Raw genomic sequence first — 57,671 nt, 5'->3', positions numbered from 1 at the left:
TAAGTACAAACTTCGGACCTAATTCTAATATTTTTTGACCTGCTAATTTCATATCCTCAACATTGTCTATTTTAATACCTGTTATTTCTTCTGCTTCTGGTGTATTTGGTGTTATTATGTAGGCCATTGGTATAAGATACTCTATCATACTTTGCTTAGCTTCTGGCTTAAGTAGTGAATATCCACTCTTTGATATCATTACCGGATCAATAACTAGATTTTCTGGTTTGTATTTATCTAGAGTTTTTGCTATTTCTTTTATTATTTCTTCACTAGATACCATACCTATTTTTAAAGATTTTGGACGTATATCATCAAATACAACTTCTATTTGTTTTTTAATTATCTCTTTGCTTAAATCTTCTACCATGAATACACCTTTAGTATTTTGGGCTGTTATAGCTGTTATAACACTCATCCCATAAGTTCCTATTGCACTAAATGTTTTTAAATCAGCTTGTACACCTGCTCCACCAGACGAGTCTGAACCTGCTATTGTCAGTGTAGGTATTTTGTAGTTTTTCATATGATCTTCTCCCTTTTATTTATTAAATATTTAATTTGCTAAAGCTTGTTATCTCCTCAATTAACTTCAATATCATATATTTTTGCAATTAAAAAGCTATACCCCAACATTGGAATATAGCCTTAATTTCTAATTTAATATATAATATAATAATATATTATCAAGCTTTCCTACGCTGGTATTATCCAGATCAGGTACAAGGGTTAACGTTTCGTCTCTCAGCCTTTCGGCACCCCTAGCAAATATTTTATTTTATACTTATAGTATATTTCTATAATCTAAATAAATCAACTTTAATTATAATTTATAAAATCTTCTGTATATTTATAAATACTAACATTTATTTAATACCCATTAATATATAAAACTAACATTAATATTTTATATTAATAAATAATATTATTAGTATTAATTATAACTATATGATATTATTTATTAATACGGAAAATATAAATAAAAAGTTTACTTCGTTTAAGCGATATTCAGGATAACTATTTCTATGTCGCAACGATATAACGTTCACTAATGCTTTAAGCAACGTGTTGGCAAACTATTTCGGTCAAATCCGTTGCTCAAATTATAAAGATATTAAGAGGTAATATATAATGAATTTTGAAGAACTTGGAATTAGTAAAGATTTAGTAAATGTACTAAAAAATAGGGGAATTAACTCTCCTACACCTATACAAAAAGAAAGTATTGGATTTATAAAGTCTGGAAAAGATGTTATAGCAGAAGCTCAAACTGGTACGGGAAAAACTCTAGCATTTTTACTTCCTATATTTGAAAATATTAATCCAAACGCTAATTATGTTCAAGCACTTATATTGTCACCAACAAGAGAGCTAGCTATTCAAATAACTGAACAAGCCATTGAACTTTCAAAAGGTAAGAATATAAATGTATTATCAGCTTATGGTGGAAAAGATATAGCAGGTCAATTAAAAAAGTTAAAGGGAAATATACACCTTATAGTAGCTACACCAGGAAGACTTTTAGATCACTTAGATAGAAAAACTGTAAATCTTAGTAAGTTAAAAACTTTTGTACTAGATGAAGCTGACCAAATGTTATTTATGGGATTTAAAAATGAAGTTGAAGCTATATTAAAGGAAGTTCCTAAAAAGCGTCAAACATTGTGTTTCTCCGCTACTATGAACTCACAAGTTAAAAAATTAGCTTATAGATATATGACTGATCCTGTTGTTGTATCTATAGAAAAAGAAGAAATAACACTTGAAAATATAAATCAAGAAGTTGTAGAAACTACAGATAGAAGAAAACAAGATGCACTATGTTCTGTACTTGATAAAGATAATCCTTTTTTAGCTATAATCTTCTGTAGAACCAAAAGAAGAGCAGATGCTTTAGATGAAGCACTTTGTCAAAGAGGGTATAATTGTGCTAAACTTCACAGCGACATCCCTCAATCAAAACGTGAAAGAATTATGAAATCTTTTAGAAATGCAGATATACAATATCTTATAGCTACTGATGTTGCATCTAGAGGTATTGATGTTACTGGTGTTACTCATGTATATAACTATGATATACCAGAAACTTCAGAAGACTACATACATCGTATTGGTAGAACTGGTAGAGCTGGTGAAAAAGGTTATACTTGTCTATTTGTTGCCCCAAAAGATGAAAGATATTTAGAGCAAATTGAAAATGCTATTCAATATACTATCCCAAGAAGAGAAATAGATAATAACTAATAGTAATGTTAATAAAAATACCTAAAGGAATTATTCCTTTAGGTATTTTTATTTTCTATATCAATATTCTCTAATTCTTCTTTAGTCAATATCTTCTTTCTAGATATAAGCATATTGCACTCCATGCAATAATAATTAATAGTACCTCATCCATCTAGTACATCTAATTTAGATTTACAGTATGGGCAATAATAATCCTTGTTCATATTGTCACTTCCTTAATGTTTATTATGATTATTATTTTACTAGTCATGGAAATGCTATTCAATATTTATTTGTTAAATAATTACCATTATTTATAACTATAAACCAGACTCCTTAAACTTATCATTCATAAATTCAGTTATATTATGGAAAGTTTTCTTAAATATGACTAATGATATAAATATTACAAAGAATATTGCTAACATAGATAAATCATAATATACAGCACTCATGCTAGGTCCTGCTATAGCTTCTCTAAATCCATCTATAGCATAAGTAAATGGCCAATATGGTTGTAATATTTCAAATATCTTAGGGTTAGTTTGTATAGGATATATCCCTCCAGAACCTGCTATTTGGAAGACCATAATAACTATAGCTATAGCTTTACCTAAGTTCCCAAATAAAGAAACTAATGTAAATATAATTGTAGTAAATAGTATAGAAGATACTATAGTAAATAAATACATTAAAGGTATACTAACAGGCTTATCAAATATAAATATATTACCTGTTGCAATTATTAAAGACTGTATTAATGATACTGTCATAAATGTAAGCATTTTACCAAAATGTTTTTGAACTAAATTAGTTTTTTCTCCCGCTAATTCTTCACACTCTGTTGTAAGTAGTGATGTAGATAAAAGTGCTCCTACCCATATTGCAAGTACTGAGTAAAATGGCATTAAAGCGACTCCAAATATACCTGCCTTATATAACTCTTCTGTCTTAACATTAACAGGTGATGATATAAAAGATGCTATCTCTTTTGAATTTTTATCTAATATTGAAATTAACTTGTCTAAATTTTTATCTGTTAATATCTTAGTTTTTTCTACTAACTTATCTAAATCATCTTCAAACTTATTAAGTTCTTTTGATATATTACCTGCTTGTTTTACAAAAACATCACTACTTGATATTCCATAAGTAGAAAGTGCATCTATTTGAGGTATTATAACATTTATACTTTCTAATATGTTGTTTATATCAGAAGAGCTAGAAATCATAGCATCTCCTACACTATCTAAAACATTAGATACATCAGAAGTAAATATAGTATTTGTTAAATTTAACTTATTGTTAAATGAATTTTCTAATCCTGATAAAGAATTAAGTTGTTCATCTATTTGTTCTTTAGTTCCACCACTTTCAATTACTGATTTTAACTCACTTAATTTATCTTTTTCTGAAGAAAGTATAGTTTTTAAAGTATTAAGTGAATCTATTATATTTTGTGTCTTAGAACTTTCATGTTTGCTATTTATATTTTCAAGATCACTTATAACTTTATCTATCGTATTTTCCATAGTTGATATCAATTTTAATACCGACTCTATCGTATTTTCTACATTTTCAATTGAAGAACCATCATTTATATTTTTTAAATTATCAATTTCATTTTGTAATTTAGTATTTATATTATTTATAGTATTCATATTATTATTCATATTTTCTGATGCATTATTCACACTATCCTTTGTAGCTAATACTAAATTTTTGCTATTTTTTACTACATCTTGAAGACTATTTATTTCTTTTTTTATCTGAGGAAGATTTCCCTTTGTATTATTTAAATACTTTTTAAGTGTATTTGCATGAGAATTTGCTTCTTTTACATAATTATTTATTTTCTCTAAATTATTATATGTACTATCTAAAGCATTTTTTAATTCTATTATCTGCGGTTTATTGTCTTCTAACTTAACTCCTAATGTTGATAAAAATGAAAAAGCTTCTTTATTTAAAGTATCAACAAAATTAGCTTTTATTTCTTCTACTAACTTATTTTTAGCAACATCTGTTATTTTAGTAGCTATTGCATTAACTTTTTCATTAGCCTTATATATAATATTTGGCTTTTGAGGGTCTTTCGTTGTAAGTGTTGACAAATCTTTAGAAAAATCAGGTGGTATTTCAATTAATGCATAAAATTTTCCTTCATTTAACTGATAATTTCCTTGCCACTCATCTACAAACTGCCACCCTATGTCTTTATTCTTTTTAAGCTCTTTAACTATTTCATCACCTACATTTATAAACTTTCCATCAACGGAAGTTCCCTCATCTTGATTTACTATAGCTACTGGAATATTTCCCGTGTTTGAATAAGGATTCCAGCAAGCCTCTATATTAACCCACGCATATAACGATGGTATCAAACAAAGCCCTCCGATTATTATAAAGGCTGACTTAATAGTTAATATATTTTTTAAATCTCTTAAATAAATTTCAAAAATCTTTTTCATATGTTCACCTCTATAATTATTCTGATAAACCAGATTCTTTAAATTCTTTTTCAAATTTTCTAACTGATTTATTAAGCTTTTCTTTAAGTAAATATCCTATAAGTATAGTTACTACTCCAAACACTATAAGTATAGACACATTAAACATAACTGTACTTAAAAGTGGACCTGCTATAGCTTCTCTTAAGTTGCTTAGTGTATATGTAAATGGGAAAAATGGTTGCATTATTCTAAATATTAAAGGGTCTACTTGTATAGGATAAGTTCCTCCAGATCCAGCAATTTGTATAACCATAAGCACTATACCTATTGCTTTTCCTATATTCCCAAATAGAGAAACCAATGTATATAAAATAATTGCAAATGCTGCTGATGAAAGTACTGTAGTAAATATAAATAGTCCTAGATTTTCAGTTTGAACGCCAAGTACAAATTTATCTCCAAGACCTACTATAAAACCTTGTATCATTGCTAAAAATACAAATGTAATCATTTTTCCAATGTATTTTTCTTTTATACTTAATTCTTTAAATTTATCCACTTCAGTTGTAAGAAGTGATGTAAGTACTAATCCTCCAACCCATAGTGAAAGTGTTGTATATATAGGTGCCATACCAGATCCATAATTTTCAATAGGATATATTGGTTCTGATTTTAAATTAAATGGATTAGATATATAATTTCCCATAAGTTGTGGCTTACTTTGAAGTATTGATATTATAGAATTTAAATCATTATCACTAACTTTTTTTAATTCTGTACTTAATATATGTATAGTATCTTTAAATTGATTTAATTTAGAGTCTAAATCCTTAGACATTTCTGCAGTTAAACTACTCCCTTTAGATACATACCCTAGCATATCATTTAAAGCTTGAACTAATCCCTTTGAGCTATCTACTAATGTAGCTGCATTTTTAGCTGCATTTACTAAACTATCCGCAGTATTGTTTAGTGCTGGTCTAACCTTAGAATCATAGGAATTTATTGCATTATTTACATTACTTGATAAATTACTTGCAGTTGAATTTATAGAGTTTAATGTATCTTTCATAGATTCTATTGATCCATTTAGTTGATTTTTAAGATTCCCTATGTTTTCTTGCTGTTTACTTAATTCATCTTTTATTATATTTAATTCATTAATTAATTTATTTATATTTTTATTAGATTTAACTTCATTAAATTCTTCTAAATATTTAATAATTGAATCTATTTGGTTTTTAGTACTATTAATTTGATTATTTATCTGCGATATCGCTGATGCAACATCTGCTTTTGAAATATTACCAGAATTATGACTAATACTATTTACTATATCCTTTGTCTGATTATTTTCATTATTAATCTGGTTTAAAGTTGATTTAATACCATTAAATGAGCTATTTAAATTATCTTTTATGTTTTCTATATTTTTACTTGTATTCATATTATTATTAGATACTGCATCTAGCCCACCTGTAACTTGTGGTAGTGTACTTTGTATACTTTTTAAATATGTAGCTAAGTTCTCAGAATTATTATTGACACTATCAAGTATAAAATTAATAATATCCATGTGTTCATCTAAACCTATCACAGCTTTTTTTAATTCTAATATTTTATCTTTACTATCTTCAATATCTTTTCCATATGTATTTAATGAAGAGAATAAAGTTTTATTTACAGTGGCTATAAAATTTGAATTAATCTCATTTACAAGTGTTTCCTCAGCAACCTCTGTTATTTTACCTGCTACTGGATTTGATTTAGTGTTTACTTTATAAATAATGGTTGGCTTTATAGGTTTTCCACTTGTAACACTAGTTAAGTCCTTTGAAAAATCGCTAGGTATTTCTATCATTGCATAATAGCTTCCATCTAATACACCCATATTACCCTTTTTAGAGTCAACGAATTTCCATCCAATGTCCTTATTTTTCTTAAGTTCACTTATGACATCGTCTCCAACATTTAATTTTTTGCCATCTAGAGTCGTTCCCTTATCATTATTTACTATAGCAATTGGAACTGTACTAGTATTTTCATAAGGGTTCCAACAAGCTTTTATATTTACCCATGCATATAACGATGGTATGAAGCATAATCCTATCACTATTATTAGAGCTATAGGATTTTTAATTAGATTCTTCATATCTGTTTTAAAAATTTTAATGGAATTTTTCATATTTACCTCCATTTTAGTTTGATTCCTAAACATACTTCATGTAGTATTATATCACTTTTCACGTTATAATTAAATTTTTTTAAAATCATAAATATACTTATTCTATAAACTTAAAAGCCATTTTTATATAAAATATTATAAAAAAAGCTATCTTTAAAGATAGCTTTTTACCTATACAAGTTGTATTTGAGTACTTAAGTTATATACTACTTTTTTTTCTACATAATTACTTGTGCAAGCTGTTAATATTCCACCATAGCTAGTAACTACAAACCCTAGTATATCTCCTATATTATATATACTTTCACTATTTGTTATATCTAGTATCATATGGTCAGAACTTGCACCTATTATCTGTATATTTTCATCAGTTGGAAATATTGATTCAATATCTATATCTTGCTTTCCTATGCCAACTATTGCTCTTTTCATTATACCCTTATCCTCATAATGAGGCACTTTTCCAAAGGCATCTTTACCTATTTCTCCTATTGGCATTGACGGTTTATCTTTTATTTCTATAATTTCACAATATAATTTAAAACTATCATGATATGTTTCTTCTATGAAGTTTCCATATGCAGTTTCTTTTCCAAGAAGTATGGCTTCTCCTAGTCTTAGATTTGTTATACCTTTTGGCAGTTTTCCTTCTTGAAGTAAATATATAGAACTTGAATTTCCACCAGATATAAATTCTAATTTTATATTATGTTTATCTTCTATATTTTTAGCTATTTTTACTAACCCTCCTAAATTTTCCTGTGATGGAAGTATAGCTCCATAGCAAGTTAAATTAGTGCCTATCCCTATAAGTTTTATATTTTTTAGGTTTAATACGTTATCTACTACATTACATAGCTCTTCTTCATTAAAATATCCTTCTCTTAAATCCCCTAAATCGACCATTAAAACTATATTATGAACTTTATTAATGTTTTTAGCTTCTTCATTTAATCTATATATAGTTTCTATTTCAGAATTAAAACTTATATCTGAGTATTTAACAACTTCTTTTGATTCACTTATCATTGGTATTCTAAGTAATATTTTAGGAAGTTTTAGACTTTGAAGTTTCTTTAAATTTTTAATTCTTGAGTCAGCTATATAATCTACATATTCGTTACTTATTTCTTCTACGACTTCAGGAATTGCACAATATGCTTTTGTTACTATAGCCATTTTTAAGTTCTCTTCATTTAATATACTTTTAAGCCTACATACATTGTGTTTAAGTTTAGTTATATTTATTTCTAATCTTGGATACACAAAGTTTCCTCCTTAAAATTTAAACTCTTTAACATAAGCTTAAGAGCTGCATCTTCGTATTTTTTAGATAATACTCCAAGAGATGCCATTATATAGTCATTATCTACTAATACCTTTACAGTTTCTTTTGGAAACAATAAGTCCTTATTTTTGTTGTTTTTAGGTATTTCTTTCATTATTTTAACTCTGTTAGGAAGCCTAGTTAAAGCACCACCAGTTCCTACAATATATCTAACTTCTGTTAAGTCCTTACCTTCAGCTATCCTACTTTTACCACTAGTAGAATATATACTCCTTATAATTCCTGAATGTCTTTTAGTGGCACGAAGAGCTGCTTCTTTAGTAAGTCTTTCTACTAAAATTATTTGTTCTTTAGTTTTCGGTATTGGTAAATAATTTTCTATAACTTCATCTAAGTTTATATCACTTAATTCTTCCTGTAGATTTTCTTTTCCTATGGTATTTACTATATTTCTCATATTAACGTAAACTCCTAAGTCACCTTCAACACTTCTTTTAGCTATTGGTTCTGGATTTACAAGTATTCTACTTATTCCATCATTTCCTTCTGTTACAGAATGTATATCAGTAGTTGCACCTCCTACATCTATAACCATCAAATCTCCTATATTTTTTCTAAGTAGCTTTGATGCCTCCATAACAGCCCCTGGTGTTGGCGTTATATGAGAATTGACTAATTCTTTTATATGTTCCATACCCGGCGCATTAGTTATATGTTCTTCAAATACATTTTGTATAACGCATCTAGTTGGTTCTATATTTAGATAATCAATTTTAGGATATACGTTGTCAACTATATATAGCTTATAGTTTGTATCTTCAAATATTAATTTTATTTCTTCTATATTTTCAATATTTCCAGCATATATAACAGGTATTCCTAGATTAAGTCCTGCTATTAATTCTGCATTATAAATTGCAGTATCTCGCTCTCCATAGTCTACCCCACCAGCTATAAGTATTATATTAGGGCTTATCTCTTTTATTTCTTTTAAATCCGTTCTTCTTAGTTTTCCCGCTGTTACCTTATGTATAACAGCTCCCGCTCCAAGTGCTGCTTCTTTGGCAGCTTTAGCCGTCATATCATATACAAGTCCATGAACAGTCATTTTAAGACCACCTGCTGCACTAGATGTAGCAAAAAAGTCATTATATTCTATACTGTCTACTCCTAACTTCTTAGCTAAATCATCTATTGCTCCATTTAGTCCATTTCTTACATCTCCACCTTCAAATACAGTTGTTGGTGCTTGACCTTGACCAATAAATTTTGGACTGTCTGTATGTATGCCGAAAAAGGCATTTACAACAGTTGTTGTAGAGCCTATTTCAGCAACTAATACATCTACTTTCATGTTTAATTATTTCCTTCTAGTGCTAATTTTTCTCTTCTTTTTTCAACTAAGAACGTAGCTACGTTAACCCCTCTATCACTTCTTCCAAATCCAGCATCCATTCCATTTTCAACTGCTATATCAGGCGTTACTTGAGTTCCTCCTGCTGCTACCATTACCTTATCTCTTATTCCCTTTTCTACACAATATTCATGTAATTTTTTCATATTTTTGTAGTGTATATCATCATGACTTATTATAGTTGATGCAAGTATAGCATCTGCATTTAACTCTATTGCTGCATTTACTAATTTTTCAACTGGTACTGATGTTCCTAAGTAGTGGCATTCTATACCATATTTTTCTATACCACCATGTTTTATGTCTATAACTTCTCTAAGTCCAACAGAGTGTTCATCTTCTCCTATTGTTGCACAAACTATCTTCATAGGCATTTTTTCTATATCTTCTCTTATTTCATCATCTGTCATTACCTTTTGCTCTTCTGGTATATCAAGTTTAGCTATATCTATGCTAAATGGAACTTTACCTTTTAACTCTATTCTAGTTCCTTCTGCACTATGCATAACTTCTCTGTGGATAACTTCTACTTCTTCTAGATTCATTTTCTTAGCAAATTCTATAGCTGCAAATTCAGCAGTTCTCTTATCTGTTGGTAGCATCATAGTAAGCATTACTGTACCATCTGCACACCATTCCATTTCTGGCTTTATCTTAGTAGAATTTCTAAATTCTTCTACCTCTTTAAGTCTTACGTTTACATTATCCATATCATCTAGTTCATCTATATATATTATTTTATCAGGTTCTTCAAAAGTACATCCATCTATCAACTTAGAAGGATTATCTACTAAAGTTTCATCATATTGAGCTACATTATTGTATCCAAAGTGAGCTGTAACTGGAGCTAGATAATCTTCATCTCTTTCATATACACTTCCTGCTCCTACTCCTTCTCTTATCTTTCTACTTATTCCGTCTCCATTTCTTTCTGGGTAGTTACCAGAATCAACAAAGAATCCTTTTTCAACAGCTTCGAAATATCCACCTTCTTCTAATATTTCTTCCATATATAATACTGCTCTTTCTTTTAACTCTCTTGCTTTATCTCTAAGTGGACCTGTTTTTTTAAGTTCTATCATATCCATAAGTCCATCCATACCAACAAGTGCTTGTTTTGCAGTATCACAAGCTTCTATGTTGTACATATGCCAAGGAACGTTTCTTCCTTCGTCTGGAGTTATAGTAGATTGTATATCCGCTCTTGTTAAAACTGAAGTCAATAAGTTAAGTACATGAGTTACTGTTGCTTCTCTAGTTGATGAATCCATATATTTAGTATTCATTTGTGCTCTCATTTTATAGTCACTAAATAACTCTCTTAAAGCTACTGCATAAGGTAGGTCTAGTGTTAAACATGGTGCTGGAGGTGCTGTTGGTGGTACTGTTGATAGGCATATATTGTCTTTATTAATTCCTACTTTTTCTGAGAATACTGAGTTTAGTGCATGTTGAACCATAAGTTCAGGCATAACCTTCCAAGCTTCTCTAGCTGTTGCATTTGCATTGTGTGCTCCATCTATTTGAGCCATATTAGCAAAAGCCATTATATTTTTTGCTTCACAAGCATCAACAAATGATCTTATCATATTTATATTTCTATATAATACGTTGTATTGTGGGTCTTGATGAGCTCCGTTTATTCCTTCTTCTGCAAACATTACAGCAACCTCAGGTCCTGCAACTCCACTTACATAAGAATGATAGTTTATTGGTCTTCCAACTTCTTCTTCTATAAAATCAAGAGCTTTTCTTTGTGCTCTAACTTGCTTTCTTGTTATAGGAACTCCTCCTATTCCCTGTGGTGTTCCTTCTATTAATCCATCAAAGTGAGATTGACCAGCCGTTCTTATAACCATTAAATGGTCTGCTCCATGATGTGCTGCCATTCTCATTCTTCTTATATCATCTTCAAATCTTCCTGATGCTATTTCTGTTGTTATAACTGCATTAGGTTGAGGGTCTATATTATTAAAGTATTTAGCTGAAGGAAGTGCTACACTTTCTTTTAAAGGTGCTGAACAATCCTTATATTTAAAAGGTCCCATTTCTAAATCTTTTTCATTTTCTCTCCATGTCCAGCCTCTTCTTTTTGGTCTATAATTTTCTAGATCTTTTAATATATATTCTATATCTAATTTTTTATTTTCTTTTAACATTGTGCTCCCTCCTTCGCAAATAAACTAACTGCTTCATCCCAATACTTATTTTCTATAAGCATAAGACCAGCTTCGCGAACACTTATATTTTTTTCTTTGGAAAATTTATAAACAACATGCCCCGCACCTTTTCCTATAAGTCCATTTTCAAGTACACCATTTACTATTTCTTTAGCTTCTAAAGAAGAAAATCCCATTCTTAGTAGTACTGATCTTTCTATTGATGGTGTGGTATTTTTTCTTCCTAGTTCTATCATCGGTTCAACTATTTCACTTGCTAAGCTCCAAAATCTATTCTTTAATTCTTCATCACTTAAATTTGCTAGATGAACTCTTCTTTCATTAAAATCATCATTTCTCTTTTTCATACGTCTCCCCCTATTCTCTATTACTTTCTATTTATGAATCTCTATATTATAATTTTAAACCCTAATTTTTAGTTTTTTACACTCTATACCAACTAATCATGATAAGTGAAATAATTAGTATGTAAGGCTATTTCCCTTTAACTAGTACTTCATTAGCAACCTTTTTTACAAACTCTATATCACACTTACAATCTTTAGCTAAAAATTCTATATCTTCATTATTTAACTTACTTACATTATTATTTTTTATTGCATTTTTTATATAAGATTTTTTTATCTTATTCATATCCAAATCAACTGCTTTTATCATACTTGGATGTGATGGTAATATTAAATTTTCTCCACAAACTTCATCTTGTGGATTTCCGAACTTAATTTCTATCCCATTTTCACGCGCAAATGTAAGTTGTGGATTTATATGTTTTCCAGCTCCTGTATACTCTGTTTCTTGAACTACTATTATTTGGTCTTCATCTAGTTCTCTAGCTAAACTAAATGCTACTGCCAAAGATGTATTTCCAGCTGGACCTCTCTCTATACCTTCAAGTTGTGCTAGTAGTTCTGTCATATAAAATACTTCCCCCTGACTTACTGTTAAGTATCTATCCATATATCTTAGTGGTCTTGCAGCTGACCTTGGTACATCTGAACGGTCTGGCCAAGTACAAAATGGTATACCAAACCCAGTGTGCCCTGTAGTAAATGATTTTTTATTAAATTGAGTATCACTAGCCATATGAAGTCCTTTTAGGTTGACGCTTGCACCTACTACTTTAACATCTGTAGCCCCAGCTTTTTTTAGTCCTCTAGCTGTTCCCGTTAAATTTCCTCCCCCTGCATTAGTGCATACTACTACATCTGGATCTTTTCCTAATTTTTCTCTACACTGCATAGCTATTTCATATCCTAATGTCTCAACACCAGCTATCCCAAATGGAGAATAAAGTGATGCATTAAAATATCCTGTTTCTTCTAATAATGTTAAAAATGTATAAAATAACTCAGGTCCTACAGTTAATTGAACAACTTCTGCACCATAGGCTTCACATTTTCTTGCTTTTTCTATTATTTCAGGCTGACCTATTCCATTACTGTCATAACACTCCTGAACTATTATACATTTAAGGCCTTGCATAGCTGCTTGAGATGCAACTGCTGCTCCATAATTTCCACTAGTTGCTGCAATTACTCCCTTATATCCCATCTTTTTAGCATGATATACTGCTGTTGCTGCACGTCTTGCTTTAAAACTTCCAGATGCATTACATGCTTCATCTTTTACAAATATCTTTGCACCTTTTCCCTTTGGCGATACTTTTCTAGCAAGTTTAGTTATATTTTTAAGCTCTATTAATGGAGTATTTCCTACTGCGAAATTTCCTTGGATTTTTTCTATTTCGCTTAAAGAATATCCTGTTTCTTTCATCATTTTTTCATAATCAAAGGATATTCCTTCGTTTTCAAACTTTGTATAGTCTATCCCTATTGCATTTTTCATTATTTCATTTTTTCTACTCATTACAGCACTATAACTATTATCTTTCATTTTCTTCACCTCCAAATAGTATATTTCTTGCCTGTAAACCTATTTGAAGTAATTCTGGTATACACTTTCCATAATCATGTTCATAATATGGTTCTACTTTTAGTAATTTTCCACTTACATTTCTTCCTGTTATAGTTTTTATATTGACTAGTTCCCCAATATTAGCATCTTCTTCTATAAATCCTTTAACCCACATTTCAAGAGGATGTAATTTTGTATCATCTGGAACTTGTGGCGCCCTTTGGCTAGATTCTAATACTATGTTGTGAATTATTACCCAATTTCCACGCTTAGCATCCATAAATCTACTCTCCTTTTTTTCCAATACTAGTAAAATTAATTTACTAGTATTGGTTTGTTATATTCTTTATTTATAAATTTATATTTAAGCCTTAACAGTTTCTTTTAAATTAACTAATTCTCTCATATCGCCCATTATTGCTCTTGGAACAGGTATATCAAGCATTGTTCTAAGTCCTGGTATTGCATTTATAACATGTGGTATAGAATTTACACACATTGCTATAGTACCTATCCCTCCTGGTATCTCTGGAGTTATTTGTAAATTTATATTTGGAGTACCTTTTATAGTTACATAATCTCCTGTTGATTGCCCTTCTAAGTGAGGTAATATTTGTTGTGGATGTTCCATTTCTATTTTAACTTTTCCATCAACATATCCATATCCACATTGTCTACAACCTGCAACATTTCCTGCTTCTACCTCAGCGTACTCGCTCTTTCTATATACACTACTCATTATTGGTTCTCTAGTTTCCTCTACTTTTTCTAAATTCCATCCTATACCATGTGTTATCATGTTTATAGATTCAGGAAAACCTACATGACCTGCTATTGATCCATCTTTAACGCCATTTTCAAATTCATCTTTTGTAACTCCAACCCCCTGTTCTATCATAACTGCTTTACCAAATGGAGATAAGTCATTTACTCTAGCAGCCTTTATATACTCTACTTCTTCGCAAGTTCCAGTTAAAGCAAGTATTAGTAAATCAAGTACAAATCCTGGGTTTATTCCTGTACCAAGTACACTTACTCCATGTTCTTTAGCTATCCTATTTAATTCTTTAGCTAATTCTGGTTCTTGTGCTTTTGGATAAGACATTTCTTCTGCTGTTGATATAACGTTTATTTTTCTTTCTAATATGTATTTTATCTTATCAAATGCTCCTTTAGTGAATGAGTCAGTTGCAAGTAACACAACATCTGCACATTCATCAGTGAAAGCTTCTTTATAATCAGGCTTTATTATAACTTCTGGCCTTTCTCCTCTTTCACACCCTAGTACATCATATACACTTTTATTTACTCTTTCTGGATGCATATCACAAACTGTAACTATATCTACTCCATTTTTTTTAAGTAACATTTTTGCCATTCCACTTCCCATTGCTCCAAATCCCCATATTCCAACTTTTATATTTCTCATATATACTTCCCCCTTATATTTATTTTTTTATGTTTTATATACAAAGCAAGGATAATGCCAATTTTTTAATTTTTCCTATTTTTTAAAAATTTATCTATTTTTATCCCCGTCGTTTTTTATACATAAGGTATCTTTCCTTTTTTACATGCAAGAATTTTATATTAATCATAAAACTTTTGATACCTCATACAGATTATATATATCAATAGGTTTGAAAATGAAAAAAGAGCATTAAATTTTGCATGTACTGCAAAATTTTTTGCTCTTATACTATCTATTAATTCTTATATTATATTTTTTCATTTTATACTGAAGGTTTTGCCTTGTTATTCCAAGTATAGCAGCTGCTTTTGTTACATTTTCTCCTGATTTTTCTAAAGCTTCATGTATATATCGTTCTTCTATATCTCCTATTATCCAATCTAAAGGCTTTGAGCCTATATCTATTATATATGTATTTTCTGATAAATTGGTTTTATATTCATTTATATTTATCATATCTTCATCTAAAACATCTTCATTTTCCATAAGACTCATACTAGAATATATAGTGTTTTCTAATTCTCTTACATTTCCTTGCCAAAAGTGATTTTTAAGTACCTTAGCTCCCTTTTCAGATATACCAATTAAGTTTTTATTTAATTTATAATTATATTTTTTTATAAATTTATTTGCAAGCAATATAATGTCTTCACCTCTTTCTCTAAGTGGTGGGATTTCTATATAAATTACATTTAATCTGTAATATAAATCTTTCCTAAGTTTTCCTTCATTTAATATATCTACAGGATTTTCATTAGTTGTAGCTATTACCCTTACGTCAACTGGTATATCCTTTGTTCCTCCAACTCTTCTTACATATCCTTCTTGAAGTACCCTAAGTAGCTTTGCTTGAAGTTGAAGTGGCATAGAATTTATTTCATCTAAAAGTATTGTACCCTTATTAGCTTGTTCAAATAAACCTGGCCTATCTATTGCACCTGTGAATCCTCCTTTTACAGTTCCAAATAGTATTCCTTCTAATAAGCTTTCGGGAAGTGCCGCACAATTTTGTGCTATAAATGGTTTGTCTCTTCTTTTACTTTCATAGTGTATAGATTGACTTATAAGTTCTTTTCCTGTTCCTGTTTCCCCATATATAAATACTGTTGCATCACTTTTAGTTGCTTTTTTTGATATGTTAATTGCTTTTTTTATACATTCACTTTCACCTATTATATCGCTAAAATTATATCCTTCTTTTGTCTTATTTTTTCTATTATTTTCCTTAATATCATTTAATTTTATAATCTGTTCTGATAATGTTTGAATTTGAGTCATATCTTTTGAAACTTCTAATGCGCCAATTAGCTCCCCATTAATTTCAACTGGTATTGTCGTATTTATAGTAGTTATTTCTTTTCCATCTTTGTTTAAGTATTTTTGTACATTATCTTTTATCTCTTTTTTATTTCTAATAACCTTAAGTAGCGTACTATTTTTTATTTCCATATTTTTTAATACATCTTTGAAAGATTTATTTAATACATCTTCTTTATTCATATGTTCTAATTTTGCCATAGCATTATTATATATTAATGTTTTTCCATTTTTATCTATAAAATGTATACCTTCATCTATGCTTTCTATTATTTTTTCTATAACTTCTTTATATATATTATTTTGCATAGCCCCTCCACCTAAATATCTATTTTATAATATAAAAATTTTTTGTATCAAACTTTTTCTTAAAATTACAACATACTTTTAAGAATTTAACTTTTGCACCCTATTTTCCTTTTTTATCAAATATATTTATTAGATATATAATTTTATATTATTTCAATTATTTATATATGTGTTATAAAATATCTTTCTATTTTTGATGTAGGTATTTATACTTTTTTCTGCTATAATTTCTATATAATTACAATTTTTTTCAAAAGGGTGTATAAAAATGTTGAATAAAGTTAAAAATAATTTTAGGTATTTAATATTACCTACATTAATAGTTTTATTTTGTCTAAATACTACAAATACAAATGCAATTTCAACAAAAAATGTATTATTCATCAGTTCATACTCTCCAAGTTTTATAACATTTGATGACCAATTAAATGGTATCTGTGATTCTATCGATAGTAACTACGAAGTTCAAATAGAATATATGGATATAAAAAAATTTAATGATGAAGAATTCAGAAAAAATTTCTATAATTTAATAAAATTTAAAACTAAAAATTATAGAAAATATGATGGCATTATTCTCGGGGACGATGCTGCTTTAGATTTTGCACTAAATAATTTAGAGTTATTTAAAAATACTGCTGTGGTATTTCTTGGTATTTCAGATGAAGATAATATAAAAAGGGCAATGGAGAGTAATATAAATGGGGGTGTTATTGAAAAGCCATCTATATCAGAAAATTTAAATCTAATACATAATTTATTTAATGAAAATAAAAACTTAATCTTAATAAGTGGTGATGAAAGTAAGTATAAAAAAGAGATTGATGAATTTTATAGCTTTAAATCTAAATACAAAAATTTTAATTATAAAAATATTGTAATACCCGATAAAATTGATGAATCCTTTTTATCTAAGCTATCTAATATAGATAAAAATAAAGATGTTGTTTTGTATCTACATCCATATATAATCAACTCACCTAAAGACTTATATATATATGAATCAGTTGAAACAATCTCTAAGTATATAGATGCACCTATGTTTACAACCTTAAACTATAATCTTTATGATAATATGGTTGGTGGGAAAGTAGTAAGTCATTATGAACAATCTACTCTTGCAAGTAAATTACTTAAATCGATATTAGATGATAAAGTAAATACAAAACAACTTATAACCAGTGATGAGGCTAATGTATGGTGTTTTAATTATGATAATTTAGTTAAATATAATATACCAAAAAATAAGCTTCCAAAAAACTCAATAATAATAAATAAACCCATTCCATTTTTTGAAAAACATAAGGAACTTATTTTTCCTGTTACTTTGACTTTAATTGGACTAGTATGTATAATAATTGCTTTACTTATACATGCCCATAAAACTTCAAAACATAAAGAGGAATTAAATAAATCTAAAAAGATTGCTGAGGATGCTAATATTGCAAAAAGTAATTTTATAGCTAATATAAGTCATGAACTTAGGACACCAGTTACTGTTATTTCATCAGCTAATCAACTTTTAAGTATATTATTATCTAAAGAAACTTTACATAATGATGATAAAATACTTAGCAACTTAAATATTATTTCTCAAAATTCAAATAGACTCATTAGACTTATAAATAATGTTATCGACGTAGCTAAGTTTGACTGTGGGTTTTATAACTTAAAACTTAAAAATATCGATATAATATCATTTATAGAAAATACTGTTTTATCTGTAATTCCTTATGCTAAATCTAAGAAACTAAATATAATATTTGACACTAATATAGAAGAACTTAATATGTGTGTTGATCCTGAAAAAATTGAAAGGATAGTACTAAACCTTCTTTCAAATGCTATCAAATTTTCAAGTGAAGGAGAAGATATATTTGCAACAATAATTTCAGATGAAAATAATTTTAATTTTATAGTTCAAGATAATGGTGTTGGTATAGATGAGGCTAACTTAAATAAAATATTTGAAAAGTTTACTCAAATAGATAGTGTATTTACCCGACAAAATGAAGGAAGTGGAATAGGACTTTCTATTGTTAAATCATTTGTAAAACTTCACCAAGGTACTATAAGTGTTAACTCAAAATTAGGTGAAGGATCCTCTTTTATAGTATCATTACCTATAAATTCTACATTAACTACTGGTGATGATTTAGAAATACCTTCTAACTTAGATGGTGCTAGCATTGAACTATCTGATATATTTAAATAAAAAGATACAAGTTAAAACTTGTATCTTTTATTATATTAAAATTTCATCTATATCTCTTATAAGCTCTAATTTCTTAGTGTCACTTATTTCTTTATTAACTTCTATTTTCTTTTTTAGTGCTAACAATTTCTCTTTTTTTATATCTAGTCTAGATTTTCTTATGTCCATTTCATCAAAACTTTTACTTAACATATTTATAAGAGACGCCATTTCATCAGAACTTCCTGCTATTCTATTTAATAACATTAAATTTTGTTCTAATAACTCTGGTATTTCGCTTAATGAATATCTAAGTTGATGATCTATTTCTCCATATCCTTCTTCAAATATAGTTCTAACTTGTATCTCAGATATAACTTTTTGCGTCGTAGGGTAAGATTCTATAAGATAATGTACTGACCTATACCCTGATATTCTTGAACACACTTCTATACCCAATTCTTCAAATTGCTTAGTATTATCCCCTTCTCTAACATTTGCTACTATTTCATTAACACGCCACATAAGGCTTATAAAATCATGTATTTCTTTCCAATCTTCCTTAAATATATGTATAACTCTTATTCCTAATAAATCTGTTATTTCTTGTTTATAGTTTGATACAGTAAAATTAAAATCTTCTCCATACTTTTTTCTTCTGTCTGGTGTTTTTCTTATTACTTTTTCTAATAAGTGTTCTTCATCTTTAACCCTAGTTTTAACTGAGTGTACTTTTTTATGTGCCCTTAATATATTTGCTATTAATTCAGCTTGCGTTTCATAACTTTTTCTATAATTTTTAAAGTCCTCATATATATCTACTAGATCATTCCAATTTATATTATTTTCAATTAAAAAATCTTCACTTATATTGTAACTATTTAAAAAGTCTGTTTTATTAATCATTTCAGCCTCCACTTAAGTTCGTATAAATAATATTATAACCTATAAAAAACTTTATTTGTAAGCAATCTTTCTATAGGCTAATAGATATATTATTTTGATTGTCTATAATAAATCCATATTTTTTATATAAATTTCTTAAATCCTTTTCACTTATAATATTCTCATCTGCTACTAATAGACCTTCTATAATTTTTATTTCCTTTAGATTATTCTCTTTAAGTACCTTATTAATATCTCTAATTATATCTTTTAAATTAATAAGTATCTTTCTACCATATCCTTTTTTTGATTTAATAGCTCTAAAATTATTTATGTATAAACTAGATCTTTCTTTGTATTGATAGTATACACATTCCATATATGCCTTATTTTTACTGCCACTTAATGTTTGTATATTCACAGGTATACCTACAGATATAGTATTTATATCTATACTAATGATAATATACATTAGTCTATCTAAATTATCTTTATATTCTTTAATTATTATATTTTTTTTATCATTTGATTTTATATACCTTTTTAAATTTCTTAAAAATTTAACATAGTAATTATACTCATCAATATATTTAAAATCATCTTCATTTAAATTGTATTTATTATTATCTTTAATCACACTAAGTTTTAGTTTGTTTATAGCACTTATGTCTTTAGTATTTATATATTGTTTCATTTTATTTATCTTAATATCTAAAGTTTCCATATGCTCCCCCCTAAAAATAGTATTTTTACAATTTTATAGGAGTATAAAACAAAAAAGAACTTACTCATATGAGTAAGTCCTTTAATTTATTTAATACTATTTATATTTTGAGCTACTATAATATGCTTATAAGTATTGCACCTTTTGAAGTATATGTTCCCATAACTGATCCAACTTCACTTATAGTTATATTTTTAAAATCATATTTATCTTTCATTATCTCTTTTATTTTTTCTGCTTTTTCTATACAATTCGAATGTGCTATTGCTAATGATTTTTTATCATCATTTATATATTTACTTACACTATCTATTACTTTTTTTATACAATTATTATCTCCTCTTGCTTTATCTACTGGTTTAACTACACCATCTATTACCTGTATTATAATCTTAAAATTAAGCACATTTATTATTTTCCCAGCTAAAGGATTTACTCTTCCTCCCTTTATAGCATTTTCTAGAGTATCTAGTGCTCCAAAAAATATAACTTCATTTTTTAATTTTTCAATTTCACTAACTATTTCCTCAAGAGATTTCCCTTCCTCTGCTAATTCACATGCTTTAACAACTAATAATCCTTGACCAATTGAGCCATTTAATGTATCTATTATTTCAATCTTTTTGTTGTTTTCTTCTAAAAACATATTTTTAGCAAGCAATGCTGTTGAGTATGTAGCTGATAATTTAGATGTTAATGTAAGTACTAAAATTTCCTCTTCCTTGCAGTCATAATGCTTTACAAACTTTTCAGGAGATGGACAAGAAGTTTTTGGAAGTTCATTAGAATTGTCCATCCTTTTATAAAATTCACTTTTTTCTATGTCTCCATCTTCATAAACATCTTCTCCAAAAGAAACATTAAGTTTTACTATGCCTATATCATATTTTTCTATTGTATCTTTATTTAAATCACATGAGCTATCTGTTATTATTTTTACCCTTTTCATAGATCTTTCCTCACTTTATTATTTTTAAATTCACCATAATATTAAAAATATAAATCAGTCGGTCGGTTGACTGATTTATATTTTCATTGTATATTTACTATATATAAAAGTCAATAGTTAAAATATATTATTGAGATCTTCTCAATTATATGATTTATTGACAATAAAATTTTATGATATTATAATTTACTTGTTATAATAGTAGTATTTGAAAGGGATATCACATGAAACCAAATAATATGAAAGAAAATATTTTGCTTACTGCAACAGATTTGATGATTAAAAATGGTATTAAAAATACAAGTCTAGCAGATATAGCAAAATCTGTTGATATAAGTAAAGGAACTTTGTATTATCATTATTCTTCTAAAGATGATTTAATATCAGATATAGCCAACATGCATTTAATGGCTATTACAAATGCTGCTCTTGATTGCGTATGTAATATAGATTCTGATGCTTCTAACGAGCAAATGATAAATCTTATAATGGATAAAATATCAACTATTGAAGGAAGAGGCAGAATTCACATGTATATACTTTGTGAGGCTATAACTAGTAATGATAATTTAAGAGAAGAAATAAAACTTAAATATATTGAATGGAGAAATACTATTAAATCAGAGCTTATAAAAACTAATAAAAAAGATGCAGAAGCCCTTTCTTTTTTACTAGTATCTATAATAGATGGTTTAGTTGTACAAGGTTTATTAAAAACTGAAAAGATACCATATGAATCTATAGCTAACTTTTTAGTTAGTCGTTTTATATAAAAGACATCTTAAATTTAAGATGTCTTTTTTATATAATAGTGATTTTCCTATATTTAAAATACTGTTTTTATATTAAGAAAATAATCTTACATTATAGTATAATAGTACTCTCGTCTTCAAATACTATAAGCTTGTCTAGATTTTTTATATCACTCACTAATCTTTGTAGTGCTAAATCTTTTTTCTTAGCCTCTATCATTACATCTACATCCTTATTTACATTATCTTTTATTAAATATATAAACTTTAAGAATTCTTTAGCATCTATATAATCAGAATGTCTTCTATCATTTTCAAATTCTCTAGGCGTAGAAAAATGTATCTTAGGTTGCAATTTTTCATTTTTCCACGTATTAAATATATCATTTAACAATCTATCTATATTTTCACCATTATTGTTACAATTATGGTGATGTATGTCTAAAACCATAGGTAAATTCAGTATTTTACATATATACAAAACATCTTTTACAGTAAATATTTTATCGTCATTTTCTAAGATTAACTTATTTTTAACTATAACTGGAAGTTTATTAAAATTTTCTATAAATCTTTCTATAGCTTTTTCTTTTTCTCCCTTTGCTCCACCAATATGAATAACCATCTTAGCATCCTTACAATTTATATCTTCTAAAAAATTAGCTTGCATAGTTAAATTCTTAGATGTATTTAAAAATACACTTTCTCTATCAGTATTTATTACATTAAATTGGTCTGGATGAATATCAATTCTTAAGTTATTATCATTTATGATCTTACCTATATATTCAAAATCTTTTTTAAAATACTTTCTATAGTCCCACATAACTTCTGGATGAGTTGCTAATGGTATAAGATTTGAAGTTATTCTATAAAAGTGTATATTATTTTTTATATTATATTTTAATATTTTCTCTAAATCAATTATATTTGAATATGTTACTTTTTTTAATTTGTTCAATCTTTCTTCATCACTATTCATACTAGAATATCTTTTAAATGTAAGAGTACTTGATGAAGTTACTTTTGGTAAATTAAGTGCTATAGCAACATATCCTAGCCTTATTCTCATATCTATTCTCCTTATCATCTTTTATATTTACTATTAATTTTTGCTTTTTTTTTAATTTTATTAATAGATAATATTTACTATTAATTTTTCATATATATATACATGTCTATATTAATATAATTATTTTTATAGACTATATATTAACTTAATGAGGAGATAAATTTTATGAACATAGTTAAAAGAAGAAAACTTTTAATAAATGCGTTTATTTTAACGTTTACCACCGTTACACTGGGATTTATAAATACTGGATTTCGAGTGTATATTTCTAATGAAATTGGTGCTGAAGGTATGGGGTTATATCAGCTTATAATGAGTATTCATATAATGACTTCTACTTTTGCCATATCTGGTATTAGAGTAACTACCACTAGGCTTATAGCTGAAGAACTTGGAAAAAATAACAGAGCTAATATAAAAAAAATTATGAATAGAGCCTTTGTATATAGTCTTTTCTTTAGTTCTTTAACTACATTTATAATTTACAATAGTTCAGAGTTTATAGCTATAAAATTTATCGGAGATGAAAGAACTATATTCCCTCTAAAAATATTAGCTTTAAGTTTACCTTTTATCGGTATTTGCTCTTGTCTTCATGGATATTTCTATGGAATGAGAAAAATTGTAAAAAGTATAACTTCAGATATTCTTGAAGTATCTTCATCAATGATAATAATAATAACTTTTTTAGGTTTATATTTGCCTAAAGGTCTTGATTATACTTGTATTTTAGTAGCTATAGCTATGACTGTGGCTAATATACTAGCAGCTGTTTATTCTTACATTCTATATTTATTTGAAAAAAAATCCGGATTTAGGCGCATTGATAGTACTAGTTCTAATTGTAGTTTATTGACTATCTCCAAAATAGCTTTTCCTATTGCTTGTAGCGCTTATATACAAACAGGCCTTAGGACTTTAGAAGATATTTTAATACCAAATGCTCTTAGACAATTTGGTTCTACTACTTCTGCTTCTTTATCTATATTTGGTATGATTAAGGGTATGGTACTTCCTATTCTCTGCTTTCCATCTATATTTTTAGCTTCGTTTTCTACGCTAATAATACCTGAAATAGCCGAAGCTAAAGCACTTAATCAAACTAATCGAGTAAATAGTATAATATCTAGAGTTTTTAAATTTACACTTATGATAGCAGTGTTTGCATCAGGACTTTTTATTATATACTCTAAAGAAATGGGCATTACTATATATAATAGCGCTAAAGTTGGAGATATGATGAGAATTCTTGCTCCTTTGATACCTTTTATGTATCTAGATAGAGTTGTTGATGGTAGTTTAAATGCTCTTGACCAACAAGTTAGTACATTAAAATATAACCTTATAGATATGAGTGTTAGAATTGCATTAATATTTTTTGTAATCCCTAAAAAGGGTATTGAAGGTTTTATATTAGTATTATTTGTTGGTACTTTACTAAATGCAACTTTAAGTATAAATAAACTATTAAAAGTTACAAAACTTGAGTTTCTTATAGGTGATTGGATTTTTAAACCAGCCATATCTGTTACTTTGTCTGCTACTATAGTAAAATATATTTTTGATGTCACAAATATAAAGACTCTAATTATACCACAAGTATTACTAGTTATTTTGTTTTATTTTATATTTTTAATATTATTTAAATCTATAAGAAAAAATGATGTTATGTGGTTTATAAATGCTTTTAGAAAGGATATAAATCCTACTAAAATTAGTGACGTAGGTTTTTATAAATTTTACAATAATATGTAAAAATAAAAATACTATAGGAATCCTATAGTATTTTTATTTTAATTTATCTCTTTTAAGAATTTAATTATACTCTTAGCAGTTTTGTTAATTTGCTCTTTTTCACTTATTAATGCTTCATTATCTCCATTTTGAAGTCCATAATCTCCAAAATAGGAATGATTAGCACCTTCTATTTCTACATAAGTAGTATTGTTGGGTAAATCTTTTTTAGAATCTATTAGTGATTCAAAGTTTACTACACCATCCTTACTTCCCCATATAGACAATACGTCTTTTGTCATATTTCTTAACTTATCAGTCATAGGATATGATGAAAGTAATACAACTCCATCTACTAAGTTGTTTTCAGCTGCAAAGCTTGAAGCAACTACTCCCCCTAAAGAATGTCCTCCTACTACCCAATGTGTTATATTTTTATATTCCTTCATTACTTTACTAGCTTCATTTTCTCCAAGAAAAGCTATATTAAGTGGCATTTTTAATATAACTACTTCATACCCAGCCTCTGATATCTCTTTGCATATTGGTGCATAAGCTTCTGGATTTATTTTAGCCCCTGGATAAAATATAAACCCTTTAGTTACATCCTTATTTTTTGGAGTAAACACTATATTTTTATCTATTTTAACTTCTACCTTCTTATCACTTATTAACGCTTCTTTTGCCAATGTTCCTGGTTCATATGTATTTCCTATCCATATAAAAAATCCTAAAAGTGATATTCCTAACATTATAGAAATTGTTATAAGTATTTTTCTTTTGATATTTTTTCTTCTTAATTCTTTTTCCTTTTGTTCAGTATGCTTATTTATCTGATCTATTATTAGTGGTCTTTCTAATTCCATAGTTATGCTAAAAGTATCGTCTGATATTCTTTCTTTTCTGTCTTTTCCCATATGCTCCCTCCATAACTCAAAATACTATTATAGTTTATCATATATAAAGTATATTTTCATTAAATTAAGTAACTATTTTTTATTAAACTATCCAGTAAAATCTTTTATCCACTCTTTTATAGACCTATCCATTTCTATTGAAAATTCTGAACTAATTTTATTTTTGTATATTAATTCACCAAAGTTTTTAGCATTTTTTTGGTTATTTTTTATCATTTTTTCTTCTTTATATTTATACATTTTATTTAAATCATCTTCATTTAATCTTTGGTATTTTTCTTCAAAAACAACATATTCTTTTTCAAATCTATCTCTATAAATCTTTTTAAAATTATCAGGATAATAGCCTAGTGTTATCATACAAGCTGGGAATGTATAGCTTGGTAAATCTAATATTTCTTTATGCTTTTCATAATTTTCCATAATATCTCCTATATAGCAACTTCCTATACCTAGGCTTTCAGCAGTTAAAACTGCATTTTGACATGCTATTATAGCATCATTTACTCCTAACATAAAATCATTTATTCCTGGTGTTTTTATACCTTTAATATCACATATCTTAAAATAGTCAAACCATTTTCTCATATCTGCTAAAAATAATAATATTACTTGTGCATTTTTTATAAATGGTTGATTATCACAAGTTTTACTTAATAATTCTTTAGTATTTTTATTTGTTATCTTTATAATAGAATACATCATCATATTTCCTGCTGTTGGCGCTTTTATTGCACTATTTATTATTAAATCTAAATGTTCTTTCTCTATCATTTTATCCTTGTATCTTCTTAATGACACTCTTTTATTTATAGTATTTATTACTTCATTCATAATATCCCCTCCCTATATAATTATATATCTATATGCAATTTATATTAATAAAAAATAAGCACCACGTAAAATTTACGTGATGCTTATTTTTTAATTTATTTTATTTCCACAACATGTGCAATATATGGAATCTATATCTATATTCATATTACATATTTCACAAGTTATATATTCTTTTTCTTCTAGCTCAAGTTCTACCTTTTTGCCACATTCTGCACAGAACTTAGCACCTTTACTTATTGTGTTCCCACACTCGCATATACTCTCTTTCATAGATTTATTCAGTTCTTCTATTATTTTCATATTTTCATATATTATTTTATCTATTTTTACTATATCATTACTTATTTCATCAAAGTCAGTATCTACGATTTCATTTTTTCTTATCTTATCATAAAGTAATATTCCCATATCTAAAAATAACCTTGCTTTTAATTCTTGATTTTCATTTATAATCTTATTTATACTATTTTTTTCTTTTATTAAATCTACTTTATCTTTAATCTTTGATACTTCACCTTCTATTTTCTCTTGTAAATTTTCCATATTTATCCTCCAATTATACTTATTCAAAATTATAAAGTTTATATCCTATAAAGGCTAATATATAGCTGTATATAAATGAACTTATAATTGTAATTATAATAGGTAATCCAAATGTAATAACATTATGATTATTTGCATTTGTAGTTAACATTCCCACACCAACATCAATTTTACTTAACATAGATATTAATACCATAATAAAAGAATACATTGTACTAAATATAAGCAATACATTTTTATCATTATTTTTAAAATTTTTCTTTAAATTACATCCAGCTATTAATATTATAAGACTTACTAATATAAATACTATTATAAATATAATCTTAGTATCAAAAAATAAATCAGAATTAAATATATTAAATATAGATATTGTATAATCACCTATAACCATAGGAATTAAATTTGCAAATCCCCACATATAAACAGATAATTGACTTACAATTATTCCTGTGTTTATATATTTCATATATTCAGATATACCAAACTCGTATAAATATGTACTATCGGATATAGTAAGTATACCAACAATTATAAATACTAATATGTAACCTATTATAAATATATTTATAACTTTTTTAAATATATTTATATATATGTTTTCTTTGCCTATTCTTTTTTTATATCCTATAGTAAATGTAGATAAAAATCCTATTAAAAAGCTATTTATAAATATACTTGTTGTAGTAAACTTTACTTTAAATAAAGTAGCTATGTTCATCATATCATATGAGTTTAATTCAATTTTTGATATCATACTTATAACTGCCATAAATAAAGCGTAAACTATTCCAACCCCTATAGAATTTATAATAAGTTCATTAGGTGTGTTACTTTTATTTTTCATAAATAATATATTACTTATAACTAAGGATATTATAGGTGCTATTAATAAAGATATTACTCCTAAATGTACGCTTACTTCACCTACACCTATTAAAGATGATGATGTTATATTAATACTACCTAAATTCATACCTAGCATTGTATGAAGTGGACTTATACTAATCCCTAATTTTCCTAAACTTATATCCATCATACCATTAAAAATTACAGATAAAATAAATAAAATCAATATAGATGATACAGAGGTTATAAATATATTAGTGCTACTAGCATAGCTTTTTATATTATTGATATTAAATTTACTTTTTTCTCCTATATTAAATAAGTTTTTATCTACTACTTTAAAAAGCTCATTGCCGCATTGTTTACAATAATTACTTCCATATTTACTTTCAGTATGGCACTTAGAACAATTCATTTCATTATTTATTTCTAGTCTATAATAATTTGAAATTTTATTTAAGATTTTCCCATCCTCTTTTGAATAATTACTATATTTTTCTTCTGTATTCATTCTTACCTCCAATACAAGCATTTAACTTATTTATTGCTATACTCATATTATCAAGTATACTATAAAACTCTAGCTAAAAGCTAGAGTTTACAATCCAATTATTCCCTTTTCTAAATTATATAATTTGTTGAATCCTTCCATATGAAGTAGATTACATGCTGTTATACTTCTATGTCCACTTCTACAGTAAACAATAACATTTTTTTCTTTGTACTCTTCTAATTCATCTATCTCAAATAATAAATTATTTAATGGTATATTTATAGAGTTTTCTATATTATTCTCTTCATATTCTTCCCTTGTCCTTATATCAATTAATATAGTATCCTCTTTTTTCATTAATTCTTTTAATTTTTTATTATCTATATTTATATAAGCCATATTATCCTCCTTAAATCTTTAATCTATCTATTTAATACCCTGAATATTTTGTTAAAAACATTGTATTAATTAACTTTTCTAGATTTCATAAGCTTAATATGTCTTATTATAAATGATATTTCCATAGTTATAGCTGCACAACTTATAAGCCTTTGAACTATATCTGTTGTATCAACTGCATAGTTATAAAAATATATAATTAATAAAATATCTATTATCAACATTATATTGTCAAGTATCTTTATCATTTTGCCTCCAATTTTTATTATGATTAATAATTATAACATAAAATATAATCTATTTTTCTATATTTTATTAAATTAGGACTTATACTACTCATATATTATTTAGATAATTTGTTAAATTTTTCTGTATATAAAGTTCGCTTATATTTAGTAACGTGTAGATAATTCGATTTAAAGCCGAATAATAAAATTAAAAGCTTAGGATATTCCCTAAGCTTTTAATTTTACTATTCAATTGTTATTGCACTTACTGGACATCCTTCACATGCTTCTTGTGCACTTTCTTGTAAATCCTCACTTATTTCTCCTTCTATAGCTACTGCTAATCCATCATTATCCATATCAAATACTTCTGGGCATATTCCTACACATGCTCCACATCCTATACATACGTCTTTATCTACAAATGCTTTCATTTTAAAGCCTCCTATTTAATTTGTTTACATTATGTATATATCCATATTGTGATGGTCTAAACAGATTTTTTTATATAACTAATTTTTTATTTATTTTTTAAGTATTATTATAATATAAAAAGCACTAAACATAAGTCTAGTGCTTTAATATATAAATATTAGAATTCAGCATTTTTAGGAGTTCTTGGGAATGGTATTACGTCTCTTATATTAGACATTCCTGTCATGTACATTATTATTCTTTCAAATCCTAGTCCAAATCCTGAGTGAGTAGCTGTTCCGAACTTTCTAAGTTCTAAGTACCACCAGTAATCTTCCTTGTTTAATCCCATTTCTTCTATTCTTTCTAATAGTTTTTCTTCTCTTTCTTCTCTTTGAGAACCTCCAACTATTTCTCCTACTCCTGGAACTAATAAATCCATTGCTCTAACAGTCTTTCCATCTTCATTCATTCTCATATAGAATGCTTTTATGTCCTTTGGATAATCAGTAACAAATACTGGAGCTTTAAATATTTGTTCTGTTAAATATCTTTCATGTTCTGTTTGAAGATCATCTCCCCAATTAACTGGGTATTCAAATTCATGTCCGCTTTCTTGTAACATTTTAACAGCATCTGTATAAGTAAGTCTCTTAAATTCAGAGTTTACTACGTTGTTTAATCTATCTAATAATCCTTTGTCTATAAAGTTATTGAAGAATTCCATTTCTTCTGGAGCATTTTCCATTACGTAGTTTATTACGTATTTTATCATGTCTTCAGCAAGTTCCATATTGTCTTCTAAGTCTGCAAAACATATTTCAGGTTCTATCATCCAGAATTCTGATGCATGTCTTTGAGTAAATGAGTTTTCAGCTCTAAAAGTTGGTCCAAATGTATAAACATTTCTAAATGCAAGTGCCATTATTTCTGCATTTAATTGACCACTAACTGTTAAGTTAGCTTCTTTCCCAAAGAAGTCTTTAGAATAGTCTATATCTCCTTCTTCATTCTTAGGTATGTTGTTTAAATCCATAGTAGTTATTCTAAACATTTCTCCTGCACCCTCACAGTCACTTCCTGTTATGATTGGAGAATGTGCATACACGAAGTTTCTATCTTGGAAGAACTTATGTATAGCGTATGCTGCTAAACTTCTTACTCTAAATACAGCAGAGAAAGTGTTACTTCTTGGTCTTAAGTGAGCTATTGTTCTTAGATACTCTAATGTATGTCTTTTCTTTTGTAATGGATATGAAGAATCTGATTCTCCTTCTACTACTACTTTAGTAGCATGTATTTCAACTGGTTGTTTAGCACCTTCTGTTGATACTAATTCTCCTTCTACAAGTATTGATGAACTTATTGGTAATTTAGATATTTCTTTGAAATTCTCTAATTTATCTTCAGCTATTACTATTTGCATATTCTTAAAGAAACTTCCATCGTTTAACTCTATAAATCCAAAGTTTTTAGATGCTCTAGATAATCTTATCCATCCAGCTACATTTACAGTTTTACCTACATACTCTTCTTTTTTTCTGTACAATTCTTTGATTTCTATAAATTCTTTTTGCATTTTGTTTCCTCCATATTTTATTTTTTATATTACTTATTTTATTTATTGCTAAAATATTTATTATTTTGTATTAAAAAAGCCCTTCATTCCCATAAAAAGGGACGAAAGGCTGTTGCTCTCGCGGTACCACCCTAATTGCCAAAATTGGCCTCTTAGTAAGCATTGCTTATAGTCTATAACGGGACTTCCCGTCTAAGTCTACTCTCTTTCAAGATTTCGGTTAGAAACTCCGAGATGTTATTCAATATAAACTTCGTATTGAGCTTTCACCATCCTCAACTCGCTATGACTACCTTTTATATTTACTCTTCTCTTCACAGTCTATTATTGTTATATTATTTCAACTATTTAAAAAGATTATACCAACTTATATTTTTTTAGTCAATAATTTATTTTCTAAATAATTATCACAAATGTTTAATACTATATTTATTTATCAATAATATTAGCTAGGAGGTGCATTGCTTGAAATATCTATTTATATTTTTATTTATAATAACATTTATATCACCATCAGTTGATAAAGAATATTCTTCTAATATCATACGCTCATCTATTTATAATTACATAACTTCCCTAGATAGAGCTAAAGATTATTTAGTAGAGAATGTTTCATTTTTTTCAAAACTATCTAAAGTAGCCTATAAAAAAGCATATGATAAAGTTATGAAAGATAGGATACTAGTTAAACACTTAGTTTTATCCGGCGAGACTTTAGACGATATAATAAAAATTTATAATTCTGATATTGAGAATATTGAATATTTTAGATTAGTAGCTCTTAATGAAAATCCTGATACCATTTCCAAAGATTATCAAATATCTTATGGTGATTATATACTCGTTCCTAGTGAATAATTTATATTTTATGTAGACCTATTAAAATAGGTCTACTCATCTTAATATTTTAGCTAATTGTATAAATGTGTTTTTTAAATCAAGTACCCCATAACCTCTTGTTACATTTGGATATATATATAGATCTTTTTTTCTTGCTCCAAGCATTAAGTAAGTTTTTAAAACTTCTGTGAATAATAAATTTCGGCTAAATGCACTTTGACTTGTTATATATTCCATAAGTATAGCTACAACTCCACTTACCATAGAACTGCTTACTCCTGTACCCGTTGATGTGGTATAGCTTCCATTTTTAGATGGAGATATTATATCAACCCCTGGTGCTAATAAATCTGGCTTTATAGGTCTACCTCTTACTGGGCCTTTTGATGAACCTATCCATACACTATCAATCTTATCATCATAGGCTCCTATAGTTATTGCATTTGAAATTGCACCAAACAAAGTTATGGTTACAAATGAATTTGGATCTGTAAATCTAGTTTCATTAGAGATTAAGTTTTTATTGGGTAAATACACATCGTACAATCCATCTATAATAAATTCTGGAAATAACCTTAAAGTCCATACTCCTGGTTTAACATTATTTAATTTTATTGTTAATTCTTGAGTCGCTGATTTTATCCAAGGATATAGATATCTAATTTCATAAGATGTATCTTCTATATTAAATTTACCTTTATATGTATAATCATCTGGAGCATATACAACTTTATAGCTTATTTCACCTGATGGTGATATTATTGAAGCTGCTATTTTATCAGGACCTGCAACACTTAATGTTATATCTAAGTTTATTTGCTCTCCAACTTGAATTGGTATATCTTGAATATCATCTATACTATTTATTTTTCCTTGGTAGTGTATATCAGTATTTCCTTCGTTTCCTGCCCCACTAACTACTATTACACCCCTTCCTCTTAAATCATTAAAAGTATCTAGTAATGTAGCTACTACTACAGACCTTGATCTTTCCCCTAAAGTTAAATTAATGATCATGTTTTTTTCTTCTTTTCTAGCTATATCTATAGCATATTTTACTCCTGCTAAGAAGTCTGATAGTTCATAATTAATTTTTCCTTCTTTATAAGTATCTTTATATGATTTTAGCTTTATTACTAATAATTCACTATCTACTGCTACCCCTTTGTATTCTCTATTTAAGTTTCCCCTGCCACATGCTATTCCTGAAGCCACAGTACCAGTTCCAATATTATCTTTACTTAAACTTGGATCACTATTTCTTATATACTCATTTATAATATCTTTTTTAAACTCGCTTCCAAATAATAATCCTATTGGAGGGTTCCCCATTTGACTTTCTTGATCCCATATAGATACTATTTTTGTAGTACCATCTGAGTTTATAAAATCAGGATGTAGATAGTCTATGCCAGAGTCTATAATTGTAATTATACATCCTTTTCCTGATGTTTTTATATATGGGTTTTTATCAACATAATCAATACCTGATGCTATTTTTACACTTATTCCACTTTCTAAATTATCAGTTATATCAATTAATGAACTCATAGGTACTGATGGTATCCAATCTGATATGCTTTTTATACTTTTTAATGTCTCTTCTTCAAAACTTTCATCAACATAAATTGATGCTATTTGATTATTTAATATAATATATTTATCTATGTTATATAAATTTAAATCAGTCTCTAAACGTTCTAAATTATCATAAACAATCACATATGATTTTTCCATATAAATATATTCTCCCTAAAATTACCTTAATTGTTCAAACAATCCTCTTATATCTAACTCTCCATATCCATAACTATAATTAGGATATACAACATCTTGATTTCTTCTAGCTCCTGCAGTTAGATATGTTCTTATCTTTTGTACGAATGCTTTATTTTCATAATTCCCATTTACTTGTATATATTGAAGAAATAATGCGACTGCTCCTGATGTGTATGCCGATGCTATGCCAGTTCCTGTCCCTGTTGCATATGTTTTATTTATATATGGACCTATTATATTTACGCCAGGTGCTACTATATCTGGCTTTAACAATGATTCTATGGTAGGTCCTCTTGATGATGGTGCCCATAGACTATTATTTATAGTATCATATGCTCCTACACTTATTACATCATCTAATGTAGATGGATAGTTTATTGTACTTGATGGGTCACTCTTTGAAAATTTAGTTCCTGGTTTGATGAATTTTCTATTTTCTAGGTACATATTATATATTCCATTTGTTATATATGCTCCTATTAATCTAATTTTCCAAATTCCTCTTTTAACATCAATTAAATTTATTACTGTTCTTTGCTGGCCTGAGTAAGAAAATGGATACGAAAAAGATATTGTGTATCTAGTATTTTCTAAGTTAAATAATCCACTTATAATATTGTAATCAGAAACAAAAGCAACCTTACTTTCATCTCCACTTGGAGATATTATATATAAATCGATTTTATCTGGTCTATTTACCCATAACTCTATATTTAAAATTTCCTCATCTTCCTCTACGTCTATCTCTACATCTTGTGTTTCCCCATTGAATTCAATTTTTCCTGATGCATGCGTCTGTGTATTACCTTCATTTCCTACTGCTATTACTTGGCATAATCCATGCTCAAAAAACAACTTATCTGTAGAAAGCCTAGAGCTCATCCCTACTAAACTATTATTTCCCAAAGAAACATTATTAACAAGAGGTTTTCTTTCTTGTCTCGCTTTTTGATACATATATTCCATGGCCGCTATTAAATAGCCATTATTATAATCATTTTCTATTTTCTTTAATTTTACTATTATTAGATCTGATTCTTCTGCTACTCCTTTATACTTAGGGTTTATATTTCCTAATCCTGTGCATATTCCACTTATCATGGTTCCTGTACCTTCTTCATCTACTGATAAAGAAGCATCTTCTTCTAAAATTGCTTTATTTATATCTTCTCTGTTATATTCTGTACCTATATAAAATCCATTTGGTGCTTTTCCTTCTTTTGTTTGATCCCATAGATATAAAATTTTAGATGTTTTATCTGGATATATAAAATCTGGATGTAGATAATCAATCCCAGAATCTGCAATACCAATTATAACTCCTTTGCCACTTATTGATATATTAGGGTTATCTTTAATAAAATTTGCACCTATATCTTCGTTAGCCACAACACCATTAAAAGTTCCTAGATTTATATTTATTAATGATGCTAATCGAATACTAGGTTCTAATCTATATAACGATTTTATATCAATAACATCACTAATATCACTAATATCACTAATACCATTAAGTTCATTATTCTCCGCGAATAATATTCCAAAGTTTTCTGAAATTTTTTCAAACTTAAATTTATCTCCAAATTTTTTTAAATCATCTTCAAAACCTTCTCCATAAATCACATTTCCTACTAAAGTGTAATTTGCTCTAAATTCTTTTTTCATAGTATTTATATCACCCCCATATATGTCAATATTTTATTATTAAAAGTTTCTAAATAAAATTTTTTAATCATCTTTATAAAAAAGTATGCTTTAAATTCTTAAAGCATACTTTTTTTATTATAATCTACTTCCATTATCAACCCACTCTTTAGCATTTTCTACATTATTTAAAGATGGGATTGATACATTAGTTACTTCTTGTAGTTCCTGTGTATTTGCCCAAGCAGCTGTGCTCTCTTGATTTGTTGGCCTATTTGATTTTAATCTTTTGTTATTTTCTCCACTTAATGCTTTACTTTTTTCATTTTGCAAAACTATCACCTCTTTTCATTTTTAGTTTTTGCATTATTTCTTATAAAATACGCTTTATTCAAAGTTATTTGAAATAGAAATAATGGTATCTTTGAGATTTAAAACTCCATATCCTTGAGATACATTTGGGAATGTATATATCTCATTCTTAGTCGCACCAAGCATTAAATATGTTTTTAACTGTTGAGTATATAATGCTTCTTCATACTCATTAGTTTGTTCTTTTATAAACTCCATCATTAATGCTAATACTCCACTTACTACTGATGAACTTACTCCAGTACCTGTCGCTGTATTATATGACTTGTCTTTGTATGTGGAAATTATATCAACACATGGCGCTATTATATCTGGTTTTATCCCCCCATTTTTTACAGGTCCTTTTGATGAACCTATCCATAGGCTATCAGTCCTTCCATTGTATCCACCTATTGTTATTACACTTTCTTGTGTTGCATACATAGTTAGAGTTGCTACTGAATCTGGATCTAGAAATCTAGTATTTTCAGACATTAAATTTTTATTTGGCAAATATAAATCATACTCACCTCTAATTATAAATTCAGGTGCAAGTCTTACATTCCATATACCAGGCTTAACGTCTAGTAGTCTTATTATTAATTCTTGATGTCCTGATTCTAGCCATGGATAAGTAAATTTCATTTCATAGGCTGTGTCTTCTAAGTTAAACTTTCCTCTATATACGTAAAAATCTGGAGAATACATTATTTGATAGCTTACTTCTCCGCCTGGAGATATTATTGATGCCCCAATCTTATCTGGACCAACTGCCACTATTGTTATGTCTAAATTTAACTGTTCTCCTACTTGAATTGTTATATCATTTTTTTCTTCTAAAGATGTAATTATTCCTTGATAATGTATATCTGTATTTCCTTCATTTCCTGCACCACTTACTACTATAATTCCTGGTTTATCTATATCCGAAAATGTTTCTAACATAGTAAGATTTACTATTGATTTTGACATAAGACCTACTGTAAGATTTATTATTAATTCTTTTTTCTCTTTTTTAGCTATATCTAAAACATACTTTATTGCAGCTAAAAAATCTGTTTTTTCATAATTTGTTGTACCTTTTTTGTATCTATCTTTGTATTCTCTAAGTTTTACTATTATTAGTTCACTATCTACGGCCACACCTTTATATTCTCTATTTAACCTTCCATTACCTGATGCAATTCCAGCTGCCATTGTTCCTGTACCCATATTATCTTTAGTTAACGTATCATCATTTTCTTTTATAGCTTGATTTATTTCATCTCTTGTAAATTCACTTCCATATAATAATCCTTTTGGAGGATTTTTTTTCATACTTTCTTGGTCCCATATCGATACTATCCTTGTTGTACCATCTAAATTTATAAAATCTGGGTGTAAGTAATCTATTCCAGAGTCTATTATAGCTATTAATATACCTTTTCCTGTAATATTTATATACGGATTTTTATAAATATAATCAGTTCCAGCAGCGCTAGTAGTACTTTCTCCTTCACTCATATTATTTGTTATATCTATTAATGAACTCATTGGAGCTGAATTTTGCCACCATGCAATAGTATCTATTTTAGTTAATTTTAATTCATCAAAATCTATAGGAACATATATTACTAATATAGTATCATTTAATATTATATATTTTTCTATTTGATTTTTTAATAAATCATTTATTACTTCATCTAAACTACCTTGATACACTATAATATAAGATTTTTCCACAGTGATTTTACTCCCTATCTAACTTTATTTTAATTGATTAAACATTCCAATTATATCTAGCTCTCCATATCCATAACTTTCATTTGGATAAATTATTTCCTTATTTCTTTTTGCACCTGCCTGAAGAAAAGTTCTTATCATTGTTGTGAATGATTTTTGTTTATAATAGCCTTCAACTAATGTGTACTGTAAGTAAAAACTAACAGCTCCAGATACATACGCAGCTGATGCTGCAGTTCCAGTTATAGTGGCATACTTATTATCTGGGTATGTTGATATTATGTTTACCCCTGGAGCTATTATGTCTGGCCTTAACAAACCATTTATAGTTGGTCCTCTTGAAGTAGGTGGCCATAAACTATTATTTATTATGTTATATGCTCCTACTGATATAACATCACTATATGTAGAAGGATAATTTATAGTATTATTTGGACTTGAATCTCTAAACTGAGTCCCTGGTTTTATAAGCACTCTATTTGGTAGATATATATTATAGATTCCATTACTTATGTATTCTCCTCTTAATCTAATCTTCCATACACCTTTTGTTACATTCTTTAGTCTTATTATAGTTTTTTGCTGACCTGAAAACGATGTTGGATATATATAAGTTATTGCATACCATGTACCTTCAAAATCAAATATTCCCGTTACTTCATTAAAATTTTCAACTTCAATGAACTTACTTACTTCTCCACTTGGTGATATTACTGCTACACTAGCCTTATCTGGTTTATTTATCCATAAATTAATATCAAGAAATTCTTCATCTTCAGCAAGTTCCAATTCTATATCTTGCTCATCTCCATTAAAATTAATCACTCCTGTAGCATGAGTTCTAGTATTGCCTTCATTTCCAACTGCAGATACAAGGCATACTCCTCTACTAAATAATGGTGTATCTGATAATATCCTCTGTGTAGCTCCTACTACGTCATTACTTCCTAAAGATATATTTATTACCAAAGGCATTTTCGCTTCTGCTGCTTTTTTATAGGCATAATCCATCGCAGCTTCTACAAGTGCATTATTATAATTTCCATCAATTTTTTTTAGTTTTACGATTATCAACTCTGCATCTGGAGCTACACCTTCATATCGTTTATCTATATTTCCAAGTCCTGCACATATACCACTTAACATTGTACCTGTTCCCTCTTCATCTACTGACAAAGACTTATCATTTTCTAAAATTGCTTTATTTATTTCTTCTCTTGTATATTCTGTACCTATATAAAACTCATTTGGTGGTCTACCATCTTTAGTTTGATCCCATAAATATAATATTTTAGATGTTCTGTCTGGATATATAAAATCTTCATGTAAGTAATCTATTCCAGAATCGATTATAGCTATTAATACACCTTTACCGGTTAAATTTATATTTATATTATCTTTAAAAAAATTTGCACCAATTTCCTCTGTGGCTACAACTCCGTTCTCTATCCCTCTAGTTATAGTTCCTAGTGAGTTCATTGTTATTATAGGTTCTGAGGTTTTATAAGAGCTTAAACGTTTTATTGTACTAATCTTATTTTGTTCTCCTAAAGGTATCATTAATATTCCATTTTTATCACTTATAGGATAAAACTTATAATCTAAATTTGTTTTTTTTAATTCTTCTTCAAATCCAGGTCCATGAAAAATTTGAATATATGTTTTTATATCGTCTGGAATTTCTAGTCTTCTAAGCTTTTTCGCTTTTTTTTTATTACTTCTATATAAAAAATCGTATTCATTATTCATTTGAGACATACTACTCAAATCTACATTTGATAAATCAAAAAGGCCGTATCCCATAGAGTTATTTGGGTATCTATATACAGGGTTTCTTCTAGCTTCCTTTATAAGAAATGCTCTTAACTTTTGACCATAAAAAAATAAATCATTTCTATTTACAATTCCCCATTCCATTAAGAGCGCTGCCGAGCCAGTCACATGTGGAGTAGCCATACTCGTTCCTGTTAAAGCACCTAAACTCCCACCTGGTAATACTGATAGTATATCTTCTCCTGGAGCTAGTAAGTCTGGCTTAATTACATTTCTTTCTATATCCCCTTCTCCTGAGAATACAGATACATTGTCAGTTCTTGAGTTAAAACTTCCAACAGTTATTACCTTACTTGCAGTTCCTGGAACAGTTACAGTCAAATTTTTATCTGCACCTAAAAATCTAGTATCTTTGCTTATTCCTTCTGACGTTGGTAGGTATATATTTACATTTCCTACGACTACATCTATAGGCGTAAATACCAATTTCCATATTCCCGCATTTATAAATGTATTCGATGTCATTTGAAGAGTAACCCTTCTTATAAGAGAATATGGTGCTATAGGGTAAAAGTATCCTTTTATTCTAGTTGCACCTATTATATTTCTTATTTCTCCTGATGTTAATGATATTTCTTGCGTTTTAGCGTTAGATGGACTTACCAACCTAACACTAAAATTATCAATAAAGTCAGGCCATATATTTATATTTAGTATCTTTTCTGAATCACCTACTACAAATTCAACTTCAACTTCTCTATCTTGCTTTATGTTTATATTTCTATGTCCGCCTTTGTCTGCATTATTTCCAGCTGCAACAACTATATTATTCTTCCAAAATGAACACATATCATCTATATATTGTTCAAATAACGATAATCCTCTATGAGATCCTTCATTACTACCATAGCTTATATTTATAACAATTGGCATTAATAGTTCTAATGCTTTATTTAATACAAATTTTATAGCCCTCATAAACTCTGTACTTCTAGAAAAAACATCAGTTGATCTATTTCCAACTCTTACAACTATTAATTTAGCTTCATTTGCAATTTGAGCGCATATCCCTGCTACATGAGTTCCATGGGCACTAGTTGCAGATACCGGTATTATCTTTTCTCCTCTTATTGCACTATTTATATCTTCATTTGTATAAAGAGTACCATTTCTAAATCCTTCTGGAGGGTTTCCCTGTATTGATTGGTCCCAATAATAAAGTATTTTTGAATTTCCCTGATTATCTTTAAATACATCTAAATTGTAATCTATCCCCGAATCAATGATACCTATTATTGTTCCTTTTCCACTTAGATTATTTAAATTCTTAAACCTAGTTATTCCAGTTCTCGAAAAACTTTGTACATCTTGAGTGGTTAATATAAATGGTTTTTCTATAAATACTATTTGAGGATAATTAAGTAGCGCATCAATTTTTTCTGCACTATCAGCTGTTATTATGGCGTAATTATATTCTAAAATTTCTACGAATACCCCTAATTCTTGTTGTATAAACGAAATATCTCCATTATATCTGACAATTACTTCAAATTCGATAAAAACACCCCCTATGCTTATACCTATATTTATTTTTGCTATTTCTAATATTTATAATATATATGTATGTATTTATGCTAAATTTATTGTATAATACATATATTGATTTATTTTAAATCAATTAAGATAAAATATTAGATTAGAAAGGATGTATTAATTTGAAAAATAAAAAAATTAATCTAAGTCTCGTACTTACATTAGTAGTTTCTTATATAATAATAAAACTTATAGATAATTATCAGTACTTCTTAGGTATTTTGAAAGTTTTATTTTCGCTTTTAACTCCATTTGTTATAGCATTTGTATTAGCATATATATTCACTCCTATTGTTAGTTTCTTAGAAAATAAGTTTAAGATTAAAAGGATATTTGCTTTATGTATAACATATGGATTTTTACTTCTTATAATAGGTTCTTTCATATTCATTACAGTACCTATATTAATAAGTAGTTTAGCAGATATAATAAGTCAAGTTCCTTTATATGCTGAAAAGACTCAAACTTTTCTTATACAGATTGGTGATAGCTTAAAAAATGTTGATCCAAATACTTTAAAATCAGTAGGAGATAAACTATTTTCTGCTATGCCACAAATAAGTAATTTACTAATAGGATATTTAGGACAAGTATTTTCAACTACATTCTCAATATCTAAATTTATTGTACAATTTGTATTAGCGTTTATAATATGCTTTTACATTATTCTCGAAAAAGAAGATTTCTTTTCATTTTATAAAAAGACTCTAAACGTAATATTTGGTCAAAAGTTTTGTAATTTAACTTTAGATATTGGAAGTACCTTAAACGAAAATATAGGTAAATATTTCACAGGAAAAATAATAGATTCTGCTATAGTTGGTTTAATATCAGGTATAGGTCTTCAGCTTATTGGGTCTCCATATTCTTTATTATTTGGAGTTTTAATGGGAGTTACAAACTTAATTCCTTATTTTGGACCTGTTATTGGTATGACACCAGTCGTATTAATAAATATATTTTATAACCCTAGTATAGCAATATTTTCATTAGTATATTTAATGCTGGTTCAACAAGTTGAGATTGCCTTTATAGAACCTAAAATAGTCGGTGGTCAGCTAGGGCTTAGTCCATTTTTAACTATACTTGCTGTAACAATTGGTGGCGGTTTTTTTGGTATACCAGGTATGATTTTATCAGTTCCTATAATGGGTGTTATAAAGATATATCTTAATAAATTTTTTGATTATAAACAAAATCAACTAAATATATAAAAAATGAGTAGCATATGCTACTCATTTTTTATATATTTACTGTTTATGTATAAATTAATTACGATATTGTAATCATAAGTAACAGGGGTGTAACTATTATATTTTGATAATTATGTTAATATTTAATTATAGAAATAATATTTATATAATTAAAATAATTTATGAAAGTTGGTGTATTATGAAAAAGGCAATTATAGTTTTATCTATCTTATGTGGTTGTTTAATTATTCAACAACCTTTACAAAAAGTTGTTTTTGCTCAACCTGCTATCACAATTTCAAATAATCAACATGAACTTACTAAAGAAGATGCTAAAAACCTTCTTATAAAATATAATGATAAAGTAGATTATATATATCAAGGAGATGCTAGTAAATTCGAATATCTAAAATCTAAAAATCTTGAAGGATATGTATTCTTACCAGATGTAGAAACAGATATTGGATATTTTGTTGATAAAAATACTAGTGATATATACTATTTCCATCCAAGTGGATATTTAGAACTAGTAAATGATATAAAAAAATAAAAGGAGTGGATACCCACTCCTTTTATTTTATGAATTTTCTTCGATTTTTTTACTAAGCCTAGATAACATCTTCTTAGAAAAGTCTGATATATCTTTTGGGATACATGTATACGTAGATAATATTGAATAGATTTCAATGGCTCTTTTGTAGTCTCTTTTGCCTGCATATGACTTAAAAGCTTCTTCTGCTAAGTCTTTTGAAGCACTGCTTATTTGTTCATATCTTCTTCTCAAAACCATCTCTCCTCTAATAAAGTATATCTACTTATATGTTTTTTATTGATGATTTATTACTGGTTCTTCTATATCCACATCTTCATCGCTAACTTTTCTTTTTATAATTTCAATATTACTATGTTTTGAATATTTGTCATCTTTATTAGCTTTTACATAAACTTCTAGGTCTACATTTTCATCAGAAAGTTTTATTGTATATTTATTACTTTCTATATTGCTTTCAAAAAGCACAAATCCTTCATCTTGATTTAAGTTGTTTTTAACGTAAATACTGTATTTAACATTTTTTATATCTAATTTATCCCAAGTAAGTGTTGCTAAATTATTATTATTATCTATAGATGCTTTTAGATTTTTAACTTCTACATTCTGTATATCTTCATCTATTGGTTTTATATTTATAGTGTTACTTGGATTTGTCATACCATATTTAGTCTTACCAGCTACGTATATGCTTATATTTGGTATTTTACCATCTATTAAATCTATTTCTATATTTTTGTGTACAGTATTTGAATCTAATTTATCCTTTTGTACTTTTATTGAATCATATAAATTAAAATCTGGATCATTTAATGAATTATTTTTTAAGTATATATAATATTCATTTACATCATCTATATAATCCCAAGATAATTTAACTAAAAGTTTACCATCTACTATCTCATATAAAGCTTTTATATTCTCTACTTTGTTGCTTGTAACTGACTCCTTACTAACATTTATAGTTACTATTTTTTCTTTTTCACCACAGATTATTCTTATCTTTTCTTTTCCTTCTTTTATTCCAGTTATAACTCCTGTGTTTTTATCAAGACTTATATTTCTGTCTACTCCTAATTTATTTTCAACTAGTTCATATCTTATCTTAGGATGTTTAAGTCCAACAGGCATAGTTATTATATCTGGTTTTAACTTTTTACTTTTTTCAAGTCCTACTTCTATAGTACTACTTATAGATATTTCTGCAATCTTTGCTTGTATATTATACTTTAAAGTTTCTACCATATCTTTAGACTTTATATACACCTTAGCACTACCTACACCCACAGCTTCTATTTTATTGTCCTCTATTTTTATAACATCTTCATTACTACTTTCATAAAATACTTTCTCTTTTTCCTTAAATTTGTCATAGTCTACTTTAACTTCTGATGTTATAGTAGCAATATCTCCTACATACTTTAAATTATTATCAACATCATACGTTATATCCTCAACTTTCGGATCTATAACTCTTACATTAACTTTCCTTAGTACTCTTTGATTTTTCATAACACCTATAGTTGATATTCCTTCTTTTTTACCTATTAATTCATTTCCTTTTATCTCTAGAATATTCTTACTATCTAATACATTAAACCAAATATCAGGTTTTTTTGCATAAGATGGTATACAAATATAATCTCCACTAGATAGTTTAACTTTATCATTTAATTTTATAGTATATTCATCTATATCTGTAACATAATCTCCATTTACTACTTTAAGTTCTATACCTCTTACAATAGGACTTAAAACTCCAAATTTAAAAAGAAAGTACTGCAAAAATACTAATATAGGTAAAGATACTAATATGAATAACCACTTGCTGTTTTTACTAACTTTCTTCATTTAACCACATCCTTTATGACAATTCATTTTACCTATGATTAAATCTTAGTGTACTAATATCTATATTAATTCCATATGTTTACTAAAATTCCTTTAAAACACCTTTTATTATCATATTTGATTATTATCCATAAAGTTAAACTCTAATCATTCTTGCATTTAAGTATAACTTTATAGTTAAATAAAAAAATTTTACAATAAATAAAAGCTACAGATTTAGGAATACCTATATCTGTAGCAAAATATTATCTATCTTTTACTTGGACATTATACTTTTCTATTAAATTATCGACAACATTACTTTGTTTTTCATATGATAGTTTATACTTTAATTCTTCTTTTATATCATCAAAGTTTTCTTGCTTTTCATCAGTCTTTTTTATTATGTGATATCCAAATTGAGTTTCTACAGGTTCTTTGCTTATTTCACCTACTTTTAAAGCAAATGCTTCTTTTTCAAATGGCTCAACCATTTGACCTTTTGTAAAGAAATCAAGGTCTCCTCCATTGTCTTTACTACTATCTTCAGAATATTCTTTTGCTAATGTAGCAAAATCTTCTCCAGCTTGAGCCTTTTTAAGTATTTTATCTATTTCTTCTTTAATCTTTTTCTTTTCATCTTCACTTACATCATTTCCATCTTTATCTGTAGTTTTAAGAAGTATGTGAGATGCTCTAACCTTTAAGAATTCATCTTTGTTTTTATCATAATAGTTTTTAGCTTCTTTATCACTTACTTCTGAAGCCTTTTTTATATATTTAGTAGCTATAATTTCTTTTTCTAAATCTTTTTCAGAATCTTTCTTGCTTATTCCAAATTTATTTATATATTCTTCTTCTGATATTCCAAATTGTTTACTAATACTTTCCATTAAAGATTTATATTCAGCATCTATTTCTTCTTGTGTAGCTTTTATACCATCCTTTTTACCTTCTAAATATAATACTTCTGTTGTAGTCATATAATCTATCATGCTATCTTCATAAGCTTTTATTTGTTCATCCGTCATTTCTGTTTTACCATTTATATAAAATAAAGGTTCCATCTTTTTTTCAAGTTCTTTTCCCGTTATTTTAGTATCTCCAATTGTTGCTATTACCTTATTATCGCTATAATTTTTGTGTGTTGCTGGTAACTTTCTTCCAACATTTTTTCCTGTAGTAAATCCTACTCCTATGCATAATATACCTACTAATGAAGTTATCATAGCAGTTTTTACTATTCCTTTATTTTTTTTAGCTGGCTTTACTTCTTTTTTTTCTCCCTTTTCATTTTCAATTTCATGTTCATCTAAACTATTTATTTTCTTATCTTCAGACATTTACATCCTCCCTAATACCTATTTTTTATAACTATTTATATTTTACATTATTTGAAATGTAAATAAAATTAAAATTTAATAAAGTAATATACTCTTATTTCTGTCATTAATTATTTTAGTATATATAAGTGAATGGTAATTGAAGTGCTTATGAATTTATTATGAATTTAAATATTTCTTAAACTATATCTTATTTCATATCTACCTACTTTTGTATTTTTTTCTTTTAGCATTTTAACAACTTCTTTTTTATCTTTTTTTAAATGATTCGCACATTCATCTAAAGACTTAAATATCTCTATTACTTCTCCTTTTGTGTCTATAAGTTCTACTTTCTTTTTCCCCCCTCTTTTAATTATTGATTTATATTTATTAAAATACTCATCATACTCTTCATCTATACACTCAAATATATAGTGCATTTTCACAGGGTCTAATTTATCACTACATAATATTTCTTCTCTTTTTTCCTTTGATATTTTTGAAGTAAATATTTTATTATTTAATATCGTTAAAATCTGAGAGGGCTTTTTATTACTATCCAAATAACTTTCATACTCTTTTTCAAGATTTAACTCTTTACTTAAATACTTTATAGCTCCTCCTAGATAATCAGTATATCCATACTTTAGGTTTTCCTTTATATACTCAATAGGAATTCCTAGATTTTTAGCACACTCTTTATGTGTCTTAAAAACTCTCTCTTCTTTTGTATATACATCTATAGATTTAATAGACATACCTCTTTTTATTTTTATATCTTTTATATAACATTTATCGTCTTCACTAACAATTTCTATACTTTTATTTTCAATTTTTTCTTTTTTATGTTCTTTACTTTCATTATAAGTCCTATCTTCATTATGTATTCCATCTTTTTTAACTTCTTTTATTTCACTTATTTTATTATTTTTATCTGGTTTTACAATCTCTTCTTTATATACTACTTTATCTTTTTTATGTATTTTTGAGTTATCTTTATTTTGTTCTACTAAATGTTTTACCTTATTTATAAATTTCTTTAACAACACTTTTCCTCCCTAAAATTGTCGATATTATATGTATTATGCCTTATAATATATTACTAAAATATACGTTATTAGTAAACTAATTCTATAATTTTATTAATTAATTATTTAACACAGATTTTTGGGTATCATGTAATAATTTCTGTATATAATTATCCTTTTTTCTGTTATAATATAACATAATATAACTTATTTCGAGTTAATTAGTGTACTTTATATTTATATATAATATACCTTTAATATAATTTAGTACATCATATTTTATATCATAATATAATAAAGGGTGGTAATATAATGCTTAAAAACTTAAATGAAGCCAACAAATGTATTAATTGTAAAAATGCAAGATGTCAAAATAATTGTCCTATAAATACTCCAATCCCTCAAATTATTGAGCTATACAAGGATGGTAAAATAAAAGAAGCTGGTAAAATACTATTTGAAAATAATCCTTTATCAGCAATATGTGCCATAGTATGTCCACATGAAAACCAATGTAGAGGTAATTGTATAAAAGGCATAAAAGGTGAACCTGTACGTTTTCATGATATTGAACATGAAATATCTAGCGAATATTTAGAAGATATAACTCTAAAAAAACCAAAACAAAATGGTGTTAAAGTTGCTGTTGTAGGTTCTGGTCCTGCTGGTATTACAGTTGCACTTAACTTAGCTTTAAGAGGCTACGATGTTACTATATTTGAAAAAAATGAAAAAATAGGTGGAGTATTAACTTATGGTATACCATCTTTTAGACTGCCAAGAACTAATATTGATTTATTAGAAAAAAGACTAAAAGAATTAGGCGTTAAAATAAAAATAAACTCGCTTATAGGTCCTGTAGTTACTTTATCTAAACTATTTGAGGATGGATATAAATCTATATTTATCGGTACTGGTGTTTGGAATCCAAGAAGACTTGATATAAAAGGTGAATCTCTTGGACATGTTCACTATGCTATTAACTATCTAAGATCCCCTGAAAGTTATGACCTTGGAAATAAGGTTATAGTAATAGGTGCTGGTAATGTAGCAATGGATGCTTCTAGAAGTGCAAAATACTTTGGCTCAGATTGTGTAGAAATATTCTATAGAAGAGACTTTGATAGTATGAGTGCTACAAAGCATGAAATACATGAAGCTCAAAATGAAGGTGTTTTATTTAAAACTTTCAAGGCCCCTGTTGAAATAGTTGATGAAGGTATAATATTTGAAGATACTGAAGTTGTATTAAATGAAGATGGCACTGAGTCTTTAGTTTCTATAGAAGGAAGTCAAAAGCTATATGAATGTGATAGCATATTAATAGCTATTAGTCAAATTCCTAAAAACAATATAGTTATAAACAATAAAGGTCTTGATACTAAAAATAATGGACTTTTAATGACTAACGAGTTTGGCCAAACTACAAGAGAAGGTGTATTTGCCTGTGGGGATGTTACAAATGGAGCTAAGACTGTTATAGAAGCTGTTGTAGATGCTAAAAAAGTTTGTGATTCTATGGATAACTACCTTAAGCAATTTATTAAATAAAAAAAAATTCCTAGATATCTAGGAATTTTTTTTTATTTAATAAGATTTAATTTCTTATAACTACTCATTATTATAGGGATCATAACTAAAGAACCAATTAGAGCATCTATCATATCTATAACTGTATCCTTAAGCCCACCTACTTGCATATTAGTTCCTATAAAAGTATCTAATAAAAATTCAATTATTTCCCATAAGCTCGCTACCCCCATGCTAAACATAAATAGGTATATAATTATAAATATTTTGCTTATAGATTTTATTTTGTTATCATTAAAAAATAACAATAATGAATATGCTACACTACAACTTATAAGACCTGACCAAACATGTAAAAAATCATCATAATGATTTATGTCGTAAAAATCATAGCAAGAACCTAATAAAGAAGATATCATTATAAATAAGGCTAATACTAAATATAAATTGTCATTTATAAGCCTTTTATTCTTTTGATTTATCTTATGAAGCGCTATTGTAGCTATCAAGCAAAAAGATGCTATACCTATGTTTCTTATTTCACCATTTTTAAAAAATAATATAAGAGATATTGAGTATAAAATATATAAAGCATATGTTGTATATTTCGTTGATTTTTTATTACCCATAATAATCACTCTTTTCCTATTATTGTATTATTTATATATTAATTTTAATATGTGTTTATAACTTACTATTTTAACATTTTTTATTATCCATTATTAATTACATTTTTATCTATAAAGTTAAATATTCTATTAAAATATTCATCTCCTAATACGTCATATCCGTTTACATGCCCAACATTATCTATAAGCCATAATTCTTTTTTATCATGCGGTATATTTTCATATATTATCTTACTACTTTGTGGTGAGCATACCTTATCTTCTTTTCCATGTATTAAGAACATTGGAGTAGTTATATTTTGAACTTCTTTATAAGGTTTTACATCTTCATAGGAAAATCCTGATTTTACTTGTGTGTATATATCTCCCATAAATTTTGCATATCCTACAGGAAGTAGTGGTATATTTTCAGCCTCTATTCCAAGTCTTATTGCATCAGCCATTTCATGATATGGTGAATCTACTATATAAAAGTCTACATATTTATTTTTTTCATTTAAACTAGAGTGCATAAGTGCAGTACCTGCTCCCATTGAATGTCCATGTACCCCAAGTAAACCATTAGGGTATCTTTCATGTATAAATTTAGCTACATTTTCTAAATCATATCTTTCATATAGTCCAAAAGTATAATCATCTCCTCCAGTATTTCCTGTATGTCTTTGATTATATATAACTGCATTGTATCCTTTTTCTAAGTACTCATATGCCTTATCTAAATATTCATAATAATAACTTTCTATACCATGAACTAATATAACAGTCTTATCTGTTTTTATGTTTGACTTTATAAGCTTAGCTTCTATTTTATAACCATTTTCTGGTGAATCTATAAATACATCTTCATTTTCATAATTTTTAAGTCTTTCTAGTGGCTTATTTTCTCTACTTGAAAATACTTCTACAACATCTTCATTTTTTATTTTCTGACTAGAACCTACCGAACCATCATAAACTAAATATCCTATAAATGTAGATACTCCTATAAATACTGTCAAAGACAATCCTATTACTTTTAATCTTATTTTATTGCTTTTATTCATATTTTTCTCCTTTGTTACCTAGTACTAAAACCTAGTATACAATATTTTTTATTATTTTTCTACATGTTTACAAGTTTTTTATTTTAAATTAAAATAAAGCATCTTACTATGTTTAGTAAGATGCTTTATTTACTATAGGTAATAATTTATAAATTCTTTAATATCTACACTTAGTATACTATTTCTTTAACTTAGCTAAAGCCTCTGCAAATGGATTATTAAATACTTCCTCATTTTTGTTTTGATTTTTTAGATACTTATTAATATCTTTTTTAGATGCTTTATTTTTTTCTTCACTTTTTCTTTTGTTAAAGGCACTTAACTTTTCTCTATGCCCACAGCTACAAACAAAAGTCTTTCCTTCTCCTTCTCCACGAAGTTCTAATCTCTTATGGCATACTGGACATCTTGCATTAGTAGTTTGGGATATAGTCTTTCTAGTATTACATTCTCTATCTTCACATACTAACATCTTTCCTCTTTTACCTTTAACTTCAAGCATATATTTTCCACATTCTGGGCATTTATTTTTGGTTAAATTATCATGCTTAAATTTACTATCACTATCCTTTATTTCTCTAACTATATCTTTTGAGTATTCTTTCATTTCATTTATAAATACATTTTTATTAAGCTTTCCTTTTGATATATCTGTAAGCTTAGTTTCCCATGTTGCTGTTAATTCTGGTGTTTTTAATTCATTTGGTACTAATTCTAATAATTGTTTACCCTTTGATGTAATATGTATTTCTTTTCCTTTTTTCTCTACTACAAACGTATTAAATAATTTTTCTATTATATCTGCTCTAGTGGCTACTGTTCCAAGATTACTTTTTTCCATAAGAGTAAGAAGGCTTCCTTCATTTAGATATGATGGAGGATTAGTTTTTCCAATAGTTTTATTAATATTTGATATACTTAAAATTTCGCCTTCTTTTACTACTATTACATTACCATAATCTTCATCATCATCTAAGTCTTTATAGTTTTCTCTATATCCTAGATTTATCACTCTATTTCCTTTAAATATAAAGTGCTCATCTTCAATACTAGCATTTATTAACGTTTGTTCATACTCAAATGGAGGGCAAAGTACTGATAAGAACCTTTTAACAACAAGGTCATATATTTTTCTTTCTTTGTCGCTTAACTCACCTAAAAATACTCTTTCTTCTGTAGGTATTATTGCATGGTGGTCTGTTACTTTTTTATCATCTACAAATGATTTATTTGCCTTTATATTAGACTTTAGTATTTTATTACATACTCTAGAGTAATCACTTATACTAACGGCCTTAACTCTATCTCTTAAGGTTTCTACTATATCAGATGTTAAATATCTAGAATCTGTTCTTGGATATGTAAGTACTTTATGGTGTTCATATAGCTTTTGCATTATAGATAGCGTTTCTTTAGCAGAATATCCATATATTTTATTTGCATCTCTTTGTAATTGAGTTAAATCATATAATCCTTGCGAATATTTTTTATTTAAAGTTTTATCTACCTTTATTATCTTTAAATTTTTTCCTTTTATTTTGTTTATTATTTTATCTATCTTTTCTTCATTAAAACTACTACTTTGATTATTTTTATCTATCCAAGTAAATAAAATATCTGAATTTCCTTTATTGGATTTTAGATTTATTCCATAATAATTTCTTGGCTTAAACTCTATTATTTCTTTTTCTCTTTTATATATCATTCCTAATGTTGGTGTTTGTACTCTACCACAAGAAAGCTGTGCATTATACTTTGTTGTGAGTGCTCTAGTTGCATTTATACCAACTATCCAATCAGCTTCTGCTCTAGCTATTGCTGAGTAGTATAAATTGTCATATTCTTTTGCATCTTTTAATTTGTTAAATCCATCTTTTATAGCTTTATCTGTATTTGACGATATCCATAAACGCTTTAAAGGCTTTTTGACTTGTATTTTATCTATTATCCATCTAGCTACAAGTTCTCCTTCACGCCCTGCGTCTGTAGCTATTACTATCTCACCTACATCGTCTCTTATCATTTGAGATTTTACTGTATTAAATTGTTTGCTAGTCTTTTTTATAACTACTGTTTTCAAATATTTTGGAAGTATTGGTAAGTCATCTATATTCCATGATTTATACTTTTGACCATAGCTTTCTGTATCTGCTAGCGTTACTAAGTGTCCTAGCGCCCATGTTACTATATATTTACTTCCTTCTATATATCCATTTTTATCTTTATTGCATCCTAATACCCTAGCTATATCTCTTCCTACTGAAGGCTTTTCTGCTAGTACCAATGTTTTTTTCATATTTATTTCCTTTCTTCTAGGCTAAATTTAAATAAGCCTCTACGTTGTTCTATTTATAATATTACCATATTTTATACATAAATAATAAAAATAAGTAAAGGATAGTTAACTTCTAGCTAACTATCCTCTATATTATATTTTTAGTTTATCTATAAAAAATTTCTTCAAATGATGCATGATCAAAAACTTCTTGTTTTTTACCATCTATTAAAACATTCACACCCTTTATCCACTCACCATCATAATCTCTTTGTAGTAGTGTTTCTACTATTGTCTTTTGATTTATATATCCACCTGTTGAACCCTGGAAGTGTTGTCTCCAAGAATTTTCATCTACTAGGTTTATTGTAGCTATCCCATCATTTATTGACTCTAATTGTATATTTGCTTTTTCATCTTTAAAATAGTCTTTCTTTAAAGATGATAATAAAGCATTTATTTTGTTTTCTAGCGTATCGTCTTTATCTATATTATGTATGTCTTTTAGTACTATCCTTTTATCATTATCTTCAGAGTCAAATGTGTATAATTTAAAATCTATTACTCCTTTAGAATTTTCAATATTTATATTTTCCTTATTGATTTCTTCTAGATTTTCAATAGATTCTTCTTTTTCTGTATTTATACTATTATCATTTTTATCACTATTTTCTATTCCTTCTTTATTAATTTCTTGTTCTTTATTATCTTTATATGTATCTTTATTTTCCTCTATACTAAGTTTGTTTGTACTATCATTATTTTCTATTGTTGCGTCTGAACATCCTACTAATGTTATACTAAGTGCTAATGCTAGTAACCCTATTTTGATTTTCATATGTATCTCCCCTTTTGGTTATATTATTTATACTATCATACCAAATTTTATGCATAATATGATTACAATAAAAAAACAAAATAAAAGACAATGGATTTAATGGTGTAACCATCAAATCTATTGCCTTTTACAAAGCTATATGCTTTTCCCTCTTTTTGACTTTTATTAGATAATACTTGCTTCTTAGCATTTAGCCATCTATTGGTTTTGACCTTATTAGCTAACAGCCATAGATTAAAATGAGGTAGTTTTAGCCTAGGTGAACTATCTAATATGATAAAATATCTCGTCTTCTAAACACCCAATAGGTACTAGTAAAAGGTTCGGCAATCCGAGCTTTTATCTAGTGTGCTTAGATACACAATTAATTGTGTAGTTATATATTAACCATTTTTAAAAAAATAATTCATATTTTTTTAAATTTTTATTAATATTTATAAAAATTTAAAAACGAATAATCATAATAAGAAAATTTTCTTTTATTATAAAAGTTAAATACTCTTTTTAATGGTGATACATTTTATTTAAACCTAATATCAAATCCTTAAGCGCACTAATCCTATTAGATTTAACAACTTATTATATTAATCATATAAAGTTTAAGATTTTAACTACTAATAATAATGAATAACTCCACATGCCCATCGCTTTCCTGAATTTCCTGCAGGTTGTGAAGTAAAATCATCATATCCTTCATGAAGTATAAAAGATTTTCCTATAACTTCATCTACAGTAAACCTATTGGTAAATACAGAAAGTATCCCTATTCCATTAGCAGATAGTATTGGCGGTAAATCTCCTGCATGCATAGGGTGTTCTGTGTTGGTTGAATTATAATGAGATTTTGCAGAAGTAAATGGATTATTTTTATCTTCTATTGAACAATCGCCTACTTCATGGATATGAAATCCATGAAACGAACTAGTTTGATTATTTATACTAGGTATTCCTGTTATATATGCCTTTACATATACCCCCTCTTCTAATTGATACAGGTATACTATTCCTTTTATACAAGATGCTAATGGTCCTCCATTTATTTGAGCATATGCATTTGGTTTAGATGGTTTGTATCCAGAAAATATTTTTTGAATATCATATTTTGGGCAAGAATTATCCATGATGCACCTCCTTATAATGAAATACATTTCTATCGCTATATATCTTATGATTTACATTAATAGAATGTTAATATTTATTTCATATAATTTTAGATGCTTTTTATGAGATTTTGACGTAATTAATTTTTAATGATTTAAAAATAAAAAATCTCCATCTTATTTTGATGGAGATTTTTTAATTAAAAGTGTAATAGTCCAATGTCACATTCTATAGAGAACTTATCTCTACTCATTAGCCCGCCATAAGATATATTCATAAAAAATATTTGGCAATCCAATCTTTTATTTATTATTATCTTATATCCATCAACTTCATGAAGTACATCATCTTCCTTCATTTCGTCTAACATAAAGTCTAATTTTGCATCTTCATATATAGATGGACGATTTTTATATATTCTTATATATTTATGCTTGCTATTTTCTAATATTTTATCAAATTGTTTTTTAGCTTCTTGAGTTATTAATATATCCATATTATCAGTCTCTCCTATCCTTATGTCTCTTTAATATTATACCATATTTATAAAAATAATTATTTCTAATAGTTTAAAATTTATTAATTGAATATAATTTTTATATTTTGAGAAAAATATTTTCAATTACGTATATATATGGAGGTTTTTTATGGAATCAAATCATAAACATTTACTAGACCCACAAGCTGCAAATTTCAATGATACTGTAGTCCCTAAGACGCCAGTATTTTCTGGTAACGATATCACTTGTGAAGTTTATTATTTTAAGCCAAATCAAGATTTGGCAATGCATAGACATCCAAATGGAGAGCAAATATTTTTCTTTTTAAAAGGCTCTGGAGTTATGACTGTTGAAGAAAAAGAACATAATGTTCATACTGGATGTACAGTTTTTGTAAAAGCAAATGAATGGCATGGCATTAAAAACTCTGATAAAGAAGATATGATTGCTGTTCAAGTTACTAAAGTTAATGCTGGTGCTGAATATAAAGATAAATAAAATTTTTATTAAAAGTTGTAAATAATTTTATACTTAATATAAAATCCTTACAAACAAAAAAGCTTGATTGTTAAAATCAAGCTTTTTGTATACTTACAATTTATATTTAGGTTTTATTGAATTACTTTTTTACTAACTTTAATTCGACTGGTATATATTTATCTATTTTCTCACCTTTTATAACCTTATTGGCAGCTTCAACAGCTGTTTCTCCTATAAGTATCGGTTGTTGTGCCACTGTTGCATCCATTTTCCCACTTTTAACAGATTCAACTGCATCATCTGTTGCATCAAATCCAACTACTAATACATCTTTCATATTAGCATCTTCTAATGCTTTTTGAGCACCTAAAGCCATTTCATCATTTTGTGCAAATACAGCATTTATATTATCCTTTGATTGAATGATATTTTCCATAACAGTAAGTCCTTTACTTCTATCAAAATCTGCACTTTGTTTAGCAATTAACTTAAACTCACTATTTTTTATACCATCTTCAAATCCTTTACCTCTATCTCTTGTAGCTGAAGAACCTGCTATACCTTCAAGTTCTACTACATTTCCTTTTCCACCAAGTTTTTCTATTAAAAAGTCTGCTGCCATTTTTCCTCCAGCAACATTATCAGATGCAACATGAGATATAACTTCTCCTCCATTTGCTGCTCTGTCAACTGTTATTACTGGTAACTTTAAATTATTAGCGACCATAACAGATGCTATTGCTGAATCTGAATCAACTGGGTTTAAAAGTACTATATCTACATCTCTAACACTTATATCTTCCATATTAGATACTTCTTTAGCTGGGTCATTTTGTGAATCAAGAACTACTACTTCATATCCTAATTCTTTTGCTTTTTCTTCTACTCCAGCTTTTAGATCTACGAAAAATGGATTGTTTAATGTTGATACTATAAGTCCTATCTTTTTTACTCCATTATCTTTAGAACTACATCCTACTAGTAGGCTTGATGATAATATTATAGTTATTATTATAGAAAGAAATTTTTTCATTTTATTTCCTCCTAGTTACTTCTTCTGTCTAAAAGTACAGCTATTAATATAACTACACCTTTTACCATCATTTGATAATATGATGATACATCTAATATATTAAGTGCGTTACTTAATACACCTATTATTAATGCACCTATTATAGTTCCAGTTATTTTACCTTTTCCACCTGTTAAACTAGTTCCACCAAGTACTACTGCTGCTATTGCATCTAACTCATATCCAGTACCTGCTGTTGGTTGTGCAGAATATAATCTAGAAGTTATTATAACTCCAGCTAGTGCTGATAATATACCACTTATTGTGTATACCCATATTTTTATTTTATCTGTATTAAGTCCTGATAGCTTTGTTGCTTCTTCATTAGAACCTAATGCATAAGTATATCTTCCCATTTTAGTACTATTTAGTATATAAGCACATACTAAAAATACTACTATCATTATTATTGCTGGAGTTGGTATAGAGAATATTTCTCCTCCACCTATTTTACCAAAGTTTATTGCTAAATCTCCACTCCCTAATGTTATAGGCTTTCCATCTGTAAATACTAAAGTTAAACCTCTAAGTATTGTCATAGTTGCAAGTGTTGCTATAAATGGTTGAAGTTTTCCTTTTGAGATTACAAATCCATTTAAAAAACCAACAACAGCTCCTATTAATATAGATATTACTATAGCTATTACTATATTTTGTCCTGATACAAGTAAACTCGCACAAATTGCTCCACTTATAGCAAGTATTGAACCTACAGATAAATCTATTCCTCCTGTTAATATAACAAAAGTCATACCAGCTGCTATTATTGCATTTACTGATGTTTGTCTTAATATATTAAAAATATTTTTAGTGCTTAAAAATGATGGACTTAATATTGAAACTATACCTACTAACAATAATAATCCTACTAAACTTTTATACTTTATTAATATATTTTTTATATCTAATTTACTATCTTTCGTATTTTGTATACATTGTGATGACATAACTATACTGCCTCCCTAGTTTCTACTGCACATTTTAATATTGCTTCTTGGCTTACTTCTTCTTTCTCAAACTCTCCAGTTATTCTTCCTTGGCTAAGTACTAATATTCTATCACTTAATCCAAGTATTTCTGGCATTTCTGAAGATATCATTATAACCGCTTTTCCCTTTGACTTAAAATCATTTATTAAGTCATATATCTCTTTTTTAGCTCCTACATCAACACCTCTAGTAGGTTCATCAAGAATTAAAACATCTGGATTTGTAAGTAGTGCTTTTGCTATTGCTACTTTTTGCTGATTA

Annotated in this window: 50 protein-coding genes, 1 riboswitch and 1 other annotated feature (2 of these 52 cut by a window edge); of the genes, 9 read left to right on the top strand and 41 right to left on the bottom strand. The window is 27.4% G+C overall.

All coding sequences use genetic code 11. The annotated features are described in order from the left end of the window. Positions 1-526, bottom strand: the 5' portion of a protein-coding gene (gene thiD, locus I2H23_RS01740) for a bifunctional hydroxymethylpyrimidine kinase/phosphomethylpyrimidine kinase (RefSeq protein WP_092926731.1). Its footprint begins 281 nt before the window's first position; the window shows 526 of its 807 coding nt (coding positions 1-526); it begins with the start codon at positions 524-526; its stop codon lies beyond the left edge, outside the window. Between the two features lie 150 nt (positions 527-676). Then, positions 677-773: riboswitch (TPP riboswitch) on the bottom strand. A gap of 358 nt (positions 774-1,131) precedes the next feature. On the opposite strand from thiD, the gene I2H23_RS01735 reads away from it, so the two are divergent. Then, complete coding sequence (locus I2H23_RS01735; protein ID WP_195580921.1) at positions 1,132-2,244, top strand: DEAD/DEAH box helicase; 1,113 nt, start codon at positions 1,132-1,134, stop codon at positions 2,242-2,244. Positions 2,245-2,546: 302 nt separating this feature from the next. On the opposite strand, the gene I2H23_RS01730 is transcribed toward I2H23_RS01735, so the two are convergent. The 10 genes from I2H23_RS01730 to I2H23_RS01685 all read right to left on the bottom strand — a co-directional run bounded on the left by I2H23_RS01730 (position 2,547) and on the right by I2H23_RS01685 (position 16,757). Continuing rightward, the gene (locus tag I2H23_RS01730) at positions 2,547-4,697 is read right to left on the bottom strand and encodes a YhgE/Pip domain-containing protein (RefSeq protein WP_195580920.1); all 2,151 of its coding nucleotides are present in this window, start codon (positions 4,695-4,697) and stop codon (positions 2,547-2,549) included. Between the two features lie 16 nt (positions 4,698-4,713). Next, positions 4,714-6,864, bottom strand: a complete 2,151-nt coding sequence (locus tag I2H23_RS01725) for a YhgE/Pip domain-containing protein (protein WP_166505055.1) — start codon at positions 6,862-6,864, stop codon at positions 4,714-4,716. A 171-nt stretch (positions 6,865-7,035) separates the two neighbouring features. Continuing rightward, positions 7,036-8,130, bottom strand: coding sequence for an ornithine racemase Orr (gene orr, locus I2H23_RS01720; RefSeq protein ID WP_195580919.1), 1,095 nt, complete (start codon positions 8,128-8,130; stop codon positions 7,036-7,038). Beyond that, complete coding sequence (locus I2H23_RS01715; RefSeq protein ID WP_092926741.1) at positions 8,115-9,506, bottom strand: GlmL-related ornithine degradation protein; 1,392 nt, start codon at positions 9,504-9,506, stop codon at positions 8,115-8,117. Before I2H23_RS01715 ends, orr begins: the two co-directional genes overlap by 16 nt. A gap of 2 nt (positions 9,507-9,508) precedes the next feature. Next, a complete protein-coding gene (oraE, locus tag I2H23_RS01710) occupies positions 9,509-11,725 on the bottom strand; it encodes a D-ornithine 4,5-aminomutase subunit OraE (protein WP_092926743.1) in 2,217 nt (738 codons plus the stop codon). Further along, positions 11,719-12,093: an ornithine aminomutase subunit alpha gene (locus tag I2H23_RS01705; RefSeq protein ID WP_092926745.1), complete on the bottom strand. Its 375-nt coding sequence runs from the start codon at positions 12,091-12,093 to the stop codon at positions 11,719-11,721. The genes oraE and I2H23_RS01705 overlap by 7 nt, the downstream gene beginning before the upstream one ends. A 127-nt stretch (positions 12,094-12,220) precedes the next feature. Beyond that, positions 12,221-13,639, bottom strand: coding sequence for a 2-amino-4-oxopentanoate thiolase subunit OrtB (gene ortB, locus I2H23_RS01700; RefSeq protein ID WP_092926747.1), 1,419 nt, complete (start codon positions 13,637-13,639; stop codon positions 12,221-12,223). Beyond that, positions 13,629-13,940 carry a 2-amino-4-oxopentanoate thiolase subunit OrtA gene (ortA, locus tag I2H23_RS01695; protein WP_092926749.1) on the bottom strand — a complete coding sequence of 104 codons (312 nt, stop codon included), beginning with the start codon at positions 13,938-13,940 and terminating at the stop codon, positions 13,629-13,631. Before ortA ends, ortB begins: the two co-directional genes overlap by 11 nt. 84 nt (positions 13,941-14,024) lie before the next feature. Further along, a complete protein-coding gene (gene ord, locus I2H23_RS01690; RefSeq protein WP_195580918.1) occupies positions 14,025-15,089 on the bottom strand; it encodes a 2,4-diaminopentanoate dehydrogenase in 1,065 nt (354 codons plus the stop codon). 270 nt (positions 15,090-15,359) lie between these two features. Then, on the bottom strand, positions 15,360-16,757 hold the full coding sequence (locus I2H23_RS01685) for a sigma-54 interaction domain-containing protein (RefSeq protein ID WP_092926753.1): 1,398 nt from the start codon (positions 16,755-16,757) through the stop codon (positions 15,360-15,362). 268 nt (positions 16,758-17,025) lie between these two features. Between I2H23_RS01685 and I2H23_RS01680 the strand changes: the two genes are divergently transcribed. After that, positions 17,026-18,972, top strand: coding sequence for a sensor histidine kinase (locus I2H23_RS01680; RefSeq protein WP_092926755.1), 1,947 nt, complete (start codon positions 17,026-17,028; stop codon positions 18,970-18,972). A 30-nt stretch (positions 18,973-19,002) separates the two neighbouring features. Here I2H23_RS01680 and I2H23_RS01675 read toward each other — a convergent pair whose 3' ends face one another. The 3 genes from I2H23_RS01675 to I2H23_RS01665 form a co-directional block, all read right to left on the bottom strand. Continuing rightward, positions 19,003-19,857 (bottom strand): RelA/SpoT domain-containing protein, encoded by an 855-nt coding sequence (locus I2H23_RS01675; protein WP_207733503.1) that lies wholly within the window; start codon positions 19,855-19,857, stop codon positions 19,003-19,005. A gap of 70 nt (positions 19,858-19,927) precedes the next feature. Next, positions 19,928-20,560: a hypothetical protein gene (locus I2H23_RS01670; RefSeq protein ID WP_092926759.1), complete on the bottom strand. Its 633-nt coding sequence runs from the start codon at positions 20,558-20,560 to the stop codon at positions 19,928-19,930. 115 nt (positions 20,561-20,675) lie between these two features. Beyond that, a complete protein-coding gene (locus I2H23_RS01665) occupies positions 20,676-21,509 on the bottom strand; it encodes a DegV family protein (protein WP_092926761.1) in 834 nt (277 codons plus the stop codon). Between the two features lie 224 nt (positions 21,510-21,733). On the opposite strand from I2H23_RS01665, the gene I2H23_RS01660 reads away from it, so the two are divergent. Then, entirely contained in the window at positions 21,734-22,282 is a 549-nt protein-coding gene (locus tag I2H23_RS01660) for a TetR/AcrR family transcriptional regulator (protein ID WP_092926763.1), read from the top strand. Between the two features lie 91 nt (positions 22,283-22,373). On the opposite strand, the gene uvsE is transcribed toward I2H23_RS01660, so the two are convergent. Next, positions 22,374-23,333, bottom strand: a complete 960-nt coding sequence (gene uvsE, locus I2H23_RS01655; RefSeq protein WP_092926765.1) for a UV DNA damage repair endonuclease UvsE — start codon at positions 23,331-23,333, stop codon at positions 22,374-22,376. Positions 23,334-23,498: 165 nt separating this feature from the next. Here uvsE and I2H23_RS01650 point away from each other — a divergent pair, with 165 nt between their 5' ends. Next, a complete protein-coding gene (locus I2H23_RS01650; RefSeq protein ID WP_092926767.1) occupies positions 23,499-25,088 on the top strand; it encodes an oligosaccharide flippase family protein in 1,590 nt (529 codons plus the stop codon). A gap of 38 nt (positions 25,089-25,126) precedes the next feature. Here I2H23_RS01650 and I2H23_RS01645 read toward each other — a convergent pair whose 3' ends face one another. From I2H23_RS01645 to asnS, 8 genes are all read right to left on the bottom strand, one after another. Beyond that, entirely contained in the window at positions 25,127-25,984 is an 858-nt protein-coding gene (locus I2H23_RS01645; protein ID WP_195580917.1) for an alpha/beta hydrolase, read from the bottom strand. An 87-nt stretch (positions 25,985-26,071) separates the two neighbouring features. Next, positions 26,072-26,818 carry a nitroreductase family protein gene (locus tag I2H23_RS01640; RefSeq protein ID WP_207741681.1) on the bottom strand — a complete coding sequence of 249 codons (747 nt, stop codon included), beginning with the start codon at positions 26,816-26,818 and terminating at the stop codon, positions 26,072-26,074. Between the two features lie 90 nt (positions 26,819-26,908). Continuing rightward, positions 26,909-27,364 carry a double zinc ribbon domain-containing protein gene (locus I2H23_RS01635; protein ID WP_092926772.1) on the bottom strand — a complete coding sequence of 152 codons (456 nt, stop codon included), beginning with the start codon at positions 27,362-27,364 and terminating at the stop codon, positions 26,909-26,911. 19 nt (positions 27,365-27,383) lie between these two features. After that, positions 27,384-28,724: a hypothetical protein gene (locus tag I2H23_RS01630; protein WP_195580916.1), complete on the bottom strand. Its 1,341-nt coding sequence runs from the start codon at positions 28,722-28,724 to the stop codon at positions 27,384-27,386. Between the two features lie 87 nt (positions 28,725-28,811). Then, on the bottom strand, positions 28,812-29,105 hold the full coding sequence (locus I2H23_RS01625) for a rhodanese-like domain-containing protein (protein ID WP_092926775.1): 294 nt from the start codon (positions 29,103-29,105) through the stop codon (positions 28,812-28,814). 65 nt (positions 29,106-29,170) lie between these two features. Then, positions 29,171-29,353, bottom strand: a complete 183-nt coding sequence (locus I2H23_RS01620; RefSeq protein ID WP_092926777.1) for a hypothetical protein — start codon at positions 29,351-29,353, stop codon at positions 29,171-29,173. Between the two features lie 224 nt (positions 29,354-29,577). Next, positions 29,578-29,766 (bottom strand): ferredoxin, encoded by a 189-nt coding sequence (locus I2H23_RS01615; RefSeq protein ID WP_092926779.1) that lies wholly within the window; start codon positions 29,764-29,766, stop codon positions 29,578-29,580. A gap of 158 nt (positions 29,767-29,924) precedes the next feature. Beyond that, positions 29,925-31,325, bottom strand: coding sequence for an asparagine--tRNA ligase (gene asnS, locus I2H23_RS01610; protein WP_195580915.1), 1,401 nt, complete (start codon positions 31,323-31,325; stop codon positions 29,925-29,927). Between the two features lie 94 nt (positions 31,326-31,419). Further along, positions 31,420-31,652, bottom strand: a binding site (T-box leader). Between the two features lie 138 nt (positions 31,653-31,790). Between asnS and I2H23_RS01605 the strand changes: the two genes are divergently transcribed. Continuing rightward, positions 31,791-32,183, top strand: coding sequence for a hypothetical protein (locus I2H23_RS01605; protein WP_195580914.1), 393 nt, complete (start codon positions 31,791-31,793; stop codon positions 32,181-32,183). Positions 32,184-32,219: 36 nt separating this feature from the next. Here I2H23_RS01605 and cspC (I2H23_RS01600) read toward each other — a convergent pair whose 3' ends face one another. The 5 genes from cspC (I2H23_RS01600) to cspBA all read right to left on the bottom strand — a co-directional run bounded on the left by cspC (I2H23_RS01600) (position 32,220) and on the right by cspBA (position 40,991). Continuing rightward, a complete protein-coding gene (cspC, locus tag I2H23_RS01600) occupies positions 32,220-33,902 on the bottom strand; it encodes a bile acid germinant receptor pseudoprotease CspC (protein ID WP_195580913.1) in 1,683 nt (560 codons plus the stop codon). 21 nt (positions 33,903-33,923) lie between these two features. Further along, positions 33,924-35,609: a S8 family peptidase gene (locus I2H23_RS01595; protein ID WP_195580912.1), complete on the bottom strand. Its 1,686-nt coding sequence runs from the start codon at positions 35,607-35,609 to the stop codon at positions 33,924-33,926. A gap of 117 nt (positions 35,610-35,726) precedes the next feature. After that, positions 35,727-35,921, bottom strand: coding sequence for a CDIF630_02480 family spore surface protein (locus tag I2H23_RS01590; RefSeq protein WP_092926787.1), 195 nt, complete (start codon positions 35,919-35,921; stop codon positions 35,727-35,729). A gap of 54 nt (positions 35,922-35,975) precedes the next feature. After that, complete coding sequence (gene cspC, locus I2H23_RS01585) at positions 35,976-37,661, bottom strand: bile acid germinant receptor pseudoprotease CspC (protein ID WP_195236911.1); 1,686 nt, start codon at positions 37,659-37,661, stop codon at positions 35,976-35,978. Between the two features lie 24 nt (positions 37,662-37,685). After that, positions 37,686-40,991 (bottom strand): bifunctional germination protease/germinant receptor pseudoprotease CspBA, encoded by a 3,306-nt coding sequence (gene cspBA, locus I2H23_RS15410; RefSeq protein ID WP_271932900.1) that lies wholly within the window; start codon positions 40,989-40,991, stop codon positions 37,686-37,688. A 158-nt stretch (positions 40,992-41,149) separates the two neighbouring features. Here cspBA and I2H23_RS01575 point away from each other — a divergent pair, with 158 nt between their 5' ends. Beyond that, positions 41,150-42,241, top strand: coding sequence for an AI-2E family transporter (locus tag I2H23_RS01575; protein ID WP_092926793.1), 1,092 nt, complete (start codon positions 41,150-41,152; stop codon positions 42,239-42,241). A gap of 178 nt (positions 42,242-42,419) precedes the next feature. Then, on the top strand, positions 42,420-42,770 hold the full coding sequence (locus I2H23_RS01570; RefSeq protein WP_166505029.1) for a hypothetical protein: 351 nt from the start codon (positions 42,420-42,422) through the stop codon (positions 42,768-42,770). A 27-nt stretch (positions 42,771-42,797) separates the two neighbouring features. Here I2H23_RS01570 and I2H23_RS01565 read toward each other — a convergent pair whose 3' ends face one another. The 4 genes from I2H23_RS01565 to I2H23_RS01550 form a co-directional block, all read right to left on the bottom strand. Further along, positions 42,798-43,004, bottom strand: a complete 207-nt coding sequence (locus I2H23_RS01565) for a hypothetical protein (RefSeq protein ID WP_195236910.1) — start codon at positions 43,002-43,004, stop codon at positions 42,798-42,800. A gap of 42 nt (positions 43,005-43,046) precedes the next feature. Next, a complete protein-coding gene (locus I2H23_RS01560) occupies positions 43,047-44,621 on the bottom strand; it encodes a hypothetical protein (RefSeq protein WP_195236909.1) in 1,575 nt (524 codons plus the stop codon). Positions 44,622-44,866: 245 nt separating this feature from the next. After that, positions 44,867-45,943, bottom strand: coding sequence for a peptidylprolyl isomerase (locus I2H23_RS01555; protein ID WP_195236908.1), 1,077 nt, complete (start codon positions 45,941-45,943; stop codon positions 44,867-44,869). Between the two features lie 167 nt (positions 45,944-46,110). Beyond that, complete coding sequence (locus I2H23_RS01550) at positions 46,111-46,971, bottom strand: hypothetical protein (protein ID WP_195580911.1); 861 nt, start codon at positions 46,969-46,971, stop codon at positions 46,111-46,113. Positions 46,972-47,265: 294 nt separating this feature from the next. Between I2H23_RS01550 and I2H23_RS01545 the strand changes: the two genes are divergently transcribed. After that, the gene (locus I2H23_RS01545; protein ID WP_092926802.1) at positions 47,266-48,504 is read left to right on the top strand and encodes an NAD(P)-dependent oxidoreductase; all 1,239 of its coding nucleotides are present in this window, start codon (positions 47,266-47,268) and stop codon (positions 48,502-48,504) included. Between the two features lie 32 nt (positions 48,505-48,536). Here the strand turns inward: I2H23_RS01545 and I2H23_RS01540 are convergent, their stop codons facing one another. From I2H23_RS01540 to I2H23_RS01515, 6 genes are all read right to left on the bottom strand, one after another. After that, positions 48,537-49,112: a hypothetical protein gene (locus I2H23_RS01540; protein WP_195236907.1), complete on the bottom strand. Its 576-nt coding sequence runs from the start codon at positions 49,110-49,112 to the stop codon at positions 48,537-48,539. Between the two features lie 83 nt (positions 49,113-49,195). Continuing rightward, positions 49,196-50,155 carry an alpha/beta hydrolase gene (locus I2H23_RS01535; RefSeq protein WP_195580910.1) on the bottom strand — a complete coding sequence of 320 codons (960 nt, stop codon included), beginning with the start codon at positions 50,153-50,155 and terminating at the stop codon, positions 49,196-49,198. Positions 50,156-50,333: 178 nt separating this feature from the next. Next, on the bottom strand, positions 50,334-52,451 hold the full coding sequence (locus I2H23_RS01530) for a DNA topoisomerase III (RefSeq protein WP_195580909.1): 2,118 nt from the start codon (positions 52,449-52,451) through the stop codon (positions 50,334-50,336). Positions 52,452-52,596: 145 nt separating this feature from the next. Further along, positions 52,597-53,268 (bottom strand): hypothetical protein, encoded by a 672-nt coding sequence (locus I2H23_RS01525; RefSeq protein WP_195580908.1) that lies wholly within the window; start codon positions 53,266-53,268, stop codon positions 52,597-52,599. A 614-nt stretch (positions 53,269-53,882) separates the two neighbouring features. Beyond that, positions 53,883-54,389, bottom strand: coding sequence for a superoxide dismutase family protein (locus I2H23_RS01520; RefSeq protein ID WP_092926812.1), 507 nt, complete (start codon positions 54,387-54,389; stop codon positions 53,883-53,885). Between the two features lie 179 nt (positions 54,390-54,568). After that, positions 54,569-54,865, bottom strand: coding sequence for a hypothetical protein (locus I2H23_RS01515; protein WP_195236902.1), 297 nt, complete (start codon positions 54,863-54,865; stop codon positions 54,569-54,571). A 151-nt stretch (positions 54,866-55,016) separates the two neighbouring features. On the opposite strand from I2H23_RS01515, the gene I2H23_RS01510 reads away from it, so the two are divergent. After that, positions 55,017-55,367 carry a cupin domain-containing protein gene (locus tag I2H23_RS01510; protein WP_195236901.1) on the top strand — a complete coding sequence of 117 codons (351 nt, stop codon included), beginning with the start codon at positions 55,017-55,019 and terminating at the stop codon, positions 55,365-55,367. A gap of 121 nt (positions 55,368-55,488) precedes the next feature. Here the strand turns inward: I2H23_RS01510 and rbsB are convergent, their stop codons facing one another. The 3 genes in view from rbsB to rbsA are tightly spaced (at most 11 nt apart) and all read right to left on the bottom strand, a layout consistent with a single transcriptional unit that may run on beyond the window. Next, on the bottom strand, positions 55,489-56,382 hold the full coding sequence (rbsB, locus tag I2H23_RS01505) for a ribose ABC transporter substrate-binding protein RbsB (protein WP_195580907.1): 894 nt from the start codon (positions 56,380-56,382) through the stop codon (positions 55,489-55,491). A gap of 11 nt (positions 56,383-56,393) precedes the next feature. Further along, entirely contained in the window at positions 56,394-57,368 is a 975-nt protein-coding gene (gene rbsC, locus I2H23_RS01500; protein ID WP_166505021.1) for a ribose ABC transporter permease, read from the bottom strand. A 2-nt stretch (positions 57,369-57,370) separates the two neighbouring features. Further along, positions 57,371-57,671: the 3' end of a ribose ABC transporter ATP-binding protein RbsA gene (rbsA, locus tag I2H23_RS01495; protein WP_166505020.1), read on the bottom strand. Its footprint extends 1,193 nt past the window's final position; the window shows 301 of its 1,494 coding nt (coding positions 1,194-1,494); its start codon lies off the right edge, out of view; it ends in the stop codon at positions 57,371-57,373.

Source organism: Romboutsia sp. BSD2780061687b_171204_C1 (assembly GCF_015560225.1).
In the GTDB taxonomy this organism is placed as follows: domain Bacteria; phylum Bacillota; class Clostridia; order Peptostreptococcales; family Peptostreptococcaceae; genus Romboutsia_C; species Romboutsia_C hominis.
The sequence above is the reverse complement of the archived record's forward strand: the minus strand, read 5'-3'. Positions and strand labels throughout refer to the sequence as shown.

Bases quoted from the DNA above. Each gene is read 5' to 3' on its own strand.
- I2H23_RS01735 (WP_195580921.1), top strand. From the start codon at position 1,132: ATGAATTTTGAAGAACTTGGAATTAGTAAAGATTTAGTAAATGTACTA.
- I2H23_RS01730 (WP_195580920.1), bottom strand. From the start codon at position 4,697: ATGAAAAAGATTTTTGAAATTTATTTAAGAGATTTAAAAAATATATTA.
- I2H23_RS01725 (WP_166505055.1), bottom strand. From the start codon at position 6,864: ATGAAAAATTCCATTAAAATTTTTAAAACAGATATGAAGAATCTAATT.
- I2H23_RS01715 (WP_092926741.1), bottom strand. From the start codon at position 9,506: ATGAAAGTAGATGTATTAGTTGCTGAAATAGGCTCTACAACAACTGTT.
- oraE (WP_092926743.1), bottom strand. From the start codon at position 11,725: ATGTTAAAAGAAAATAAAAAATTAGATATAGAATATATATTAAAAGAT.
- I2H23_RS01705 (WP_092926745.1), bottom strand. From the start codon at position 12,093: ATGAAAAAGAGAAATGATGATTTTAATGAAAGAAGAGTTCATCTAGCA.
- ortB (WP_092926747.1), bottom strand. From the start codon at position 13,639: ATGAAAGATAATAGTTATAGTGCTGTAATGAGTAGAAAAAATGAAATA.
- ortA (WP_092926749.1), bottom strand. From the start codon at position 13,940: ATGGATGCTAAGCGTGGAAATTGGGTAATAATTCACAACATAGTATTA.
- ord (WP_195580918.1), bottom strand. From the start codon at position 15,089: ATGAGAAATATAAAAGTTGGAATATGGGGATTTGGAGCAATGGGAAGT.
- I2H23_RS01685 (WP_092926753.1), bottom strand. From the start codon at position 16,757: ATGCAAAATAATATATATAAAGAAGTTATAGAAAAAATAATAGAAAGC.
- I2H23_RS01680 (WP_092926755.1), top strand. From the start codon at position 17,026: ATGTTGAATAAAGTTAAAAATAATTTTAGGTATTTAATATTACCTACA.
- I2H23_RS01675 (WP_207733503.1), bottom strand. From the start codon at position 19,857: ATGATTAATAAAACAGACTTTTTAAATAGTTACAATATAAGTGAAGAT.
- I2H23_RS01670 (WP_092926759.1), bottom strand. From the start codon at position 20,560: ATGGAAACTTTAGATATTAAGATAAATAAAATGAAACAATATATAAAT.
- I2H23_RS01665 (WP_092926761.1), bottom strand. From the start codon at position 21,509: ATGAAAAGGGTAAAAATAATAACAGATAGCTCATGTGATTTAAATAAA.
- I2H23_RS01660 (WP_092926763.1), top strand. From the start codon at position 21,734: ATGAAACCAAATAATATGAAAGAAAATATTTTGCTTACTGCAACAGAT.
- uvsE (WP_092926765.1), bottom strand. From the start codon at position 23,333: ATGAGAATAAGGCTAGGATATGTTGCTATAGCACTTAATTTACCAAAA.
- I2H23_RS01650 (WP_092926767.1), top strand. From the start codon at position 23,499: ATGAACATAGTTAAAAGAAGAAAACTTTTAATAAATGCGTTTATTTTA.
- I2H23_RS01645 (WP_195580917.1), bottom strand. From the start codon at position 25,984: ATGGGAAAAGACAGAAAAGAAAGAATATCAGACGATACTTTTAGCATA.
- I2H23_RS01640 (WP_207741681.1), bottom strand. From the start codon at position 26,818: ATGAATGAAGTAATAAATACTATAAATAAAAGAGTGTCATTAAGAAGA.
- I2H23_RS01635 (WP_092926772.1), bottom strand. From the start codon at position 27,364: ATGGAAAATTTACAAGAGAAAATAGAAGGTGAAGTATCAAAGATTAAA.
- I2H23_RS01630 (WP_195580916.1), bottom strand. From the start codon at position 28,724: ATGAATACAGAAGAAAAATATAGTAATTATTCAAAAGAGGATGGGAAA.
- I2H23_RS01625 (WP_092926775.1), bottom strand. From the start codon at position 29,105: ATGGCTTATATAAATATAGATAATAAAAAATTAAAAGAATTAATGAAA.
- I2H23_RS01620 (WP_092926777.1), bottom strand. From the start codon at position 29,353: ATGATAAAGATACTTGACAATATAATGTTGATAATAGATATTTTATTA.
- I2H23_RS01615 (WP_092926779.1), bottom strand. From the start codon at position 29,766: ATGAAAGCATTTGTAGATAAAGACGTATGTATAGGATGTGGAGCATGT.
- asnS (WP_195580915.1), bottom strand. From the start codon at position 31,325: ATGCAAAAAGAATTTATAGAAATCAAAGAATTGTACAGAAAAAAAGAA.
- cspC (WP_195580913.1), bottom strand. From the start codon at position 33,902: ATGGAAAAATCATATGTGATTGTTTATGATAATTTAGAACGTTTAGAG.
- I2H23_RS01595 (WP_195580912.1), bottom strand. From the start codon at position 35,609: ATGAAAAAAGAATTTAGAGCAAATTACACTTTAGTAGGAAATGTGATT.
- I2H23_RS01570 (WP_166505029.1), top strand. From the start codon at position 42,420: ATGAAAAAGGCAATTATAGTTTTATCTATCTTATGTGGTTGTTTAATT.
- I2H23_RS01560 (WP_195236909.1), bottom strand. From the start codon at position 44,621: ATGAAGAAAGTTAGTAAAAACAGCAAGTGGTTATTCATATTAGTATCT.
- I2H23_RS01555 (WP_195236908.1), bottom strand. From the start codon at position 45,943: ATGTCTGAAGATAAGAAAATAAATAGTTTAGATGAACATGAAATTGAA.
- I2H23_RS01545 (WP_092926802.1), top strand. From the start codon at position 47,266: ATGCTTAAAAACTTAAATGAAGCCAACAAATGTATTAATTGTAAAAAT.
- I2H23_RS01540 (WP_195236907.1), bottom strand. From the start codon at position 49,112: ATGGGTAATAAAAAATCAACGAAATATACAACATATGCTTTATATATT.
- I2H23_RS01535 (WP_195580910.1), bottom strand. From the start codon at position 50,155: ATGAATAAAAGCAATAAAATAAGATTAAAAGTAATAGGATTGTCTTTG.
- I2H23_RS01530 (WP_195580909.1), bottom strand. From the start codon at position 52,451: ATGAAAAAAACATTGGTACTAGCAGAAAAGCCTTCAGTAGGAAGAGAT.
- I2H23_RS01525 (WP_195580908.1), bottom strand. From the start codon at position 53,268: ATGAAAATCAAAATAGGGTTACTAGCATTAGCACTTAGTATAACATTA.
- I2H23_RS01520 (WP_092926812.1), bottom strand. From the start codon at position 54,389: ATGGATAATTCTTGCCCAAAATATGATATTCAAAAAATATTTTCTGGA.
- I2H23_RS01515 (WP_195236902.1), bottom strand. From the start codon at position 54,865: ATGGATATATTAATAACTCAAGAAGCTAAAAAACAATTTGATAAAATA.
- I2H23_RS01510 (WP_195236901.1), top strand. From the start codon at position 55,017: ATGGAATCAAATCATAAACATTTACTAGACCCACAAGCTGCAAATTTC.
- rbsB (WP_195580907.1), bottom strand. From the start codon at position 56,382: ATGAAAAAATTTCTTTCTATAATAATAACTATAATATTATCATCAAGC.
- rbsC (WP_166505021.1), bottom strand. From the start codon at position 57,368: ATGTCATCACAATGTATACAAAATACGAAAGATAGTAAATTAGATATA.